This is a genomic window from Pseudomonas sp. GW704-F2, from assembly GCF_059423025.1.
On record NZ_JBWKXO010000008.1, the window covers coordinates 1 to 56,922 of the forward strand.

The 56,922-nt window shown below is 61.4% G+C and carries 50 protein-coding genes and 4 pseudogenes; 39 read left to right on the forward strand and 15 right to left on the reverse strand.

What is annotated here, in order from left to right; translation table 11 throughout:
* Window positions 1–847, forward strand: an 847-nt coding sequence (locus AC07W0_RS08820; protein WP_256593288.1) for an amidase family protein, incomplete at its 5' end; no start/stop codon positions are given.
* Here the strand turns inward: AC07W0_RS08820 and AC07W0_RS08825 are convergent.
* Complete coding sequence (locus AC07W0_RS08825) at window positions 835–1,323, reverse strand: MarR family winged helix-turn-helix transcriptional regulator (RefSeq protein WP_102618312.1); 489 nt, start codon at window positions 1,321–1,323, stop codon at window positions 835–837. The genes AC07W0_RS08820 and AC07W0_RS08825 overlap by 13 nt on opposite strands.
* Window positions 1,324–1,536: 213 nt before the next feature.
* On the opposite strand from AC07W0_RS08825, the gene AC07W0_RS08830 reads away from it, so the two are divergent.
* The 3 genes and pseudogenes from AC07W0_RS08830 to AC07W0_RS08840 all read left to right on the forward strand — a co-directional run bounded on the left by AC07W0_RS08830 (window position 1,537) and on the right by AC07W0_RS08840 (window position 4,696).
* A complete protein-coding gene (locus tag AC07W0_RS08830) occupies window positions 1,537–2,367 on the forward strand; it encodes a p-hydroxycinnamoyl CoA hydratase/lyase (protein WP_102618311.1) in 831 nt (276 codons plus the stop codon).
* Between the two features lie 104 nt (window positions 2,368–2,471).
* A pseudogene (locus AC07W0_RS08835) lies at window positions 2,472–2,711 on the forward strand (aldehyde dehydrogenase family protein); the annotation flags it as partial.
* Window positions 2,712–2,821: 110 nt separating this feature from the next.
* A complete protein-coding gene (locus tag AC07W0_RS08840) occupies window positions 2,822–4,696 on the forward strand; it encodes a feruloyl-CoA synthase (RefSeq protein ID WP_102618309.1) in 1,875 nt (624 codons plus the stop codon).
* 14 nt (window positions 4,697–4,710) lie between these two features.
* Here AC07W0_RS08840 and AC07W0_RS08845 read toward each other — a convergent pair whose 3' ends face one another.
* The 3 genes and pseudogenes from AC07W0_RS08845 to AC07W0_RS08855 form a co-directional block, all read right to left on the reverse strand.
* Window positions 4,711–6,216 (reverse strand): MFS transporter, encoded by a 1,506-nt coding sequence (locus tag AC07W0_RS08845; protein ID WP_102618308.1) that lies wholly within the window; start codon window positions 6,214–6,216, stop codon window positions 4,711–4,713.
* A gap of 66 nt (window positions 6,217–6,282) precedes the next feature.
* A complete protein-coding gene (locus AC07W0_RS08850) occupies window positions 6,283–7,038 on the reverse strand; it encodes a methyl-accepting chemotaxis protein (RefSeq protein WP_370737511.1) in 756 nt (251 codons plus the stop codon).
* Between the two features lie 102 nt (window positions 7,039–7,140).
* Window positions 7,141–8,334, reverse strand: a pseudogene (locus tag AC07W0_RS08855) (HAMP domain-containing protein); the annotation flags it as partial.
* 344 nt (window positions 8,335–8,678) lie between these two features.
* Between AC07W0_RS08855 and AC07W0_RS08860 the strand changes: the two are divergent.
* The 4 genes from AC07W0_RS08860 to AC07W0_RS08875 all read left to right on the forward strand — a co-directional run bounded on the left by AC07W0_RS08860 (window position 8,679) and on the right by AC07W0_RS08875 (window position 14,406).
* On the forward strand, window positions 8,679–10,127 hold the full coding sequence (locus AC07W0_RS08860) for an APC family permease (RefSeq protein ID WP_017846960.1): 1,449 nt from the start codon (window positions 8,679–8,681) through the stop codon (window positions 10,125–10,127).
* Window positions 10,128–10,211: 84 nt separating this feature from the next.
* Entirely contained in the window at window positions 10,212–11,633 is a 1,422-nt protein-coding gene (locus AC07W0_RS08865) for an aldehyde dehydrogenase family protein (RefSeq protein ID WP_102618306.1), read from the forward strand.
* 11 nt (window positions 11,634–11,644) lie between these two features.
* Complete coding sequence (locus AC07W0_RS08870) at window positions 11,645–12,994, forward strand: aminotransferase class III-fold pyridoxal phosphate-dependent enzyme (protein ID WP_102618305.1); 1,350 nt, start codon at window positions 11,645–11,647, stop codon at window positions 12,992–12,994.
* 89 nt (window positions 12,995–13,083) lie between these two features.
* Complete coding sequence (locus AC07W0_RS08875) at window positions 13,084–14,406, forward strand: alginate export family protein (protein ID WP_169883933.1); 1,323 nt, start codon at window positions 13,084–13,086, stop codon at window positions 14,404–14,406.
* 27 nt (window positions 14,407–14,433) lie between these two features.
* Here AC07W0_RS08875 and AC07W0_RS08880 read toward each other — a convergent pair whose 3' ends face one another.
* Complete coding sequence (locus AC07W0_RS08880) at window positions 14,434–15,192, reverse strand: IclR family transcriptional regulator (RefSeq protein ID WP_046384091.1); 759 nt, start codon at window positions 15,190–15,192, stop codon at window positions 14,434–14,436.
* Window positions 15,193–15,454: 262 nt separating this feature from the next.
* Here AC07W0_RS08880 and AC07W0_RS08885 point away from each other — a divergent pair, with 262 nt between their 5' ends.
* The 9 genes from AC07W0_RS08885 to AC07W0_RS08925 all read left to right on the forward strand — a co-directional run bounded on the left by AC07W0_RS08885 (window position 15,455) and on the right by AC07W0_RS08925 (window position 24,916).
* The gene (locus tag AC07W0_RS08885; RefSeq protein ID WP_017846965.1) at window positions 15,455–16,996 is read left to right on the forward strand and encodes an acetolactate synthase large subunit; all 1,542 of its coding nucleotides are present in this window, start codon (window positions 15,455–15,457) and stop codon (window positions 16,994–16,996) included.
* A gap of 11 nt (window positions 16,997–17,007) precedes the next feature.
* On the forward strand, window positions 17,008–18,498 hold the full coding sequence (locus tag AC07W0_RS08890) for an aldehyde dehydrogenase family protein (RefSeq protein ID WP_017846966.1): 1,491 nt from the start codon (window positions 17,008–17,010) through the stop codon (window positions 18,496–18,498).
* A gap of 26 nt (window positions 18,499–18,524) precedes the next feature.
* Window positions 18,525–19,319: an SDR family NAD(P)-dependent oxidoreductase gene (locus tag AC07W0_RS08895; RefSeq protein ID WP_017846967.1), complete on the forward strand. Its 795-nt coding sequence runs from the start codon at window positions 18,525–18,527 to the stop codon at window positions 19,317–19,319.
* A gap of 12 nt (window positions 19,320–19,331) precedes the next feature.
* On the forward strand, window positions 19,332–20,372 hold the full coding sequence (locus tag AC07W0_RS08900; RefSeq protein ID WP_046483244.1) for a WD40/YVTN/BNR-like repeat-containing protein: 1,041 nt from the start codon (window positions 19,332–19,334) through the stop codon (window positions 20,370–20,372).
* An 11-nt stretch (window positions 20,373–20,383) separates the two neighbouring features.
* Window positions 20,384–20,833, forward strand: a complete 450-nt coding sequence (locus tag AC07W0_RS08905) for a VOC family protein (RefSeq protein WP_026140020.1) — start codon at window positions 20,384–20,386, stop codon at window positions 20,831–20,833.
* A gap of 15 nt (window positions 20,834–20,848) precedes the next feature.
* Complete coding sequence (locus AC07W0_RS08910) at window positions 20,849–21,451, forward strand: amino acid synthesis family protein (protein WP_017846970.1); 603 nt, start codon at window positions 20,849–20,851, stop codon at window positions 21,449–21,451.
* Between the two features lie 63 nt (window positions 21,452–21,514).
* Window positions 21,515–23,122, forward strand: coding sequence for a bifunctional 3-(3-hydroxy-phenyl)propionate/3-hydroxycinnamic acid hydroxylase (locus AC07W0_RS08915; protein ID WP_017846971.1), 1,608 nt, complete (start codon window positions 21,515–21,517; stop codon window positions 23,120–23,122).
* Window positions 23,119–23,898 carry a 2-keto-4-pentenoate hydratase gene (locus tag AC07W0_RS08920; protein ID WP_017846972.1) on the forward strand — a complete coding sequence of 260 codons (780 nt, stop codon included), beginning with the start codon at window positions 23,119–23,121 and terminating at the stop codon, window positions 23,896–23,898. The genes AC07W0_RS08915 and AC07W0_RS08920 overlap by 4 nt, the downstream gene beginning before the upstream one ends.
* 76 nt (window positions 23,899–23,974) lie before the next feature.
* Window positions 23,975–24,916, forward strand: coding sequence for a helix-turn-helix domain-containing protein (locus AC07W0_RS08925; RefSeq protein ID WP_017846973.1), 942 nt, complete (start codon window positions 23,975–23,977; stop codon window positions 24,914–24,916).
* A gap of 7 nt (window positions 24,917–24,923) precedes the next feature.
* Here the strand turns inward: AC07W0_RS08925 and AC07W0_RS08930 are convergent, their stop codons facing one another.
* The 5 genes from AC07W0_RS08930 to AC07W0_RS08950 form a co-directional block, all read right to left on the reverse strand.
* The gene (locus AC07W0_RS08930) at window positions 24,924–25,844 is read right to left on the reverse strand and encodes an ABC transporter six-transmembrane domain-containing protein (RefSeq protein WP_026140021.1); all 921 of its coding nucleotides are present in this window, start codon (window positions 25,842–25,844) and stop codon (window positions 24,924–24,926) included.
* Window positions 25,832–26,194 (reverse strand): hypothetical protein, encoded by a 363-nt coding sequence (locus AC07W0_RS08935; RefSeq protein WP_017846975.1) that lies wholly within the window; start codon window positions 26,192–26,194, stop codon window positions 25,832–25,834. The genes AC07W0_RS08930 and AC07W0_RS08935 overlap by 13 nt, the downstream gene beginning before the upstream one ends.
* A gap of 293 nt (window positions 26,195–26,487) precedes the next feature.
* Complete coding sequence (locus AC07W0_RS08940; protein ID WP_102618304.1) at window positions 26,488–27,591, reverse strand: ATP-binding protein; 1,104 nt, start codon at window positions 27,589–27,591, stop codon at window positions 26,488–26,490.
* Window positions 27,588–28,316, reverse strand: coding sequence for a response regulator (locus AC07W0_RS08945; RefSeq protein WP_102618303.1), 729 nt, complete (start codon window positions 28,314–28,316; stop codon window positions 27,588–27,590). Before AC07W0_RS08945 ends, AC07W0_RS08940 begins: the two co-directional genes overlap by 4 nt.
* Before the next feature lie 189 nt (window positions 28,317–28,505).
* A complete protein-coding gene (locus tag AC07W0_RS08950) occupies window positions 28,506–29,333 on the reverse strand; it encodes an AraC family transcriptional regulator (RefSeq protein ID WP_046483329.1) in 828 nt (275 codons plus the stop codon).
* A gap of 185 nt (window positions 29,334–29,518) precedes the next feature.
* Between AC07W0_RS08950 and AC07W0_RS08955 the strand changes: the two genes are divergently transcribed.
* From AC07W0_RS08955 to AC07W0_RS08995, 9 genes are all read left to right on the forward strand, one after another.
* Complete coding sequence (locus AC07W0_RS08955; protein ID WP_026140023.1) at window positions 29,519–30,658, forward strand: ornithine cyclodeaminase family protein; 1,140 nt, start codon at window positions 29,519–29,521, stop codon at window positions 30,656–30,658.
* Window positions 30,659–30,689: 31 nt separating this feature from the next.
* Window positions 30,690–31,112, forward strand: coding sequence for a RidA family protein (locus tag AC07W0_RS08960; protein ID WP_017846980.1), 423 nt, complete (start codon window positions 30,690–30,692; stop codon window positions 31,110–31,112).
* A gap of 57 nt (window positions 31,113–31,169) precedes the next feature.
* Window positions 31,170–32,462, forward strand: a complete 1,293-nt coding sequence (locus AC07W0_RS08965; RefSeq protein ID WP_102618302.1) for an NAD(P)/FAD-dependent oxidoreductase — start codon at window positions 31,170–31,172, stop codon at window positions 32,460–32,462.
* A 34-nt stretch (window positions 32,463–32,496) separates the two neighbouring features.
* Window positions 32,497–33,345 carry an alpha/beta fold hydrolase gene (locus tag AC07W0_RS08970; RefSeq protein ID WP_102618301.1) on the forward strand — a complete coding sequence of 283 codons (849 nt, stop codon included), beginning with the start codon at window positions 32,497–32,499 and terminating at the stop codon, window positions 33,343–33,345.
* 223 nt (window positions 33,346–33,568) lie between these two features.
* Window positions 33,569–35,704 carry a TonB-dependent siderophore receptor gene (locus tag AC07W0_RS08975; RefSeq protein WP_102618300.1) on the forward strand — a complete coding sequence of 712 codons (2,136 nt, stop codon included), beginning with the start codon at window positions 33,569–33,571 and terminating at the stop codon, window positions 35,702–35,704.
* Between the two features lie 251 nt (window positions 35,705–35,955).
* Window positions 35,956–36,315, forward strand: a complete 360-nt coding sequence (locus tag AC07W0_RS08980) for a response regulator (RefSeq protein ID WP_017846984.1) — start codon at window positions 35,956–35,958, stop codon at window positions 36,313–36,315.
* Window positions 36,315–36,926 (forward strand): chemotaxis protein CheC, encoded by a 612-nt coding sequence (locus tag AC07W0_RS08985; RefSeq protein WP_017846985.1) that lies wholly within the window; start codon window positions 36,315–36,317, stop codon window positions 36,924–36,926. The genes AC07W0_RS08980 and AC07W0_RS08985 overlap by 1 nt, the downstream gene beginning before the upstream one ends.
* Window positions 36,927–36,938: 12 nt before the next feature.
* Window positions 36,939–38,267: an ATP-binding protein gene (locus tag AC07W0_RS08990; RefSeq protein ID WP_017846986.1), complete on the forward strand. Its 1,329-nt coding sequence runs from the start codon at window positions 36,939–36,941 to the stop codon at window positions 38,265–38,267.
* Window positions 38,268–38,269: 2 nt separating this feature from the next.
* Window positions 38,270–38,707 carry a response regulator gene (locus AC07W0_RS08995; protein ID WP_017846987.1) on the forward strand — a complete coding sequence of 146 codons (438 nt, stop codon included), beginning with the start codon at window positions 38,270–38,272 and terminating at the stop codon, window positions 38,705–38,707.
* 21 nt (window positions 38,708–38,728) lie between these two features.
* Here AC07W0_RS08995 and AC07W0_RS09000 read toward each other — a convergent pair whose 3' ends face one another.
* The 5 genes from AC07W0_RS09000 to AC07W0_RS09020 form a co-directional block, all read right to left on the reverse strand.
* A complete protein-coding gene (locus AC07W0_RS09000; RefSeq protein WP_017846988.1) occupies window positions 38,729–39,535 on the reverse strand; it encodes a CheR family methyltransferase in 807 nt (268 codons plus the stop codon).
* Window positions 39,536–39,556: 21 nt separating this feature from the next.
* Complete coding sequence (locus tag AC07W0_RS09005) at window positions 39,557–40,090, reverse strand: chemotaxis protein CheW (protein WP_102618299.1); 534 nt, start codon at window positions 40,088–40,090, stop codon at window positions 39,557–39,559.
* 42 nt (window positions 40,091–40,132) lie between these two features.
* Window positions 40,133–41,788 carry a methyl-accepting chemotaxis protein gene (locus AC07W0_RS09010; protein WP_102618298.1) on the reverse strand — a complete coding sequence of 552 codons (1,656 nt, stop codon included), beginning with the start codon at window positions 41,786–41,788 and terminating at the stop codon, window positions 40,133–40,135.
* A 260-nt stretch (window positions 41,789–42,048) separates the two neighbouring features.
* Complete coding sequence (locus AC07W0_RS09015; RefSeq protein ID WP_146013187.1) at window positions 42,049–42,267, reverse strand: hypothetical protein; 219 nt, start codon at window positions 42,265–42,267, stop codon at window positions 42,049–42,051.
* Window positions 42,268–42,362: 95 nt separating this feature from the next.
* Window positions 42,363–42,986 (reverse strand): hypothetical protein, encoded by a 624-nt coding sequence (locus AC07W0_RS09020; protein ID WP_177429287.1) that lies wholly within the window; start codon window positions 42,984–42,986, stop codon window positions 42,363–42,365.
* Between the two features lie 435 nt (window positions 42,987–43,421).
* Here AC07W0_RS09020 and AC07W0_RS09025 point away from each other — a divergent pair, with 435 nt between their 5' ends.
* The 13 genes and pseudogenes from AC07W0_RS09025 (at window position 43,422) to AC07W0_RS09085 (ending at window position 56,847) form a co-directional block, all read left to right on the forward strand.
* Window positions 43,422–46,316 (forward strand): PAS domain-containing sensor histidine kinase, encoded by a 2,895-nt coding sequence (locus AC07W0_RS09025; protein WP_495029330.1) that lies wholly within the window; start codon window positions 43,422–43,424, stop codon window positions 46,314–46,316.
* A complete protein-coding gene (locus AC07W0_RS09030) occupies window positions 46,316–46,945 on the forward strand; it encodes a response regulator (protein WP_017846992.1) in 630 nt (209 codons plus the stop codon). The genes AC07W0_RS09025 and AC07W0_RS09030 overlap by 1 nt, the downstream gene beginning before the upstream one ends.
* Before the next feature lie 70 nt (window positions 46,946–47,015).
* Window positions 47,016–48,293 carry a methyl-accepting chemotaxis protein gene (locus AC07W0_RS09035; protein ID WP_371918424.1) on the forward strand — a complete coding sequence of 426 codons (1,278 nt, stop codon included), beginning with the start codon at window positions 47,016–47,018 and terminating at the stop codon, window positions 48,291–48,293.
* Window positions 48,294–48,306: 13 nt separating this feature from the next.
* Complete coding sequence (locus tag AC07W0_RS09040; RefSeq protein ID WP_017846994.1) at window positions 48,307–48,675, forward strand: response regulator; 369 nt, start codon at window positions 48,307–48,309, stop codon at window positions 48,673–48,675.
* 33 nt (window positions 48,676–48,708) lie between these two features.
* Window positions 48,709–49,026, forward strand: coding sequence for an STAS domain-containing protein (locus AC07W0_RS09045; protein WP_017846995.1), 318 nt, complete (start codon window positions 48,709–48,711; stop codon window positions 49,024–49,026).
* A gap of 4 nt (window positions 49,027–49,030) precedes the next feature.
* Window positions 49,031–51,172, forward strand: coding sequence for a chemotaxis protein CheA (locus AC07W0_RS09050; protein ID WP_017846996.1), 2,142 nt, complete (start codon window positions 49,031–49,033; stop codon window positions 51,170–51,172).
* 25 nt (window positions 51,173–51,197) lie between these two features.
* Window positions 51,198–52,448: pseudogene (locus AC07W0_RS09055) on the forward strand (MCP four helix bundle domain-containing protein); the annotation flags it as partial.
* 60 nt (window positions 52,449–52,508) lie between these two features.
* Window positions 52,509–53,225 (forward strand): annotated as a pseudogene (locus AC07W0_RS09060) (methyl-accepting chemotaxis protein); the annotation flags it as partial.
* A 123-nt stretch (window positions 53,226–53,348) separates the two neighbouring features.
* The gene (locus AC07W0_RS09065; RefSeq protein ID WP_226926074.1) at window positions 53,349–53,861 is read left to right on the forward strand and encodes a chemotaxis protein CheW; all 513 of its coding nucleotides are present in this window, start codon (window positions 53,349–53,351) and stop codon (window positions 53,859–53,861) included.
* A gap of 55 nt (window positions 53,862–53,916) precedes the next feature.
* Window positions 53,917–54,441, forward strand: a complete 525-nt coding sequence (locus AC07W0_RS09070; RefSeq protein WP_026140027.1) for a chemotaxis protein CheW — start codon at window positions 53,917–53,919, stop codon at window positions 54,439–54,441.
* Window positions 54,442–54,462: 21 nt separating this feature from the next.
* Window positions 54,463–55,266, forward strand: a complete 804-nt coding sequence (locus tag AC07W0_RS09075) for a CheR family methyltransferase (RefSeq protein ID WP_017847000.1) — start codon at window positions 54,463–54,465, stop codon at window positions 55,264–55,266.
* Window positions 55,259–55,780 carry a chemotaxis protein CheD gene (locus AC07W0_RS09080; RefSeq protein ID WP_102618294.1) on the forward strand — a complete coding sequence of 174 codons (522 nt, stop codon included), beginning with the start codon at window positions 55,259–55,261 and terminating at the stop codon, window positions 55,778–55,780. The genes AC07W0_RS09075 and AC07W0_RS09080 overlap by 8 nt, the downstream gene beginning before the upstream one ends.
* Entirely contained in the window at window positions 55,777–56,847 is a 1,071-nt protein-coding gene (locus tag AC07W0_RS09085; RefSeq protein ID WP_017847002.1) for a protein-glutamate methylesterase/protein-glutamine glutaminase, read from the forward strand. Before AC07W0_RS09080 ends, AC07W0_RS09085 begins: the two co-directional genes overlap by 4 nt.
* Window positions 56,848–56,922 lie beyond the last annotated feature (75 nt).

The following is a 56,922-nucleotide window of genomic DNA, read 5'->3' on the forward strand; positions in this document are numbered from 1 at the left end:
GGGGGGGGCGGGGATGGCGACCAATCATTGCCTCACCCTGTCGGTGCGTGACAGTGCGGCATTGCTGGACGCCACCGCCGGCCACGAACTGGGCGCACCCTACGCCGCGCCGATTTCAGCGCACCCGTATGCGTGGGCCTTGCAACAGGCGCCGCGGCCTTTACGGATTGCGCTGGTCGAGCGGGTCGGCACGTGGCCGATCTCCAATCAAAGCCTGGATGCCGTGCGTCAGGCGGCCAAGCTTTGCGAATCCTTGGGGCATCGGGTGGAACTTGCGCAGTTACCGGTGGTGTTGCCGGAGTTTCTCGACCAGGTGTTCACCATCATCGGCGCGAGCACGCGTCACTATGTGGACGTCCTCGGCCAATTGCGCGGGGCTCCGGTACGGCCCGAGGAACTGGAGGCGCGCACGCGCATCATTCTGCGCGACAAGGGTGCGGTCAGTGGCGCGCAATACGCTGCGGCGGTGGAATGGATTCACGCCCTCGGCCGTCAACTGGCGCTGTTCATGTGCGACTACGACGTGATCCTCAGCCCGACCCTGGCGCGGGAACCAGCCCTGATCGGTGAACTGGATCTGCAGGATGACAGCCTGGGTCTGGATGAGCTGATCGAGCGCTTCCACAGCTATTCACCGTTTACCGCCTTGTTCAATGCCAGCGGGCAACCGGCGATGTCGGTGCCGCTGTACTGGAGCGAGCGCGGGCTGCCCATGGGCGCGCATTTCGCCGGGCGTTTTGGCGAGGATGCGACGTTGTTGGCGTTGGCGGCGCAACTGGAGATCGCCCAGCCATGGCGTCAGCGCATGGCATCGGTGAATGCGTGCCTGGGCGCTCAGTCACAGTAGATTTTTTTCAGCAGCCGGAGCAGTTCGTCGCGCTCCTGGTTGTCGAGGGCGGCGGTGGCATCCTTGTCGCTCTCGGCAGCGATTTGCGTGAGTTCCTTGAGCAGCGCTTCGCCGGCCTTGCTGAGGAAAATCCCGTAGGAACGCTTGTCGGGTTTGCAGCGCACCCGTACCGCCAGCGCGCGGCTTTCCAGCTTATTGAGCAGCGGCACCACTTGCGGTGGCTCGATGGCCAGCGCACTGGCCAGGTCGGTCTGCATCAGCCCGGGGTTTTGATTGATGATCGCCAGGGCCGAGAACTGTGCCGGCCGCAAGTCGTGAGCCGACAACCGGCCGATCAGGTTCTGGAACAGCTTCAATTGCGCGCGGCGCATCGCATAGCCGATCAAGTCATCCAGCGCGGCGTCCAGTGGCGCCGGGTTGTCGCCGCTGGCGGCGGGGCGTTCTGGGGGGGCGGTGAGCCGGGAAGACTTGGCCATGGCAGGGCGGGTCCTTGAGCAGTGGTTAATAAAGATATGCAGTTTTCCGAGATTGGCTGGCGATAGCCATCGCTCTGTTTCAATACATCGTGCAAATACGCCTTTCCAATACCTGAAAAAGATTAGGTTAATTTCATTAATGGTTAGTTGATATAACTAATTTGTCGGTTTAGCTTTTAACCATCGTCAAGCCAAGAACAAGAGAGCATCGCCATGAGCAATTACGAAGGTCGCTGGTCAACGGTCAAAGTCGAAATCGAAGAGGGCATTGCCTGGGTCATTCTCAATCGGCCGGAAAAACGCAATGCCATGAGCCCGACCCTGAACCGGGAAATGATCGATGTACTGGAAACCCTGGAGCAGGACCCTGCCGCCGGTGTTCTGGTGCTGACGGGCGCGGGCGAGGCTTGGACTGCGGGTATGGACCTCAAGGAATACTTTCGCGAAATCGACGCCGGCCCGGAAATCCTCCAGGAAAAAATCCGCCGCGAAGCCTCGCAATGGCAGTGGAAGTTGCTGCGCATGTACACCAAACCGACCATCGCCATGGTCAACGTCTGGTGCTTCGGTGGCGGTTTCAGCCCCTTGGTGGCGTGCGACCTGGCGATCTGTGCCGATGAAGCGACCTTCGGGTTGTCGGAAATCAACTGGGGCATTCCACCGGGCAACCTGGTGAGCAAAGCCATGGCCGACACCGTGGGCCATCGCCAGTCGCTGTACTACATCATGACCGGCAAGACGTTTGGCGGGCAGAAGGCCGCCGAAATGGGCCTGGTCAACCAGAGCGTGCCGTTGGCGCAACTGCGTGACGTCACTGTCGAGTTGGCGCGTAATCTTTTGGAGAAAAACCCGGTGGTGCTGCGTGCCGCCAAGCATGGTTTCAAACGATGCCGCGAGCTGACCTGGGAGCAAAACGAAGACTACCTGTACGCCAAGCTCGACCAGTCGCGCCTGCTCGATACCGAAGGCGGTCGCGAGCAGGGCATGAAGCAGTTCCTCGACGACAAAAGCATCAAGCCTGGCCTGCAGACGTATAAACGCTGAAGCCAGCCCTTGGCCGCGCCGCACGGCGGTGTCGGCGGTGTAGGGTTTGAACGTATTCCCGATAAAGACAATAAAGAGGAATCACCATGCTGGACGTGCCCCTGTTCGGCCTGTCGGCGGCGATCTTCAGCCGTGACACGGCGCGTGCGCTGGCGCTGGCGCAGCGGGTGGAGTCGGGGATCTGCCACATCAACGGCCCGACCGTACACGATGAAGCGCAAATGCCCTTCGGCGGCGTCAAGTCCAGCGGTTATGGGAGTTTTGGCAGCAAGGCTGCGATCGAACACTTTACGCAACTGCGCTGGATCACATTGCAGAACGGTCCACGGCATTACCCGATCTGAGGCGCCGCCCTTGGACGGACCCACATAACAATAATCAGGGCGCAGCCGCTGGCTGGCGCCACGTGACACCCACGGGTGTCCGTCGGCGTGCCTTGTTGGAGGACCATCCCGTGAGTTCCGAATTCAGATCGCAACCCGAACGGCCCACGCCGCGTTACCGCCCCGTGTCCATCAGCCATGCGCCGGTGGAAGTGATCGAAAACCACGGCGTGCTGCACATGCGTTCGCTGGAACCGTTGGCCGAATTACCGCAACGGTTGCTCGACCGGCTGCTGCATTGGGCCCAGGTACGCCCGGAGCAGACCTTCGTCGCCGCCCGCGACGGCGACGGTTGGCGTCGCGTCAATTATGCGCAGATGCTCGACAGTGTGCGGGCCATTGCGCAGAGTTTGCTTCGCTATGGTCTGTCGGCCGAGAAGCCGCTGGTGCTGCTGTCGGGCAACGACATCGAACACCTGCAGATGGCGTTCGGCGCCATGTACGCCGGTATTCCCTATTGCCCGGTGTCGCCGGCGTATGCGCTGCTGTCCCAGGACTTCGCCAAACTGCGGCATGTCTGCGACCTGTTGCAACCCGGCCTGGTCTTTGTCAGCGACGCACTGGCTTACCAGCGCGCGATCGATGCGGTGCTGCCCGCCGAGACCCCGTTGATCAGCGTGCGTGGCCAAGTGGCGGGGCGCGCCCAGGTGAGTTTCGCCAGTTTGTTGCAGGTCGCGGGCGGCGCCGAGGCCGAGCGGGCCTTCGCGGCCACCGGCCCCGACAGCATTGCCAAGTTTCTCTTCACGTCCGGTTCCACCCAATTGCCCAAGGCGGTGATCACCACCCAGCGCATGCTCTGCGCCAACCAGCAGATGCTCTTGCAAACCTTCCCGGTGCTTGGCGAAGAGCCGCCGGTGCTGGTGGACTGGCTGCCGTGGAACCACACCTTCGGCGGCAGTCATAACGTCGGTATCGTGCTCTATAACGGCGGCACGTTTTACCTGGACGACGGCAAGCCCACGGTGCAGGGCTTTGCCGAAACGCTGCGCAATCTCAAGGACATCTCGCCCACGGCCTACTTGACCGTGCCCAAGGGGTGGGAAGAACTGGTCAATGCCCTGGAGCAGGACGCCGCCTTGCGTGAGTGCTTTTTTGCCCGGATGAAATTGTTTTTCTTCGCCGCCGCGGGCCTGTCGCAGCGGGTCTGGGACCGGCTCGACCGGGTGGCCGAGCAGCATTGCGGCGAACGCATTCGGATGATGGCCGGGCTGGGCATGACCGAAGCCGCGCCATCCTGCACCTTTACCACCGGGCCGTTGTCCGTGGCCGGGTATATCGGCTTGCCCGCGCCCGGCTGCGAGGTGCGTCTGGTGCCGGTGGACGGCAAGCTCGAGGGGCGCTTTCGCGGCCCCCACATCATGCCGGGGTACTGGCGAGCGGCGCAGCAGACCGCCGCGGTATTCGACGACCAGGGGTTCTACTGCTCGGGCGACGCGCTCAAACTTGCCGACCCAAACAACCCGCACCTGGGCCTGATGTTCGACGGACGCATCGCCGAGGATTTCAAACTGTCGTCCGGGGTGTTTGTCAGCGTGGGGCCGTTGCGCAACCGTGCGGTCCTGGAGGGGTCGCCCTATGTGCAGGACGTGGTGATCGCCGCGCCCGACCGCGAATGCCTGGGCATTCTGGTGTTTCCAAGGCTGTACGAATGCCGCCGACTGGCGGGGCTGGGCACCGCCGCCAGCGACGCCGAGGTGCTGACCAGCGCTGCCGTGCGCCAGTGGTTTGGCGACTGGTTGCAACGCCTCAATCGCGACGCGACGGGCAATGCCAGTCGCCTGGAGTGGTTGGTACTGCTCGATGAACCGGCGTCCATCGACCGTGGCGAGATCACCGACAAGGGCTCGATCAACCAGCGCGCGGTCTTGCAGTGGCGCGCGTCCCAGGTCGAGGCGTTGTATCGCGGGGAGGAACCGTCGATCCTGCGGGCGGGCGCGCGGGCATAACGCCAAGGCGCCTGCTAAGCCAGATCATCCGTAACGATCGCCGCTGCTGGCAGGCTCCGCTTCACCAGCAGCGCCGCAATCAACAACAGGACTGTCATCGTCACCAGCACGGCAACGAAACCTGTATCAAACGCCGAACGGGCGAACGCCGTCAGCATGGCGGCGCCCTCGGGTGATAACGTCCCGGCGACGTTCAGCGCGTCGTCGAGGCTCTCGAATGTCACGGGGTTTTGCGTCAGCCATGACGGAATCACCCGCCCTGCCGAGTACGCATAGATCGCTGATAACAGGCTGCCCGCAATCGTCACGCCCGCCGCACCGCCCAGTTCAAAGGAGACTTCCTCGAGGGACGCGGCCATGCCGGCCTTATCGGCGGGCACGCTGAGCATGATAGTGCTGGACGCCGCGGTCAGTGCCGCGCCCATTGTCAGGCCCAGCAGCGCCAGGCTGACGATTTGCAGGGGCACCGCGGCTTGGTACAGAAACACATAGGCCAGCATCGCGGCGGATGAAAGCAGCAATGTCCAGAACAGCATGCGCTGGTTGCCCAGGCGCGACAGGTAGTAGCCGGCAAGCGGGCCGGCGACAAAGGAACCCAGCGGCAGCGGCAGAATGAACAGTGCCGCTTCCAGCGGCGACATGCCCAGCACCAGTTGCAAGCGTTGGCTGAACACCAGCTCCATGCCGATAAATGCGGCGGCTGACACCACGGCCGCAATCACCGCATTTCGGAACCCGGATGTGGTGAACAACGACAGATCGAGCATCGGCTGCGCGGCACGTCGTTGGCGCCGAATGAACAGCGTGAGAAACAGCGTGCCCAGGACCACCGCCACCAGCATGGCTTCGAAGGAGGGCACCCGTTTGCCGAGCTCCTTGACGGCATACGCCATGCTGATCAAGCCGATCATCACCTGCAGCGAACCCAGCCAATCCCAACGTCGTTCGGGGTTTCCCGGGTGGTCGGGGATCAACAGCACGCCGACGAGCAACGCCAGCAGCACAATCGGCACGTTGATCAGAAACACCGAGCCCCACCAGAAATGCTCCAGCAACAGGCCACCCACCACCGGCCCGAACGCTGCGCCCCCCGAGGCCACCGAGGCCCAGATCCCGAACGCCATGGCCTGTTCGCGCTCGTCGGTGAACGTCAACCGGACCAGGGCCAATGTGGCGGGCATCATCATCGCCGCGCCGACCGCCAGGAACCCCCGCGCGCCGATCAATACGCCGGCCGAAGGCGAGAAGGCCGCGATCAGCGAGCACAGCCCAAATACACTCAAGCCCCCGATAAATAGCCGTTTATGCCCCAGGCGGTCGCCGAGCGTGCCCATGCCCAGCAACAGCCCGGCGGCGATCAGCGCATAGATATTGATGATCCACAGTTTCTGCGACGCTGTCGCACCAAGCTCGCGCGTCAGTGTCGGCAACGCGGTGTACAGCACGGTCATGTCAATCACGATGAGCAGCAATGCACTGGAAATAATGGCCAGGATCAACCAGCGTCGCGAAGCGGTCATGGGCAAGGCTCTATGTGTAAAGTGTCGAAGGCCGGCCACTGTAGCTCAGTTGCGCTGCATTGCCCCTCACACACGGAAATGGCCCACCAGGTTCTGTTGATGGTTGGCCATTTCATGCAGTGAGTCACTGGCCCTGGAGGCCTCGTTCATGCGCGTGGTGAGTGTTTCGCTGATGCCTCGGATGTCACTGACACGCTGGCTGATATCGTCCACGACGGTGCTTTGTTCCAGGGCAGCGCTGGCGATCTGCTGGTTCATCTGCTCGATCACGTCCACGGCCTGGGAGATGTTCTGCAGCGCCGCACGCGTCTGTTGCACCTGGATCACGCTGCTGCCGGCTTGTTCGCGACTCAGTTGAGTGCTGTGTACCACCTCCTGGCTCAGCTGTTGCAACCTCTCGATCACGTTGCGCACCTGTTCGACCGAGCTCTGGGTGTTGCTGGCCAGGTGCCTGACTTCATCGGCTACCACCGCAAAACCGCGCCCTTGTTCGCCCGCTCTGGCCGCTTCGATGGCTGCATTCAAGGCCAGCAGGTTGGTCTGTTGAGCGAGGGTGCAGATCACGTCCAGCACCTGGCTGATCTGGCTGCTGCTGTCGGCGAGGGCGTGTACCTGCTTGAGTGTGGCGTCCAGGCGCTGGTCGAGGTGTTCGATGTTGTGTACGGCGCTGGCGAAGACGGCCTGACCGGAGCGGCTCGCGCTTTCCGCGGCGCTCGCGGCGTCGGCGGCAGAGTGCGAGTGGCGCGCCACTTCCTGGGCACTGGCGCTCATTTCATGCAGCGCGGTCGCCGCCAGTTCCACTTCACGGTACTGGCGCTGCATGCCTGCGCTGACCTCCCGGGCAATGCCCGAGGACGTGTCGGCACTGGTGCGCGTGTCCCGCGAGGCGGATTGGATGTCGCGGATGATCGGCTGCAATTTGTCCAGGAAACGGTTGAAACCGTTGCTCAGTGCGCCCAGCTCATCGTGGCGAGCCACCGGCAGGCGTTGGGTGAGATCACCGTCGCCGTCGACAATCGCATCGAGCAGGCTGGCCACCTTCAGCAGCGGGCGCGTCACGCCGTAGGCCGCCAGCCAGATCAGCAGCATGCCCAGGCAACTGGCGAGCAAACCGAGGCCCAGGTTGAGCCAATTGGCCTGGCGGCGTTGGGCATCCAATTCGCTCTGCATCTGCCGAACGGGGGCCTGCGCCACGGCTTGCGGCACCTTCAGCTGCAACGTCCACGGTGGGCTGCCCGCCACGGTCTGGACGGCCTGACTGATGTCGATGCTGGCGCCCGAGACCTCGCCACTGCGCCCGGCCACCTGGCCCGAGTTCGCGACTATGCTGACTGCGCTGGCGCCCTGATACAGATCCTGGCGCAGGTTGGCCGCGAGTTTCTGCAGGGTATCGAGGCCGATGTCCATGCCGACCACGCCGATCGTCGTGCCGTTGGCGATCAGTGGAATCGAAATGCTGCTCATCAGGACTTTGCGGCCCTCCACCTCGCTTTCATAGGGCGCCACCACACAGGTGCGGCCCTGGGCCTGCGGGCAGACGTACCAGGCGTTTTCCGGCTCACTGGCCGCCGGCGCATGGTTGGCGGTGATTTGCGGCTCGGTGAGTACTTCCTGGACCAATTGCCCCGGTTGGCTCTGCGACCAATACAGCGCGAACCGGCCTGTTTCGTTGCCTGCCAACGCACGTTGCGCGGTGAACTGCGCGTCGGCACCTGCCAGCGCATCGGGCAGCAACACCACGTACAGGCCGAGCACTTTGTCGCGCTTGAGCAGTGTCTGGCGAGTAATGTTCACCAGTGTCTCGCGCAGTTGTGTCGCCGAGAGGCGGCCATTGAGGGTTTGTTCGCGCAGTTGCAGGACCTGTTGCGCGAAGCCTTCGCCATACAGCGCCGTCTCATTGAAAAAACGCGCAACCTGCTGACCGTGGGCAACCGCCTGGGCCTGCAAGTGCTCCGTGGCCGCTTGCGCCAGCAACTGAGTGCTGCGTGCCTTGAGCAGTTTTGCACTTTGTTGATTCTGGTACAGAGAGGCGCCGGTCAATGCGGCGACAACGGCCAGCAGGCACAGCCCGCTCAGGAGTGTGATGCGCCATTGAATAGTCAGGTGAGCAAAAGGCATGGCTGGGGGTTCCTGCGCGTGAGCGCTCTATGGGCTGTAATAGCCTGGTGGGCGCCGTCGTTTCTTATTGTTGCTAGCCGACATCCGGGCATAGCACGGCGACCCTAGAGTGCAGGGATGAACATCCGGGGGGTTATCCCAAATCGGCGGGGAACGGTGCTGGACGCTGAACTGTTTTGGGGCGATGCAGGCGATGCTACCGATTTGGGATAGCGAGGGGTTTGTAGGGGGGCATAGGATCGAATACAGCGTGCAAGCCAAAAAATAAAAGCGCTACCCGGTGCCGATAGAGCCTTGATCGGAGCCACCCCACAGCGACTGCCTCATACAATAAGGTCAATAACATGAGTGTATCTATTCAGGTCAACAGCTCCACGGAGTTGAAGCGAGGCGCCTTGGGCGTCGGCTTCATCATCTTCTTCGTGATTTCGGCGGCGAGCCCTCTCAGTGTCATCGCCGGCGGTTTTCCGATTGGTATCATGCTGGGTAACGGCGCCGGCACCCCGGCATTGCTGATCCTGGCGTTGCTGGTGCTATTGGCGTTCTCGGTGGGTTACACCACCATGTCCCGCCACCTGACCAACGCCGGTGGTTTCTATGCCTTCACCTCGCGCGGCTTGGGCGGTTTGGCCGGCGGCGCGGCGGCGGTGTTGGCGATGTTTGCCTATAACATTCTCCAGATCGCCCTGTATGGCATGTTCGGTGGCGTGGTCAGCGGCACCATGGAGAGCGTGTTTGGCCTGGTGATGCCCTGGTGGTCTTATTCGCTGATGGCGATGGCCAGTATTGCGGTCCTCGGTTATCGCAAGATTGATCTGTCCGCGCGGGTCTTGTCAGTCGTGGTGATCGCCGAGTACCTGGCAATCCTTACCCTCGACTTCGCGATTCTCAGGACCGGTGGCGACAGCGGTATCAATCTCGACTCGTTCAGCAGCCAGCACGTGTTCAGCGGCACCCCGTCGATCGGCCTGCTGTTCTGCTTCGCCGCGTTCATCGGCTTCGAGGCCACCACGATCTACGGCGAAGAAGCGAAGAACCCGCAACGCACCATTCCGATTGCCACCTACAGCTCGGTGCTGCTGATCGGTGGTTTCTATGCGCTGTCGGTCTGGGCGATGGTGGTCGGTGTGGGCACCGACAAGATCGTGCCGATGCTGCAAGCATTGCAGGACCCCACGACCTTTATCTACGGCATGTCCGATCACTTTGTCGGTCCTCACCTGACCCAGATTATCCGCGTGCTGTTCATGGTCAGTATCTACGCCGGGCTGCTGGCGTTCCATAACGCCGCCGCGCGCTACTTCTACGCGATCGGGCGTGACGGTTTGCTGCACAGTCTGCTGGGCACCACCCACCGCGTGCATCAGAGCCCGCATATGGGTTCGGCATTGCAGAGCCTGATCGCTGCGGTGGTGGTGCTGATCTTCGCCGCCATGGATGCGGACCCGATCCTGCAACTGTTCGCCTGGTTCTCCAACCTGGCCACCCTGTGCGTGATTTTGCTGATGGCGATGACCTCGGTCGCGGTGTGTGTGTATTTTCACCGGCATCCCGAGCTCAAGGTCGGCGCTTTGCGCGGGCGTATTCTGCCGGGGTTGTCCTGCCTGGCATTGCTGATGGTGCTGATCCTGGCAGTGGCGCACTTCGATGTGCTCACGGGCGCCAGCAAGCTGTTGTCGTACAGCCTGTGCGCCGTCATTCCCTTGGCCCTGCTGGGCGGCATCTTTCTCGCCGCGCGACTGCGCAAGGTATCGCCACAGCGGTTCCTGGCATTGGGTAGCCACAAGCTCTAAGGCATCAACCCGGTACAACTCTACTGCGAACTGTGCGCTTGTCGGTGTCCGACAAGGCGTGCCTGCGTTAAAGGAAAATTGCACATGCACCATTACACGATGCTGATCAACGGGGTTCAGGTTGCCGGTGAAAACGGGCAGTTTGACGTGATCAATCCAGCCACCGGCACCGCATTCGCACAGTGCCCGGCCGGTTCCCTGGCGCAACTGGACCAGGCGGTGGCGGCTGCCCAGGCGGCCTTCAAGACGTGGCGGCACAGCACTCACGCGCTGCGTTGCGAGCGCCTGCTGGCGATCGCCGAAGACATTGAGCGGGACGCCGAGGCACTGGCCCGGCTGATCGTTCTCGAGCAAGGTAAACCGCTGGAGCTGGCATTCTCCGAAGTCATGGGCGGTGCCGCCTGGACCCGCTATGCCGCCGGGCAAGAGATCGCGGTGGAACTGGTGGAAGAAACCCCCACCCAGCGTGTCGAGTTGCACCGCAAGCCGCTGGGCGTGGTGGCTTCGATCACGCCGTGGAACTGGCCGTTCATGATCGCTATATGGCACATCATGCCGGCATTGCGCGCCGGCAATTGCGTGATCAGCAAACCCTCGAGCCTGACGCCATTGAGCACCTTGCGCCTGGTGGACATCATCGCTCGGCATGTGCCCCACGGGGTGATCAATTGCGTGACCGGTGAGCAAGGTTTCGGCAGTGCGATCACCGCCCACACGGGGATTCAGAAGATTGTCTTCACCGGCTCGACCGCCACCGGGCAAAGCGTGATGCGCGGCGCCGCCAACAACCTCAAGCGACTGACCCTCGAGCTGGGCGGTAACGATGCCGCGATCGTGCTGCCTGGCACGCCGGTCGATGAAGTCGCCGAAGAGATTTTCCAGGCGGCCTTCCTCAACATGGGGCAGACGTGCGCCGCCCTCAAGCGTTTGTACATTCATGAATCCCAATACCAAGCGTTTGCCGAGGCGCTGACCCGCATCGCCGAACGGCAGGTGGTCGGTGATGGCCTGGAGCCTGGGGTCACGTTTGGCCCGGTGCAGAACCTCGAGCAACTGCAACTGGTCGAGGCCCTGGTCGACGATGTGCGGCAGCACGGCGCCCGTATTTTGTGCGGCGGTGCGCGCCTGGACCATCCGGGGTTCTTTTACCCGCCGACGCTGGTCGCCGATGTCACCGACGGCCAGCGGCTGGTCGACGAGGAGCAGTTTGGCCCGGTGTTGCCGTTGATCGCCTATCAGGATGTGGAAGACGTGCTGCGTCGCGCGAATGCGGGCGACATGGGCTTGGGCGGCTCGGTCTGGGGGCCGGACGTCGAACAGGCGACGGCGTTGGCCAGCCGTCTGGAAAGCGGCGTGGCATGGGTCAACTGCCATGCCCGCATCCAGCCGAACACGCCGTTCGGCGGCAGCAAGATGTCCGGGTTCGGTGTCGAGTTCGGCCTTGAGGGCCTGCTCGAATTCACCGGGCAACAGTTGCTGTTTGTCCACAAGCGTGACGCTGAATAAGGGCCTGAACCATGTACGAAAAATATAAAACCGCACAGAAGAAATTCTGGCACCCAATGAGTTCCAGCGCCCCGGCGCATCGCGCGAAGACCTTGATCATTGCCCGTGGCGACGGCAATTACATCACCGATATCGACGGCCAGCGCATGCTCGACGGCGTGGGCGGCCTGTGGAACGTCAACATCGGGCACAACCGTGCGTCGGTCAAGGCCGCGATTGCCGCGCAGCTGGATGAACTGGCGTATTACCAGACCTTCGACGGCATTGCCCATCCGCGGGTGTTCGACCTGGCCGAGCGGCTGACGTCGATGTTCGCCCAGGAGCAGATGACGCGCGTGCTGTTCAGTTCCGGTGGCTCCGATGCGGTGGAGACTGCGCTGAAAATGGCCCGCCAGTACTGGATCGCCAGCGGCGAGCCGGGGCGCACGCGCTTTTTGTCCCTGCGCAACGGTTATCACGGCGTACACATGGGCGGCACGTCAGTGGGCGGCAATGGGGTTTATCACTACAACCACGGGCCGTTGTTGGCCGGATGCCATTTGCTCGACACCCCATGGTTGTATCGCAACCCTTGGGACTGCCGGGACCCGCAAGCGCTGACCGCACACTGCATTCGCCAGCTTGAAGATCAGATCGCCTTGCTGGGCGCGCAGACCATCGCCGCGTTGATCGCGGAACCGGTGCAAGGCGCCGGTGGCGTGATCGTGCCGCCGGACGACTACTGGAAGCGCCTGCGTGAGGTGTGCGACCGCCACGGCATTCTGTTGATCGCCGACGAAGTGGTCACCGGTTTCGGTCGCTCGGGCTGCATGCTCGGCAGCCGCGGCTGGGGTGTCGCGCCGGACATGCTGTGCCTGGCCAAAGGCATCACCGCCGGTTATATCCCGCTGGGCGCAACGATGTTCAATCAGCGCATCGTCGACGCGATTGAGCACGGCGAAGGCTTCAGCAACGTGATCATGCACGGCTACACCTACAGCGGGCATCCGACCGCCTGCGCGGCCGCCCTGGCGGTGCTGGATATCGTCGAAGCCGAGGACCTGCCGGGCAACGCCGCCAAGGTCGGCGGGCAATTGCTCGAACAGCTGCAAGCACTGACCGAGCGTTACGCCGTGGTCGGTGAAGTGCGCGGCAAGGGCTTGATGATTGCCCTCGACCTGGTGGCGGACAAAACCACCCGCGAACCGCTGAACCCGGCGGCCGGGCAGCCTTTGCGGATCGCTGACGAAGCGCGTCGCGCCGGGGTGCTGGTGCGGCCGATCGGCAACAAAATCGTTCTGTCGCCACCGCTGACCCTCACGGGCGCGGAGGCCGAATTGATCGTCGCGGCGCTGGACACCGCGCTCGCCGCTTGCGGCTAGCCCTTGCGAGCCTGGCGCAGCGCGGCTGCGCCAGTGTTATGCGAATACCTAAGACAGCCTTTGAAGGCGCACCTCAAGGAGTTTCAACCATGCGGTATCCATCCCCTCCCTTTCGCCGCGGCACCCTGGCTGCCACATTGGCGCTTTGCGCCGTCGGCCAGGCCCAGGCCTATGAGATTTACAGCGACGAGAGCCGACATCTCAACGCCGATATGACCGCCGTATTCGGTCAGTTCAACAGTCGCAAAAACTATAACGGCACCCCGGGCGGTTCGACCTGGCGCGAAGGTTTCATCAAATACGGCTTGAGCGGCGACCAGGCCCTGGCGGGCAAAGGCACGGCTTATGGCGCGTTCTCGCTGGTCAGTTCCGCTACCTGGGGCGACGGTGATCCGGCCGGCAATACCCTCGGCACCGAACGCACCACGAAAATTGAAGACGCTTACCTCGGCTGGCGTTCCGGCGACCTGTTTCCGGCACTGGGCAAGGACGGTGTGGATATTTCCGGTGGGCGCCAGGTGGTCAAGCTCGGTCGTGGTTTCCTGATCAACGACGATGGGCCGAACCTGGGCAAGGGCCCGGCGGATGGTGCGCTGAACCGTGGCGGGGCCTTTTACCTGGCGGCGCGGCATGCCTTCGATCAAACCGCGGTCCTGCGCCTGGGCGGGCAGGATGGCGTGCATGGCAGCGTGTTGTGGCTCAAGTCCGACAACCGCGCCCAGGCTGAAACCGAACTGGCCGCCGGCACCCTGGATTACACCGCCAAGCCTGGCACCCTGGGGTTGACCTGGGTGCACGGCATCGATGTGAACGAGCGCTGGGCCAGTGATTTTCAGCGCCAGCGCAAAGGCATGAATGTCTACAGCGTGCGCGGCGAAGGCGATGCCGGGCTGCCGAACGTCAGCCTGGCATTCGAGTATGCCTGGCAGGACAAAGACGCCGGGCCTGAAAAAGCCTGGTACGGCGAAGCTGGCTACACCTTTGCCGACATCGCCTGGGCGCCGAAAGTCACCTATCGCTATACCCGTTATTCGCAGAAGTGGGATTCGCTGTTTACCGGGCTCAGCACGGGTTACGGCACCTGGTTCCAGGGCGAGGTGGCCTCCAACTATGCCGGCCCGTTCAACAGCAACACCGGTATCCATCACGTCGGTCTCAAGGCAACGCCATTGGAGAACCTGACGGTCGGCGCGCTGTACTTCGACTTCGATACGCTGCGCAAAAGCAATGCGCTGAACCTCGATGCGCGGGAGCTGGACGTCTACGTCGAGTGGGCCGTCAACCCGCACCTGATCGTCACGCCGCTGATCGGCCTCTACAAGCCGAAGCAGGACTCCACCAGCGGCGGCAACCAGACGGTCGGCAATGGCACCAACCTGTACAGCCAACTCACGGTCGCCGTGCCGTTCTGAGGTTGACTGCCGTCGCGTTCCTGACCCTCAGGACGCGGGGGCGCTCGGTGGGTTGCGCATGTTTTCGGCAATTCGCCGCGTGGTGTCCATCACCATTTCGATCACGGTTTCCTGACGCAGCAGCTTGAAGCTCTGGCTGCTGCCGACGGCGGACAGACTGCCGACCACCTCGTCCATATCCGGCCGGATGATGGGCGCGGCGATGCCGGTCAGGCCCAGGTTGAGTTCGTCGTGGGTCAGGCAGTAGCCGTCCTTGCGGATCTTTTTCGCCGCCTTGGAGAAGCTGGCCCAGTCGTATGGGCTGTCCGGGTCGTTGGCCATGTGTTCTTCGAACAGGCGTTGCAAGCGTCGACCTTTCTGAAAGGCGATCAGCACCTTGGATTGCGCGCCGCGAAAAAACGGCAGCGGGTGTCCGCGGCCAAAGGAGAAGTGGTAGGTGTCGCTGGGTTCGGCGATGTAGGTGTTGATGATGCGCCCGTCATAAAAAACGCTGGCGAACACGGCCAGGCCGGTCTGGGCGGACAGTTCGTGCATCAGCTCGCGCCCGGCGAGGAGGATGGGGTCGTACTGGCGCATCATCCAGTCCAGTTCGATCACGCGCGGCCCCAGGCCGTAGCTGCCGGCATCCACGCGGGTCAGCAGGCCGGCGTCACACAGGTCCTTGACGTAGCGATACACGGTGGCGCGCGACAGGCCCATGCGCTCGGCGATGGTGTCCGGATCGATCTTCAACGTCTGCGGACCGAACAGGTCCAGGACACTCAACAACTTGCTCAGACTGCTCATTTCGTTCCTAGAAAAGGGGATGGCACGCGGGTGAGCACTATAGGCACGCCCGCCCGCGCTGAAAAGACGGCCGACCCGATGGGGGGCCGTCACGCCACACTATCGCAGTTAAGCGAAAAAGCAATCGTCGCCGCACTTTTCATAACCGATTAATTGGCATTTATCTCATAAGTAGAGACAAATGGTAAAAAACAGCTTGTTTGATGTGATTTTGTATGTGATAAATCTCATCAAAGAAAATGCTCAAGCGAGAGGGCTGATAATGAATGGTGCGCAACTGATAGTGAATGCGGCAGCGGCAAGCGGTATCGAGTACTGCTTCGCCAACCCGGGAACCACGGAGATCCCGCTGGTGGCGGCCATGGCCAGCGCGCCCGCCCTCAAGCCGGTGTTGTCGTTGTTCGAAGGCGTCTGTACCGGAGCGGCGGACGGTTACGGCCGGATCGCCGGCAAGCCCGCGATGACGCTGACTCACCTGGGCCCGGGGTTTGCCAATGGCATCGCCAACCTGCACAACGCGCGGCGCGCCAACACGCCTATCGTCAATGTGATCGGTGACCACGCCTCATGGCACGTCAACTACGACCCGCCCCTGGCCAGCGATATCCAGGCCCTGGCTGGCACCGTGTCCGGCTGGGTTCGCACGTCGCGCACCGCCTCGGCGATCGGTGAGGACCTGCAGGAAGCCGTGCGTGCCGCCTGGCAAGCCAAGGGCCAGATCGCCAGCCTGATCCTGCCGATGGACCTGCAAGCCGCCGCGGTGACGCACAACGGTGTGTTCACGCGGATGCAGGCGCCGATCCGCCGCTTTGCCGGCGACCGTATCGAAGCGGTGGCGCAGGCCTTGCGTGATGGTCAGCGGCTGGTCTTCATCGTCGGTGATCAAGGCTTGTCGGTTGCCGGCCTGGAAGCGGCAGGGCGTCTGGCGCAATTGCCCGGCGTGCGGCTGTTCGCCGAAACCTTTCCCCGGCTCAGCTACCGGGGCGGCGGCTTACCGGACCTGGACCGCCTGCCGTACTTCCCGGAAGTGGCCATCGAGATCCTCGAGCAGTACGACAAGGTGGTCTGTGCCGGTGTCCCGGAACCCATCAGTTACTTCGGCTACGAAGGCATTCCGTCGCGGCTGGCCGAGCGTGAGCGCTTGCTGTCGCTGGCCGAAGTCGGCGACGACGTGGCCGGGGCGTTGACCGCGCTGGCCGACGCGCTGAATGCACCGGCTTATGTGCCAACCCCGCGGGGGATCGAGCTGCCGCCAGGCGAGGCCGCGTTGACGCCGCAGTCGGTCGGCCAAGTGTTGGCCGCAGCGCTGCCGGACGACTGCATTGTCTCGGTCGAAGGGGGCACCTGCGGCTATCCGTTTTTCACCGCCTCCGCCAGCGCGGCGCGGCACCGTGTGCTGACCAACACCGGCGGCGCGATTGGCCAGGGCATTCCGGTCGGGTTCGGCGCCGCGCTGGCGGAGCCCGGTACCCGGGTGTTTTGCCTGCAATCGGACGGCAGCGCGCAGTACACCATTCAAACCCTGTGGAGCATCGCCCGCGAGCAATTGCCGGTGGTGATCCTGATCGCCGCCAACCACCGCTACGCGATCCTGCAGAACGAACTGCGCCGTTTCGGCATGACCGAACTCGACCCGCAAGCCCTCAGCCTGACCGTGCTGGACCGTCCGCGGATCGACTGGAAAGCCCTGGCCACCGGCTACGGCGTACCGGCCCGTACCGTACACACCAATGCCGAACTGCAACGGGCGCTGGCCAATGCCGCCGCCGATGCGGGCCCTTGCCTGATCGAAATGGCACTGTGAAGGAGTCGATGATGAATCAGCTTGACGTGTTACCCGCCGTCCAGGCGTTCCTGTCTCAACCCGGCCGTCTGTTCATCGGCGGTACCTGGCAAGACGCGGCCAGCGGTCGCCGGTTCGCGGTGGAAAACCCGGCCACCGAAGAAACACTCACGGAAGTCGCGCGCAGCGACGAGCGCGATGTGGATGCGGCCGTAGCCGCCGCCCGCGCCGCATTCACGGGGGCTTGGGCGCAGCAGTCACCGGCCCAGCGCGGCGTGTTGCTGTTTCGCCTGGCGGACTTGCTCGACCAGCACCGCGAAGAGCTGGCGCAGCTGATCACCCTGGAAAACGGCAAGCCGATTGCCAACGCACGCGGCGAGGCGGCCAGCGCGGCCAGCATCCTTCGTTACTTCGCCGGTTGGCCGACCAAGATCGAAGGCAGCACGCTGCCGGTGTCGCCGGCCAGTGGCGCACCGATGCTCAACTACACGTTGCGCGAGCCGGTGGGCGTCTGCGCCTTGATCGTGCCGTGGAACTTCCCGCTGAACATGTGCGTGTGGAAGCTCGGCCCGGCGCTGGCCACCGGCTGTGTGGCGGTGCTCAAGCCCGCCGAGCAGACGCCGCTGGTGGCGATCCGGCTGGTGCAGTTGATTGAGGCGGCGGGCTTCCCGCCGGGTGTGGTCAACCTGATCACCGGCCTGGGCGCCGAGACCGGCGCACCGCTGGCGCAGCATCCTGACGTGGACAAGATCGCCTTCACCGGCTCGACCCAGGTCGGGCGGCTGATCGCCCAGGCGGCCACCGGCAACATGAAGAAGGTCTCGCTGGAGCTGGGCGGCAAATCACCGAACATCATCTTGCCCGACGCCGACATCGTGCGCGCCGCCAAGGGCGCCGCCGATGGGATTTTCTACAACCAGGGCCAGGTGTGTACGGCGGCATCGCGTCTGTACGTACACGCCAGCGTGCTGGATCAGGTGCTTGAAGAATTGCAGCGCCACGCTGCTGCCCATGTCCTCGGCAACGGCCTGGACCCGGCCAACAGCATGGGCCCGCTGGTGTCCGCGCGGCAGCTGGATACGGTCAAGGGCTACCTGCAGCGCGGCCAGGAGGAGGGCGCCGAACTGATTTGCGGCGGCGGCCGCCCCGAGCACCTGGAACGCGGGCACTTCATCCAGCCGAGCGTGTTCCTCGATCGTGCCGAGCGTGCCTGCGTGGCCCGCGAAGAGATCTTCGGCCCGGTGCTCACCGTCATGAGCTGGACCGACGTCGATGACCTGGTGTTGCGCGCCAACGACTCGCCCTATGGCCTGGCCGCCGGCCTGTGGACCCGCGACTTGCGCTCGGCGCACCGCCTGGCGGCGCAGCTCCAGGCCGGTTCGGTGTGGATCAACTGTTGGAACGTGGTCGATGCGGCTTCGCCGTTCGGCGGCTACAAGCAATCCGGCTGGGGCCGGGAAATGGGCAAGAACGTTATCGACGCCTACACCGAGACCAAAAGTGTGTTTGTCGATCTCGGCTGAACAGAATAATCACAAGAGGAACTGCTATGGATCTGGAATTGAAAGGCCGCGTGGCAATCGTCACCGGAGGTGGCATGGGCATCGGCAAGGAAGTTGCGCGCTTTCTGTCCGAAGAAGGCTGCAAGGTGGTGATCTGTGCGCGGCGCATGGCGTTTCTCCAGCTGGCCGCCGAAGAGATCAGCGCGCAGACCGGCAACGAAGTACTGCCGCTGTTCTGCGACACCAACGATATGTCGGCCGTGTCGGAAATGGTCGCCGCCGCGCACAAGCACTTCGGCCGCATCGACATCCTGGTCAACGGTGCCGCGGCGCCGTCGGGCGTGGTGCGCAATGACATCGAGCATGCCGGCGACGACGAGTTGCTGTCGGACCTCAACACCAAAGTGATCGGCTACTTCCGCTGTGCCAAGGCCGTGACCCCGCACATGAAGGCGGGCGGTTTCGGCCGCATCATCAACATCGGCGGCCTCACCGGGCGCAGCAGCAAAGTCCTCTCGGGGATGCGCAACCTGGCGATCGCGCACATGACCAAAACCCTCTCCGACCAGTTGGGTGCGTTCGGCATCACGGTCAACCTGATCCACCCGGGCGTGGTCGACACCCCGCACATCCGCGAGCTGTACGAGCGCGAAGGGATCAAGCAGGGCAAGACCCCGGAGCAGGTCGAGCAGGGCTACATCGACGCAACGCCGATTCGCCGCACGCTGGCGCCCATTGAAATGGGCTGGCTGATCGGCTTCCTGGCGTCCCCCAAGGCTGGCGCGGTGACCGGTGAATCCATCGGCATCGACGGCGGCCTGACCCGTGGCATCTTCATCTGAGGAGTAACTGCGATGAGTAACGGAACCCTATTAGTCGCCACCGTCGGCCAGGCCGTGATCCGTAGCGCCGACGATGGCCGCAGTTGGCATCGTCTCGGCCTCGGGCAGGATCTGGAGTTCGATGCGATCACCCGTTCGCTGAGCTTTCACCCCGGCACGCCGGACGTGATTTATGCCGGCACCGACATTGGTTTGTGCGTCAGCCACGACACCGGCGGCCATTGGCAGCAGGTCGACACGCCGTTCAACGGGCAGACCGTGTGGAAGGTGACGGTCGACCCGCAGGATGCTCTGCGGATATTCGTCGGCACCGGTGCGCCTTCGCGCGCCGAGCTGTGGCGCACCCTGGACGGCGGCTTGAGCTGGGATCGCGCGCCGGTGGAAATCCCGGAGTTCTGTGACGGCGTCAGTCGTCCACGGTTGCTGGCCTTCGCCTACGACCCCACCGACCGCAACCAGGTGTGGTTCGGCCTCGAGGAGGGCGGGTTGTTCCATTCGCGTAACGGCGGCGAAAGCTGGATGCGCGTCGATGATCGGCTGCTGTGGGACTTCAACTCGGACATCCACAACATCCTGGTCCTGCCCAATCACGGTGAGAAAGTCATCGTGGTGGTTTGCGTCAATGCGGTTTACCGCAGCCTCGATGAAGGGCTGACCTGGACCGGCATCGTCGCCCGCGAAGCGTTTGGCCTGTATTACGCGCGCGCCATGAGTGCGCCATTGGGCACGCAGGATACGCTGTACCTGAGCATCTCCGACGGCACGCCGGGCACCACCAGCAAGATCCTGGTCTCCCATGATGCCGCGCTCAGTTGGCAGGTGTTGCCGCTGCCGCAACAGCCCAATTCCTGTGTGTGGGCTATCGCCTTCAACCCGGCGAACCCTCGGCAAATCGTCGCGGGCACCAAGTACGGCCATTTGTTCACCTCCGAGAACGGCGGTGACGGCTGGCAGAAGCAGTGGCGCGAATTCAGTGAGATCGCTGACGTGCTGTGGACCCCCGCCGTGGCGCAGATCAAGGCGGGGCATCAATCCATCGTCAAGAAAAACTGAGGTAGTGCGCGATGAAAGTCGAAGTCCTTCGTACTCACTTATCGCTATGGGTGAGTGATCCAGATGTGTCAGCACGTTGGTACGCCGACATCCTGGGTATGCACGAAAGTGCCCGTGGCGAGAGCTGGGTGATGATGGCGTTTGGCACCAAGCACCACGACATTGCGTTGATTCGTGCCGAACCCGGCGCCCATCAGGGCGGGTTGGGGTTGCAGCACTACGGATTGGAAATCGCCGGCGACATGACCACCCTGCGCCAGCTCTACGGCATGTTGCTGAGCAAAGGCGTCGAGGTGGTGAAAATCACCGATCACGAAATCGGCCATGGCGTGTATTTCCACGATCCGGATTGTAATCGCATGGAATTCTTTCTCGAGACCGAGCACGACGACGCACTTGGCAAGGCCCGCTTCAAGGCCGCCGGCGCGCCGAGCCGGAACTTTAAACTCGATCCACTTTGAATAGAGGCAGCTCTGATGAAAACCGCGAATTTCGCCAGCTATCACATCCGCAAATGGTACAGCTTCATTGAAGAAACCCTGGCCAACGAAACCGGCCAGTTGGCCGATGGCGAACCTGTGTACAAGTACGCCATCGCCGCAGTGATTGCCAACCCCTATGCCGGCCGCTTCAGCCAGACGCTGGATGCATTGGTGGACGACTCGCCGTTGCTGGGCGAAGAGTTCGGCCGGCGCATCAACGCACTGGCCGGCGAGCACGAGATTGTCAGCTACGGCAAGGCTATCCTGGTGGGCAGCGCGGGCGAGTACGAGCACGGCAACGCGTTCCTGACCAACCCTGCCGCCGATCCGATCCGCGTCGCGCTGGGCGGTGGCAAGTCGTGGGTGCCGTCCACCGGCAAACGTGGCGGTCCGGGTTCGACCATCGATGTGCCATTGGCCCACAAGGATGCGCTGTATGTGCGCTCCCATTACGACAGCATGTCGCTGATGTTCGGTGACGGTCCTTCCCCGGACGAGGTCATTGTGATCTGGGCCTTCGCCACGCGCGGACGCCTGCATGCACGGCTCGGCGGTTTGCAGGCGGCGGATGTGCAAGGTCTCGACGGGCTGCACTGAGCCCGGGCGCAAAGCCTTGCGTGGCATCCGATCAACACCACAACAAGAAAGCGGTGACTAGCGATGAAGCAGGACAAAACCCAGGTGGTCATTGTCGGCGGCGGCCCGAACGGGATCACCGCCGCACACTATATGGGGATGTACGGTATCGACTGCGTCGTCCTTGAACTGGCCGACGGCATCCTGCCTTATCCCCGCGCAGTCGGCATGGACGACGAAGCGCTGCGCGTGCTGCAGGGGATCGGCATTGCCGAGCTGGCCGCACGTGACATGATCTGCGATGTACCGCTGCGCTATTACAACGCGCGTGGCGTGTGTTTCGCCGAGGTCAAGCCGAGCGTCGCGCAGTACGGTTGGCCGATGCGGAACATCTTCATGCAGCAATTGCTCGAAGGCACCCTGCGCGAACATCTCGTGCAGCACGCCAGCGTCCAATTGCGCCAGGGCCATGAACTGCTCGAACTGGAGCAGGACGAGCAGGGCGTGACCTTGCAGGTGCGCGATGCCCACGGCGAGCTCTACCAATTGCAGGCGGACTATGTGATTGGCGCCGACGGCGGGCGCTCCACCGTGCGCAAACAGTTGGGCGTCGAACTGCTCGGGCTCACGCATCCGCGCAAATGGGTGGTGGTCGATACGGCCAACGACACCCTGGATGCGCCGTACACCGCCCTGCATGCCGATCCGCAACGGCCCTTCGTGTGCATCTACCTGCCTTATCAGCAGCGGCGCTGGGAGTTCATGCTGCTGGAGGGCGAAGACGAAGCGAAAATGTGCGACGAGGCGACGATTCGTGAGCTGATTCGCGGCCATATCGGCGCGGCCGTGGATCAGTTGAACATCATCCGGATCCGCGCTTACACCCACCACTCCCGCGTTGCGGCGCGGTTTGTCCAGGGGCGGGTCGCGCTGGTCGGCGATGCGGCGCATATTTCGCCGCCCTGGGCCGGGCAGGGCCTCAATTCCGGCCTGCGCGACGTGGCCAACGTGGCCTGGAAACTGGCGGCGATCATTCAGGGCCGCGCGGCGCCGTCGATCCTCGCCAGCTACGACCAGGAACGCCGCGGCCACGCCACCGAGCTGGTGGCGCTGGCCGACAACATGGGCGCCGTGCTGGGGTTGACCAACCCGCTGATGGCCGGCGTGCGCGACTGGCTGTTCCAGGCGGTCAACAGTGTCGACAACCTGCGCTCGCACCTCTTGGAATTCAAGTTCAAACCCAAGGCCACCATCACCCAAGGCCTGGTCTATCACGAGCGTGCCGAGCTGCGCGAAGACGATTTGGTCGGGCAACTGTTCGTGCAGCCTTATATCGAAGATGCCCAGGGCCAACGTCGGCGCCTCGACGACATGCTGGGCAACTCGTATGCCGTGCTGGGTTACCGCACCAATCCCCGGGCGCCACTGAGCGAGGACATGGCCGCGTATTGGGCGCGTTGGAACACGCGCTTTATCCAGGTCAACCGTTCGCGCAGCGGCGTGGGGCGCAACCAGCCGCTGACGGCGATGGACGCGATCAGTGTGGAGGACGTGGATAACCGGCTGGCCGAGTGGTTCTCCAAGGTGCGCGACTGCATCGTCGTGGTGCGTCCGGACCGCTTTGTCGCGGCCATTACCACCCCAGAGCGGCTGGACGGTGTATTGCGCAAGCTGGCGGAGCAACTGTCATGAGCACGCCCGACGATGTACTCGGCCAACTGCGCCAAGCGAGGCTCAGCGCTCATGCCATAGCGCCTTTGGCACCGCAGGCGCTGGACCGGCAGCAAGGCTACGCGCTGTTGCGCCAGACCCTGGAGCGACGCGTGGCCGCCGGGGAGAAACCGAGCGGCTGGAAGGTCGCCTTCGCCGGCCGCGCCGCGCAAGCACGCTTTGCTCTCGACGAACCGGTGTACGGCGGCCTCACGGAGGCGATGCAGGTTGAGCCGGGGAGTGCGGTGCCATTGGCGCGGCTGATCCAGCCCAAGCTGGAGGTCGAACTGGCGTTCGTCTTCGGGCACGCGCTGGCGCCGGGGGACTACCGCGACCAGGACATTCTGACGGCCATCGCCGAGGTGGCGCCCGCGTTCGAAATCGCCGACTGCCGATGGCAAGGCTGGCGTTTCGGGCTTGGCGCCTTCCTCGCCGATAACGCGGCAGCGGGGCTTTACTGTGTGGGGCCGAGGTCGCCGTTCGAGCCGCAACAGCATGCCTGCGTGCCCTATCGTCTGGAGCACGAAGGGGTTCACCTGGGCAGCGGCGATACGCAGGCTCGGGAAGACAACCCCCTGTTCAATCTGTGCTGGTTGGTGCGCCGGCTCCTGGCGGACGGTCACCGTATCGAGGCTGGGCAGGTGGTGCTGTCGGGCGCGTTGCTGGCACCGATCGATATACAGCCGGGAACCTATCGTCTGCAGATGCTTGGCACGGAACTGGCTTTGATTTTCCGGGCGGACACTGTGCCCGTGTGAATGCCAGCTGCCGTCAGGGATGACTGAGCCCCCTTCAGGCCAATGACCAGACACAGGCCGCCGAGGAACGACGAATATGCTCGCTGAAGTCCGAACCTTCAATGATCCTCAACAGCACGCCGGCTCGATCCAGGGCTGGCAGCAGATCTACGACCAACTGGGCCGTGGCTGCCTCACCAGTGAACTGCGCCAGTTGTCCTGCGATCGCTTCCAGATCTTCCAGGAGGTGCTGGACAAGCGAGTGGTGCAGCATGGTTCCTCGCCCAAAGGCCGGTTGTGCGCCGCCATGTCATTGGGCAGCGCACCGGTGGTGCAAGGGCAGCAAGTGGACGCGCAGAGCGTGGTGCTGCTGCGCGATTCAGAGGAGTTCGTATTGCATGCCCCGGAAGGCACGCATTTTTTCGCGATTAACGTCGACGCGGTACGCTTTGCCAAACTGGCGGCTTTCGAGTTATCCGGCGAGCAGCTTAAACGCCTGACCACTGTGTCTCAGCTGCGTGTGGATGAGGCGTTACTGCTGCGTATACACCAGCGTATTCACCCGTTGTTTCGTCACCTTTTGGAACATACCGACGCGATCAGCGCCGTCTCGGAAAAGATCCTGGAAGATGAGCTGCTCGGCACCTTCCTGGACCTGTTCACCCATGCCAGCGATGAGGTGCGTTGCCGACGCGGCAATTTCGCCGTCAGTGCCTACCTGGTCCGGCGTTGCCAGGAGTTGATCGTTGCCAGTGGCGATACCCCGTTGAGCATCCTCGATCTGTGCGAGCAATTGCGTGTCAGCCGCAGGACCCTGCAGAACAGTTTTCAGGCGGTGACTGGCCTGCGCCCGGTCGAGTACCTGCGCAATCTGCGCCTCAACGCGGTCCGGCGGCGGTTGATCGCGACCGCGGCCAGTGAGAAAAACGTCGGTGAGGTCGCCGTGGCCATGGGCTTTTTTCACCTGAGTCACTTCGCGGCGCATTACCGCGAATTGTTTGGCGAGTCGCCCTCGGAAACGCGCAGGGCCGAGCGCTGATGCGCGATCAGTCCGCCGCCTCGCCAAGCCCTGGGTTCACGCGCTTGCCGATGTCCTTGAGCCGCGCCAGTTGGTCGATCATCGCGGGGGCTTCATCCAGGCAACTGACGAAGGTCCACAGGTAAGTCATCACCGCATAGATATGCCCGGCTTTTACGGCCGGTGACAATGCCAGTTGCGTGATAGCAACCACAAACAGTAGCGCCGCCAGAATGCCAATGGACAGGAAGGCGATGGCCTCACGGTCCGACAAGCGGATCCGCAGTCGCGACAGCAGGCGATAATGACGGTGCAGGGTATGCGCGCCGACGGCTTCCACCATGCCGATTTCCTTTTCCAGGCGATTGTTCAAGCGCTCATGCAAGCGCTGGTTACGTCGGGCGAAGCCGGGCATCACGGTGACGCACAGCAGCAGCGCGAGCAGGCATGCCACGCCAACCCAAGGCTCGATCACCAGCAACATGCCGGCCGCGCCAATGATCGAGACCAGCGCGGTGGCGATGATCGGCACGTGCTTCTCGAAAAAGTCGACGAAGTCCCGCGCCAGCACCACCCGCGCCGCCGCCTTGGACGTGCTCTGGCGTTCCAGGCGCTGATTGAGGATCACCGGCACCGCAAGATCGGCGTAGATGCGCGTAAAGGTGCGCGTATCCAGCGCGCGCCGCGCCGCCCCCACCACCCAGAACCCCAGCACCACGCCGGCATAGAGCAATGCGCTGGCGGCATCGCCACGGATGATCGAGTCCACGGCAAACCCGGCGAACAGCGGGTAGGCGAGCAGCAGTGCATTTTCCAGCGCCACCAGCGACAAGGTCGCAAACAGCTTGCCGGGGTAGGCCCTGGCAATGGCCTTGAGGGTCTGGCTGGCGGATTGCTGACCGAGCTTTTTGCTTTCTTCGAGCACAATCCTAGGGGTTACGGACGGCATGGGCCACCTGTCGAGCGCATCATGGGAGGATAGATACCGCGGGCGACGCCGAGCAGATAGCGCGCCTCCTCGGTCATCAATAACAAATTGATCTGCACTTCTTCGATAACGATTTCCATGGCGATCAATATGCAAATGGCCGGCGCTGTAATCAGCCAGTGACAATAAGACTGTGTGATCAACGACGCGCACACACCAATCAACCACAACGCCAATACGCAATGCGGCGCGTACTTCTGCAGGGGAATCCAGAAGCGCTGCAACTTTCGCAGTTTGAGTGTGTAGAGCGTCAGTGACGCTTCCAGCTGTTTGGAGTCAACAAGGGGGCGAGCGGAATGCAGAGTCGGCATAACAGTTGTCCGCGTAAAACATTGAACGTCATTTGCCAGGTGTTGCTTCATTGTCCCGGCGCCCGTGGCCTGGAAGGGTTTGATTGAACCAGGCAAGATTGATTGCTGTGATTTCGACCCATTCGCCCTGAGTTGGCATCCTTTCGCAGCTCTTGAACGCGATACAACATCCTTGTGAGTTCAGTAAGGCAAAGTGGCGATATTTCGTGGCTCTATTAACTATAAAAATAGAGAGGCGCATGCCATCACCTTTGTCGGTTTGAATATTCAAGCGAGTTTGGCGTTATATGCAGTTACACCTCAGTAGACTCCGTGTCGGTATCCAGGCTCTGCGTTGTTGTTGGCCAACTGAGTTCAAACACGGTGCCGCCATTAATCGATGTCCGACAGCTCACCGTGCCGCCATGGGCGATGGCAATCGCGCGCACCACGGCCAGACCCAGCCCACTGCCTCCCTGGGCACGGGAGCGAGAACTTTCGCCGCGCTGGAACGCATCGAAAATATACGTCGCGAAAGCGTCGTCCACCCCCGGCCCCTCATCCGTGACTCTCAGGAAGTTGCGCGAGTGTTGGCTGCCGAGTTGCACCCAGACGTTGCCTGGCGTCGCATGCCGGCGGATGTTGTCCAGCAGCGCTAGCAACGCCTGGCGAATCCGCGCGCGGTCACAGCGTATCGGCCCCTTGAGCAGGTCCAGGTGCAGCACGAAGCCGGCGCTGCGCAGGCTCGATTCGAACAACCGTGCTTCGGCTTCCAGGTCGGTGGCCAGGTCGGCGTAGTCGGGTTCGAGCTTGAGGTAGCCGCTGTCTCCCAGGCCGACCACGCGCAGGTCTTCAACCAGGCGCGTCAACCCTTCCACTTGCGTCAGCAGGCTGTAGAACTGCGCGGTATCCGGCTCGAACACACCTTCGGCCAGCCCCTGCAGGCGGCCGCGCAAGATGGTCAGCGGCGTGCGCAACTCATGGGCGATCGCTGCGTTCCAGAACGCCTGTTCTTCGGCCATGCGTTTCAATCGGTTGGCCATGCTGTTGAAGTCATCCACTAATAAGGCGGCTTCGCCCAAGGATTGATCCGGCGCCACTGCGCGGGCATCCAGGTCGCCATCGGCCAGCCTGCGCAGGCTGCCCGCCACCGAGTTCAAGGGCATCAGAATGCGCCGGGACAACTTGATCGCCGCTGCGACGCCGACACCCAGGCTGACGCAGGTGATCAGGCTCATCCAGGCCCACTCCATGCCGCTGGGCAGCCACTCATCCATTTCCGCGTCGCTCAGCGGAGCAAACGACCACAGCAGCCCATAAAAGACATAGGTCCCGACAATCGCCAGGGTTATCACACACAGGACCACGGCCGACATCGACAGGATAATCTGCCGACTCAAGCTGTTGGCGCCTTTCATGGCAGGCTCCCGAACCGGTAGCCGACCCCGCGGATACTGGCCGGTACGCCTTGCAGTCCGAGGTCCTCGATTTTCCTGCGTAATTTGCTGATATGGCTGTCGACCGTGCGCTCCAGGCTGTCGCTCTCGGGCGAGCAGAGGGCCAGCAACTCGGCGCGGCTGAACACGCGTCGGGGCGCCTTTGCCAATTGCGCGAGTAACTTGAATTCGGTCACGGTCAGGTTCAATGGGTGTTTCTGCCCGTCGATGCTGACGCTCACGTCATGGTTGTCGATGTCGATTTCGAAGGCGTCCACGCGCAGCACGCTGCGCCCCGTCAAATAGCCATTGTCGACGCAGCGGCGCAGCACCGCCTGGGTTCTGGCCACGACCTCGGCCGGGTTGAATGGCTTGACGATGTAATCGTCGGCGCCAATACGCAGCCCCATGAGTTTGTCCACGTCCTGGTCCTGTGCGGTCAGCATGATGACCGGCGTGTTGCCGCGGTGACGAACCTCCGCCAGTACCATCCAGCCATCCAGTTTCGGCATCAGTACATCGAGCAGCACCAGGTCGGGCTTGAGCGTTTGGTGCAGTTCGAGTGCGCGACGGCCATCCTGCGCATGCGCGGTTTGAAAGCCGGCGCGTTTGAGATAGGCCGTGAGGATGTCGGCGATTTCCGGTTCGTCTTCGGCGATCAGGATCAGTGCCTGATTAGCGGTTGATGTAACGAGTGATTCGGTCATGTTCTGCTCGGTCGATGTGCCCTGTGCTGCCGGACAATGCTGCAACGGCGCGCGGTTTTCTGGCAACGGGTTGGATGATGCACGGCAAGCATGCACTTTCAGCGTAGGCTTTATGGAGAAATGATGGAGACGCAGGTTTATTTTTCGTCGCGCGGGGGAGGGGGGTGAACGCTGCCTGATGCGGCGCGTTCAGGCGAAGCTGATGCGGTCGCTGTAGGCGTTCTGCACAATTTTGCGCTGGTAGTCACAGGGTGTCGTACTGACCAGCTTCTTGAAGTCGCGCAGGAAGTGTGACTGATCGGAGAAGCCCAGGTCCAGCGCCAGTTCCGAGAAGGATACATCGTGCTGGGTATTCAATGTTTCCAGGGCCGCCTGGCAGCGAATGATGCGGCAAAAGATCTTCGGCGACATGCCGGTGTCCTGGCTGAACTGGCGATGGATGGTGCGGCTGGTGTAGCCGCTGAGGTCTTCAAGTTGCTGAATGCGCAGGTCACCGCGATGCACCAGGGCCTGTTGAATCACCATCGCCGTCAGTTTCGAGGTCCTGCCCATCAGGCGCGGGGCCAGGTAGTCATTGAACAGCCTCATCTGCTCTTCCAACCGTGGGGTTTGCACGATGTTCTCGAACATGCGCTGGGCAAACCCCGAGACCTTGAGCAGATCCAGCTCCTGTTCGGTCAGGTCCGCGGCCAGCACATTGATGAAGCCTGGAATGACCCCCGGTGAAAAGCGCACACCAAAGTAGTGATGATGCTGATGCAGTTCGACGCGCTGCGCCTCCAGCGGCGTGCCGCAGATCCGCACGGTGGGACGTGTGGTATCGCAGTCGAAAACGATGTCCACGCAGCCATCCGGCACCGCCAGCACGTCGGTCGATTGGGCGACATCGAAGGCATAGAAATGCGAGATCGCCGGGTGCTCGGAAGGCATCACCGAATACCGCGATGAGTTGAGTACGAACCAGGGTTGTTCGTAGGCGGTTGGGTGCCGCGGCCTCGGCGCACACAGGTTGACCATGACGGAACCTTCGATTGGCAATATGCGCGAATATTCAGGCATTTATCGCGCCAACTCAGGTGCCCGCGGCAAGCGCCGATGTCCGAAATTTACAATACCGCCGATAAGCCCAGCCCGATACTCGGACTCGACAGCGTGGGAGCCGCGCCTACCGCAGCGATATCACCTTCAGCCCGAGAATAATTATGTCCACGACTACAAAAATAGACTTCATCTACCTGTCCGAGCAGGACATGATCCGCGCTGGCGTCACCGACATGCTTGCCTGTGTCGACACCATGGAAGAGATGTTCGGCCTGCTGTATATCGGCGATTACCGCATGGCGGGCCCGAACAACGATTCCCACGGCGCGATGGTGATTTTCCCCAAGGAATCACCATTCCCGAACATGCCCAAACCCACCGCTGACCGACGCATGATGGCGATGCCGGCCTACCTGGGCGGCAACTTCTGCACCGCCGGCGTGAAGTGGTACGGCTCCAACATCGCCAACCGCGACAAAGGCCTGCCGCGCTCGATCCTGATGTTCACGCTCAACGACCCCGACACGGGCGCACCGCTGGCGCACATGTCGGCCAACCTGCTGTCGGCGTATCGCACCGGCGCGATTCCCGGCGTGGGCGCGCGCCACCTGGCCCGCAAGGATGCCAAAGTCGTCGGCCTGCTGGGCCCGGGGGTGATGGGCAAGACCACGCTGGCCGCTTTCATCGCGGTGTGCCCGCAGATCGATACCTTGAAGATCAAGGGACGCGGCGAGAAAAGCCTCAACGATTTTATTGCCTGGGTAAAGCAAACCTACCCACAGGTGACCACGATAAAAGTCGTCGACACTCTCGAAGATGTGGTCCGCGACGCCGACCTTGTTACTTATTGTAGCTCCGGTGAGGTCGGCGACCCCTCGAACTACCCAATCGTTAAGCGTGAGTGGGTCAAACCGGGCGCCTTCATGGCGATGCCGGCGTCCTGCTCCCTGGATGAAGGCATGGAGAGCTCCGAGGTGCGCAAGGTGCTGGATAACACCGGCCTCTATGAAGCCTGGTTCGAAGAGTTGCCCAAGCCCGCGCACCACTGCGTACCGGTGATCGGTGTGCGGTTCATGGACATGATCGCCGAAGGCAAGATGCAGCGCGACGAGCTCGAAGACATCGGCAAGATCGTTGCCGGCGATGCCCAGGGCCGCCGGAACGATGAAGAGATCATCATCATGTCGGTGGGCGGCATGCCCGTGGAAGACGTGGCCTGGGGCACGGTGGTGTACCGCAATGCCATCGCAAAAGGCATCGGCGTGAAACTGAATCTGTGGGAAACCCCCGCGTTGCGCTAAGCCACCCTTATCCATCTGAAGAGGCAACGACATGACCAAAATCATCAAGCTCAAGACCGGTTCCCCGTTTGAAGACCAAGCCAGCTATTCACGCCTGGTGGTGGTGGACAACTGGATCTATGTCTCCAATACCGCAGGCCGCAACCCGCAAACCAAGTTGATCCCCGAGGACATCCTCGAACAGACGCATCAGGTATTCGCCAACATCGAAACGGCCCTCGCCGCCGTCGACGCCAGCCTGGCCGATGTGGTGTGCTCGCGGGTATTCATCCAGGACCCCAAGGACGTTCCGGCGGTCATGGGCCTGATCGGCGAGAAGTTTCGCGGTGTCGATCCGGCCAGTACCGTGACCTGCCCGCCGTTGGGCTCGACGGTCTACAAGGTGGAACTGGAAGTGACGGCCTATCGCAACGCCTCCAAGGCGCAGGTCGAAGTCATCCGCCTGTCGCAATGACCGCTACGCGGCCGTGCGCTTGCGCGGCCGACCTCAATCGCTCACAGAGTCTTGATCATGGCCCCGACTATAGCGCCCGTGAACACGTCAACTACGTTCCCCTTCGCGACGTCCGTCGTCATCATTGGCGGCGGGATCATCGGCTTGACGGCTGCGCTGACATTGGCCGAACGCAATATCGCGGTGGTGGTGCTGGAAAAAGGCCGTATCGCCGGCGAGCAGTCCTCACGCAACCTCGGCTGGGTGCGCAAGACCAGCCGGCACGCCGCCGATATCCCCTTGGCCCTCGCCGCAGATCGCTTGTGGGCGCAGATGCCTGAGCGGGTCGGCGCCGACGTCGGGTATCGGCAAGAGGGCATCATGTTCCTGGGCCGCAACGAGGCGCAGATGGCGATGCATGAAAGCTGGCTGAAATCGGTCGAACATCTGTCCCTCGACTCGCGGTTGCTGAGCCAGCGCGAGATCGCGCAACGGGTGCCGGGCGGCGTGGCTGACTGGGCCGGCGGTATCTTTACGCCGTCTGATGCGCGGGCCGAGCCGACCCTGGCCAGCAGTGCGATCGCCAAGGCGGCCATGGCCAAGGGCGTGGTGATCATCGAGCAGTGTGCGGTGCGTACACTGCAGATGTCCGCCGGTAAGGTCAGTGGGGTGGTCACTGAAAAGGGTGAGATTCGCTGCGATCAGGTATTGCTGGCCGGGGGGATGTGGTCGCGGCGCTTTTTGGGCAACCTCGGCGTGGCGTTGCCGACCTTGGCCTTGACCTGTTCGGTGCTGCGCACACATCCGATGGACGGGCCTACGGAGATCGCCGTGGGCGCGCCGGACTTTTCCTTTCGCAAGCATAAGGACGGCGGTTTCATCATTACCCAACGCGGCAAATTGGACGCCTACCTGACCCTCGATCACCTGTTGCTCGCCAAGCAATACATGCCGCAGTTTCGCGCGCAGCGCAGCGTTTTGAACGTGTCGCTGGGCAAGTATTTCTTTAACGACCTGGCGCTGGCCCGGCGTTGGTCGGCCGACAGTATCAGCCCGTTCGAACGGGTACGGGTGCAGGACCCGGCCGCCAACCCGCGGCTCAACAACGATGCGATGAACAACCTCAAGGCCGCCTGGCCGGTATTCGAGCAGGCGCGGATCGCCCAGGCCTGGGCGGGCACCATCGACGTGACGCCGGACTCGAACCCGGTGGTTGGGCCGGTCGCGCAAATTCCCGGGTTGACCGTCGCCACCGGTTTCTCGGGGCACGGTTTCGGTACCTCGCCGGCGGCCGGCCATCTGGCGGCGGATATCGTCAGCGGGCATACCCCGATCATCGATCCGAGCCCGTATCGTTTCGATCGTTTCTAAGCCGGCCCAAGCCCAGCCTTCATGGAGCACAACGATGTCGCCTGCCAGCTGTTTTTTTACTAATCGCACAGGCTTGCGCCTGCATTTTCTGCAATGGGGCGAGCCGAGCGGCGTGCCTCTGGTTCTGCTGCACGGCTTGCGGGCCTATGCGCAGACCTGGGAGTCGCTGGTGCAGGCGTTGGGCCCCGGTTACTGCGTTTACGCCCTGGACCAGCGCGGTCGCGGGTTGAGCGATTGGGCCACGCCGAGCAGCTACCACACGCAATCTTATGTGGAGGATGTGGAGGAATTTGTCGCCCACCTCGGTTTGCAACGCTTCGTGTTGCTGGGGCATTCGCTGGGTGGCGCCAATGCTCTTGAATATGCACGGCAAAACCCAGGGCGTTTGCACGGGCTGATCATCGAAGACATCGGTCCCGGCTCCTCGAGCCAGGGCGACGGCGCGGCGCGTATTCGCCGTGAAATGAGCCAGACGCCGTTGCACTTCGACAGTTGGGCGAGCGCCCGCGCTTTCTGGCAGGCGTCGCGCCCGGGCTTGTCGGAGCAGGGCCTCGCTTCCAGGCTGGCGCATTCGATGAAAGAGCACGAAGGGCTGATCAGTTGGCGGCACGATCAGCAAGGCATCGCCGAGGCGCGCCTGAGCATCGAGCCGACCGACCTGTGGCCGGCGGTGCGGGCCTTGGACTGCCCGACGCTGTTCATTCGTGGCGGGCGTTCGGACTTCCTGCCCACCGCGACGCTGCAGGCGATGCGTGACAGCAATCGGCAGGTGCAGACGGTGGAAGTCGCGCACGCCAGTCACTATGTCCACGACGATCAGGGCGAGACGTTCAACCGGCTGGTCGCTGACTTTCTCGCCAGCCTCACGACTCCGAGCCCTTGAAGGCAAGCGCGCCAGCACTGCCGTGGCAGGCGGCCATGGCAAAAGCGAACCACTCTAGCGAGTGGTTTTTTTTGCCTGGATTTTTACGCGGTTGATACAAAGCTGATACGCAAAAAACAGTTAATGAGAATCCATGTCATGCGCGAATGGTTTGGTATATCATGCGCCGCGAATTCTTGGCAGGTTTGCCTGCGCGTCGGCTCATCCATGAGGTCCAACATCCATGCGTCACACCCTGATTTCCCTCTGCGTGCTTCAGGCGTTTACTCCTTTTGCCTGGGCGCAGGTTGCCGCCTCTGAACAAAGCAGCCTCGAGTTGCAGGCGACCACGGTCACCGGCGAAATGGACTACGAGACGGCTCAAGGGCCGGTCAAGGGCTACCGCGCAACACGTTCAGCCAGTGCGACCCGCACCGACACTTCGATTCATGAAACGCCGCAGTCCATCAGCGTAGTGCCCAAGGACGTGGTCGAGGACATTGGTGCGACTCGCCTGCAGGAAGCCCTGGACTACGCGGGCGGCGTCGGCCGGGCGAACAACTTCGGCGGGCAAGGGCTTACCAGCTTCACCGTGCGGGGCTTTACCACTGCCGAGTTCTACCGCAACGGTTTCCCGATCAACCGCGGCTACCCGAGCATGCCCGACGCCAACAGCATCGAGCGCCTTGAAGTGCTGCGCGGGCCGGCGACCATGCTGTATGGCCGTGGCGATCCCGGTGGCACCTTCAACGTGGTATCCAAGCAGCCGCTGGCCGAGCCCACGGTCACGCTGGGTAGCCAATTGAATGATCAGGGCATGAAGCGCGGCACCCTCGATGCGTCCGGCCCGCTGGATGAGCAAGGCGCGCTGGCCTATCGTCTGAACGTGGTGGGCGAGGGCGGCGACACCTTCCGCGACCATGTCTCGAGCGAACGCTACGGCGTGACCCCGGTGTTGACCTGGCAGGCCAATGACGCCACCAAGGTGATCTTCGAAGGCGACTTCATGCGTAACAATCGCCCGCTGGATCGCGGCCTGACACGCTTCGCCAACCAGCGTGGGACGCCGTCCCGTGACACCTTCTGGGGCGAGAAGTACGCCGGCGACCTGCACAACGATAACAACATGGCCCAGTTGCGCTTCGAACATCTGCTCAACGACAACTGGACCCTGGGCGGTGGTTTCCAGTGGCTGGACGGGACGATGAAGGGCAATGGTGTCGAGGCCAACGGCGCGACCAGCCTGGATGCCGATGGCCGCACACTTCAGCGCAACTTCAACTACCGCAAGCTGGAATGGACCGACAAGGACTACCAACTCAACCTGACCGGGCACTTCTCCACCGGCGGCTTTGCGCACACCTTGCTCACTGGCATCGAATACGAAGACTACGACTACAAGTCGATCATCCAGCGTTCCAGCGGCGTGGCGGGGACCTTTCCGATCGATATCTACAACCCGGTCTACGGCCAGCCTCGTCCGGCGCTGACCCGCACGCCGACACACGATAAAGAAAACCTCAAGACCTACGCGGCCTTCGTTCAGGACCAGGTGGCACTGACCGAGCGCTTGAGAGTCCTCGCCGGTGCGCGCTTCGAGCGCTTCGAGCACGATTACGAGTCCTACGTACCCGGTGTCAGAAGCTGGAACGCCGCCGACAACGCCGTCACCCCGCGCGTCGGCGTGATGTATGACCTCACCGACACCGTCGCGCTCTACGCGGATGCCGCGCGCTCGTTCAAGCCCAACACTGGCGCCAGTCGTCAGGGCGGTGGGTTCGATCCGGAGAAGGGCAAGTCCTACGAGATGGGCGTGAAGTGGGAAGCGCTTGACCGACAGCTGAGCGTCGATGCGGCGATTTACCAGATCGAGAAGAAAAATGTCCAGGGTGTCGACCCCTTGAACTCCGACTTCAATGTCGCGACGGGCCAGGTCCGCAGCCGCGGCTTTGATCTGAACGTGGCCGGCAACCTGACGCCCGAGTGGCGGATGATCGGCGGTTATGCCTATGTGGATGCCGCCGTCACCAAGGACACCACTGTCCGTACCGGAACGCGTTTGGCCAACATTCCGCGCAATAGTTTCAGCCTGCTCAACGTGTATGAGTTCCAGGATGGCGCGCTCAAAGGCTTGGGCCTCGGCGCCGGTGGCAAATACGTGGCCGAGCGTGCCGGGCAGACGGCCAACAACACGTTCGCGATGGACGCTTACACGGTCGTCGACCTGCTCGGTTACTACAAGGTCAACGAAAAGGTCAGGCTCAACCTGGACGTGAAGAACCTGTTCAATCGCGAGTACGAAGAGGGCTCGTTCTTGAACTTCTACGCCTACCCTGGCGAGCCGCGCACGGTGCAAGTGGGTATTTCCTACACTCTGTAGCGCGGTCAGCGCCCGGTGCGATGTGCCTCGTCGCTTGATCCGGTGGTATGCCGGGCGAAGATCACGCAGCCACACTTTTTGGCGGCCTGTAGGGAAACCCCTACAGGCTCCGAAAATCCCTCGCGCAATATCAGGATTGGATGATGGCTCTTTGCTAGATGTCGGGTTAGAGTGATTAAAAGGTTCTTGCGAATCTTCGTTTCTGCGACCCCTCCCGAGGCTGCAGGACACTTCATAATGTGGAGTGCATCATGAAAGTCCTAATCGCTGATGACTCATCCATGTCCCGCAAGCTGGTCTTGCGTTCCCTGCCAGAATCACTGACCGAAGATGTTCGCCAGGCCTGTAACGGTGCCGAGGTGATGGAGGCGTATCACGCCGGTTTGGTGGACCTGCTTTTTCTCGACCTGACCATGCCGGTCATGGATGGCTTCCAGACCCTTGAGGCGCTCAAGCGCGAGGACGCGAATGTGGTTGTCGTGGTGATCAGCGCCGACATCCAGCCGCTGGCCAGGCAGCGCGTATCCGATCTGGGCGCTGCTGCATTCGTCGCCAAGCCGGTTACGGCGCAAGCTGTACTCAATGCCTTGCACGTCATAGGGGTACTTTGATGGAAACCTTGGCCGCGCTAACCGAAGACCAACGTGACGCCTTGCAGGAATTGATGAACATTGCCATGGGGCAGGCCGCCGAACGACTGGCCCGGCTGACCAACACCATGGTTACGCTTTCGGTTCCTTTCATTCACCCTCTGATCCGGGAGCAGGACAACCTGTTGATTCCGGACCATCTTCGTCGAAGCTCCATGATCGTCACCCGCCAGTCGTTCCTGGGGGAGCTACGCGGAGAGGTGTTCGTTTGCTTTGGTTCCATGGGGGCCGACAAGCTCGCCGAATTGCTCGGCTATAGCGACGGCGGCCCTGCGCAGCAGGAAGAACTGATGCTGGATGTCACCAACATCCTGTCCGGCGCCTGCATCAGTGGCCTGGCCAAGCAGGTGGCGATACAAGTGAGCTACGACGCGCCGTCGATTCTGGTCCACAGAGAAGAGTCCACGAACGCACTGGATGAATTGAACCTGAACGAACACCTGGCGATGGTGTTGGAAATCCGTTTCGAGGTGCAGGCTCATCAATTCTCCTGCGACCTGCTGATCTGTATCACCGAACGTACAGCAGGCGTTGTGGTCCGGGCCATCGATCGCTTGCTCTATGAGCTTTGAAGGGGCGTCTTCATGACAGACAACAAGGCAATTTCCCGGGAAACCCTTGAGTCGATGCTCAAGGCCATCAACATGGGCGTGCTGCTGGTCGACCATGACTGCAAAGTGCTGTTCTCCAACCACTTCATGTCCATCAACAGCGGCCGCAGCGCCGAAGAGCTCGTCGGTCGCACGCTGTTCGAAGTGTTTCCGGAGCTGCCCGAGGTCTGGACCCGGCAGAAGATCAACAGCGTCGTCACGCTGCAGAACTTTGCGTTCACCTCCTGGCAGCAACGGCCGCACCTGTTCAACTTCGAAAGCACCCGGCCGATCAGTGGCTTGGTCGGGCACATGTATCAGAACTGCACCTTCTTCCCGGTGCAGGACGCCGATGGCGGCAGTCTGGGGGTGGGCCTGGCGATAAGCGATACGACCGACACCGCTGCCCGCCAACTCGAACTGACGCACCTCAACGAGTTGCTGGAGGAGGAAAAGAGCGCCCAGGCGCTGCTGATCGCACGGCTCGAGGAGGCTCAGGCGCAGTTGCTGCAGTCCGAGAAAATGGCTGCGATTGGCCAGCTTGCGGCGGGCGTGGCCCACGAGATCAATAACCCGATCGGCTTTGTGTGCTCCAACGTCAACAGCCTGCGGCGTTACCTGGTGGATCTTTTCGCATTGCTCGACGCCTACGAACAGGCCAGTGACGAAAAACATGCGCAGGCTCATCCCGAGCTTGCGGCCATGCGGGACAAGGCGGATTACGACTTCATGCGGCAGGACATCGACGAGCTGATCGTCGAGTCGGTCGAGGGGCTGGACCGGGTCACTCGTATCGTCAAGGACCTGCGCGAGTTCTCCCATGTCGACAGTTACGAATGGCAGTTGGCCGATCTGCACAAGGGGCTGGATAGCACCCTCAACGTTATCTGGAACGAGATCAAGTTCAAGGCTCAGGTGATCAAGCGCTACGGCGATATCGAGCCTATCGAGTGCATGGGCTCGCAGATCAATCAGGTGTTCTTGAATCTGCTCATCAATGCGAGCCATGCCGTGGGCGTTGATGGCGAAATCATCATCAACAGTGGCAGGGAAGACGGCGGTGTGTTCGTCGAGGTCGTCGACAACGGTCACGGCATCCCGCTGGACATCCAGAACCGGATATTCGAACCGTTCTTCACCACCAAGCCGGTAGGCATGGGCTCGGGCCTGGGCCTGTCGCTGTCGTACAGCATCATCGTCAAGCACCATGGAAGGCTCACCGTCGAAAGTGAACCGGGCCGGGGCAGTTGCTTCCGCGCTTGGCTCCCGTTACGTCAGCCCCAGGTACAGGCCCACGCTACCTCTGCCGTTGAAGGATGCTGAGCATGAACACCACCGAGTTGAGCGAAAAACGCTACACCGTCATGCTGGTGGACGACGAAGAAAGTATCCTCAACAGCCTGCGCCGCTTGCTGCGTGGCAAGCCTTACGATTTGCTGCTGGCCACCAGTGGCGCGCAGGCGCTGAGCCTTTTCGAACTGCACCCCATAGACCTGATCGTCTGCGACGCGCGCATGCCGTTCATGGACGGCCCGACCCTGCTCCGTGAGGTGCATAAGCGCGATCCGCACTGCATGAATATCCTGCTGACCGGTTATGCCGACATGAGCATGATCACGCAGGCACTCAGCGATGGGTACATTTTCCGCTACATCAGCAAACCCTGGAAGGATGAAGAGCTTCAGCTCACCCTCGATGAGGCTTTGGAAATGCAATGTGTGCTGCGTGAACGTGACAACCCGAAGAAGCTCATCAGCGAATAGTGGCTCGACAGCTTCGGCGCCTCACGGTTTTTGATAAATCGAAGGCGCCACCAGCTTGAACGCATCGCTGACGCCGTTCAGGCTTTCCGAATGACTGATCATGAAATAGCCGCCACGTCGCAGGAATGGGAGCAGGCGACTGACTACTTTTCGCTTGGTCTCCTGATCAAAGTAAATCATCACGTTGCGCAGGAAAATCACATCGAATTCGCCCAATTGGGGCAGGGTTTCGATCAGGTTGACTTGCACGAAACTGACCCGCTGGCGCAGGGATTTATCGATCAGGAAGGTGCCTTCCTGCTGGCCGATGCCCTTGAGGCAGTATCGACTGAGCAAGGACTGCGGCAGTCTGTTGGCGCGTTCCATCGGGTAATGCCCGTTCCGGGCCTTGGCCAGTACCTGGGTGCTGATGTCCGATCCGATGACCTCCCAGGGCGTGCTGCGCAGGGTTTCGGCAAGGGTCATGGCCAGGCTGTAAGGTTCTTCGCCCGAGGAGCTGGCCGCGCTCCACACCCTGAAGGTCTTGCCTGGCGACGCGAAGGGCAATACCCGTTCGCGCAGGAACTCGAAGTGCTTGGGTTCACGAAAGAAATACGTTTCGTTGGTGGTCAACAGGTCCAGGGCGAACTGCAGTTCGTCGGGGTTCTCCTTGCCCATTATCATTTTGAAATACGCGCCGTAGCTCTCCAGTTCATGGAACTGCAGGCGCTTGAACAGACGCCCGGCAACCAGGGCCTTTTTCATGGGTGACAAGTGGATGCCCGCTGCACCATAGAGCCAGGACTGGAACTGGGTGAATTCACGATCTTCAAGATTGATCTGTTTCAATCCGAACTCCTTGTTCGTGACTTACAGGTCCTGGAGGCTGGGGCTGTCACCGGCGTCCGCCAGTTGAGACATTTCATCCATCGATAACACCTTGTCCACCTGCAAAACGATGACGAACGTGCCGGCGACCTTGGCCATGCCGCTGATGAAGTCAGGGCGAATGCGCGCGCCAAAGCTGGGGGCCGGCTTGATCTCGTCCGCCGGAATTTCCAGTACCTCTGACACACTGTCCACCAGAAGCCCGATATCCTGGGCCTGGTGGTCCTCGCTGCTGGCTTCGAGGATCACCACACAGCTGCGTCGATTCACCTTCGTGCATGGCTGCCCGAACCGTGCCTTGAGGTCCAGCACCGGCACCACGGCACCTCGCAGGTTAAGCACGCCGCGCACGAAGTCGGGCATCATCGGCACCGGAGTCACGTGTCCGTACTCGATGATTTCCTTGATGCCCTGGATATCGATGGCGAACATTTCGCCGCCCAGCAGGAGCGTCAGGTACTGCGCCTCCTGCTTTTGAATCGCCGTCGGCTGTCGGGTATCGGTTAACGCGCCCATGTCGCTCTCCTGCATGAAAAAAGCACCGCGTCCGGTTTGCGCTTAGAACCGCGTGAACTCGCTTTCGTCGGGGCCTGCGCTCTTGAGGAAGGTTTTGTGCGGGACCGCTCGCGGTGCCCGCGCCATCGCACGCGATACGCTGCTTGCCTGGCTGGATTTGCCCAGTGTGACGTTCGATGCCTGATCGCTTGCGTCCAGCCTGAAAAAACTCATGGCCTGCTGCAACTGTTCGGCCTGGGTACTCATTTCTTCGGCGGTGGAAGCGAGCTCTTCGCTGCTGGAGGCATTTTGCTGAGTGACCTGGTTGAGTTGGTTCATCGCCGAATTGATCTGCGCCACGCCGGCTGCCTGTTCTTCGGAGGCGGCCGTGATTTCCTGGACCAGATCGGAGGTCTTGTTGATCGACGGCAGCATCTCGCCAAGCAGATGGCCGGCCCGTTCGGCCATTTCGACACTGCTGGTGGACAGCTCGCCTATTTCCAGAGCGGCCACCTGGCTGCGCTCGGCCAGTTTGCGCACTTCGGCCGCCACCACCGCGAAGCCCTTGCCATGTTCGCCGGCTCGCGCCGCTTCGATGGCGGCGTTCAAGGCCAGCAAGTTGGTCTGGTAGGCAATGTCATCGATGATGCTGATGCGTTGCGCGATTTTTTTCATCGCCTGCACCGTCTGCTGAACAGAGTCGCCGCCGTCTCCTGCTTCCTTGGCTGCCTTGCTGGCCATGCCGTCGGTTATCTTGGCGTTCTCGGTGTTCTGGTTAATGCTGGCACTCATTTGTTCGATGGACGCACTGGTTTCTTCGACGCTTGCGGCTTGTTGGCTGGTGGTCTGGCTGATGGCCTGGGCGGTAGCGCTGACTTCCTCCGACGCGCTGGCCAGACCGTCGGCGGCATTGCGCACCTCACCGATAATCTGCGAAAGCTTGCCGACCATGGCCTGCATCGCCGTGAGCACACGCCCGGTTTCGTCCTTGGAGCCACCTTCGATCTTCACGGCCAGGTTACCTTCGGCCAGTTGGCTGGCCACATCCACGGCCCTTTTCAGCGGGGTGGAAATGATGCGTGAAATAAACAACGCCAGCGCGATACCCACCAGCAAAGCCACGAGTACCGCGGCGATGATGGACAGTCGCGCATTGGCGTAGATTTCGTTACCGCGTTGATTGGCTGCCGTGGCTCCGGCGTCGTTGAGGTCGATGAGTTTTACCAGGTCGCTGGAGATCTGTTCGAAGTCCCGTTTCGAATCCCCTTTGAGAATGACACTGGTCTGTTCCTTCAAACCCTGCCGGGACTCGGCCAACAGGTTCTTGCTGGTGTTGAGGTAGCTGTTCCAGTTGGTCTTGAGCGTATCGAACAACGCCTGTTCCACCGGGCTTGAGATCAGCTCTTTTTCATAGCGCGCCATGCGGGTCTCGACTTCCTTGCGGGCATCGACGATCTCCTGTTCATATTGCGCCTGTTCCGTCGGGCTGTCGGCCATCAGATAGCGCAGTTCCGTGACCCGATAGTTGGCGACAAAAAAACGAATGCCGGAGACAACCCGTACCGAAGGCAACCAGTTGTCGCGCATTTCAGTGGCAGTTTCGTTAACCAGGCCCAACTGGATGATGGCGAACACGCCCGTCATGGCCGTCAGCACCAGCACCAGCAAGAACGAAGTGATGAGCTTGGTAGCTATCCTTAAATCGTAGAACCATTTCATTGAAAGGCCTCTCCATGTGCGGTGCGGTTGGCTGAATTGCCGGGTTTGCTATCGTTCGAGGAATAAACAGCGGTTTGCCCAGGCGTTTGCTGGGCGCGTTGCCTGGTTGTCGGCGCGCCAGTCGCTCAATAGCAGGGCGCATGCGCCACAGGCAGCGGGTACGAGCGGTAAGCGGAAAAAAGTGCGAGCCTGAGGAAGCGGCTGCAAGTTGCTGTATGACGACATAGGTTCCTCCCTGAATCAGTAAATAGCGATCCTTCTCACATCAGCCTATCGGCTCGGGCCAAGATCAACTTGAGCGCAGAACAGGTCAGTCGTCGGTCAGCGGTAAAATAATTCGGTTTTACCGGGGCGGTAAGTAAGGGCTGTAATAAAAAACGGCCAGGCAGCGGTGGTTTATATAATCGGTAGACGACTGGCGCAGGCGTGGCGTTATATAAATAGCGCGCAATCGCCGCGTGCGAGTCCTTCAAAGTCATGATTGCCTCCTGGTTTCTTTGTCCTATCCAGGTTTCTAAAGCCTTGGAACTCATAGGTTTTTCTATCAAGTAACGCTGCAGAACTTCTTGGTTTTCTACACCTTCTGCAACGACTCGGTAGCCGATATTTTGAAGTTATGCAGAATACGTTCGCAAATTTGCTCAGGGCCCGGCTCATTCATTGAGAATGAAGCCGAATCGCGTCGGACTGATTTTATAAAGCAAGCAATTATTGGGTAGCACTTTTGTAGGCGCGACGTTATCGCCAGGATCAAGTCTTGTGCAAAGATATAACCCGGTGCCTTGACTATATCGTTGAGGACTTTCGGCGTAATGACGTCGACTGCGTCAATCTCGTATGCGCTGTTTACCCGGTTCGTTTGATGTATATCTTCCTCAAACCTCAATCGATTAAACAACCCGGTGGGTTGGTCTATGAAGTTACGAGCGCGCCTGTTGCAGATACGCATCGTGACCCGTTCAGCGAAGTCATTGAGCATGCCTCTGTCCAACTCGCTCATGGGCGCGCGCGTGACAGTGTCAATAATGCAGAGCTCATCGACGATTGAGGCCCGCGTGACCGGCGCGTTGAAGTACGCCGAGGTGATTGCGGCGATTTTGTCGAAGACTTCGTCGGAGTCGCTGCCCACGGGGCAAAATTTGGCGACCTCTTTTAGCCTTTCAGCTTCATTCGACGGAATAGGAGCGCCTTCGCCCATGATGACCCTCGCAATTGCTTGGTTCTACCTACAAGGTATCAGGTGGTGATGTCATTATGATATCATTTTTTCATTCGCTGCAAGGCTCAAAGGTCTGCGCCTCGGCGGTGCGGGTGAGCATAGACAAGAAGTGATGCAAAACCCGCGGCCGCCCATGTGTATTGACTTGGATCATCTCCTGTAGCGCCTTCTCTTCTATCGTGCTGCAGCTCTTCGAAGCCTGATATTGGGCTACAGTTCGAGCAAAGGATTGAGTCGTGGGTCTGAAGGCGCTTTAACGCGAGATAGACAAGTTGGCGGTGAGGGTCCGTGCTCTCGTAAAAAGGTCAATGTTCAGGCGTTTCCGATTTCCAGCGCTGCGTAGAAGGTTGCTAGGCGTTTTACCCGCCTTGCAAATATCGTTAAGTCCGTTCAACGACCGAGGGCACAGGGATGATGGCTCGCGACGCACAGGCAGTGGCTGACGACGATACGTTGCGAACCCTCGAGAGTGTGCTCGGCTGTCTGTCCATTGCGGTTGTGGCGCTGGACCGCGCCGCTCGGGTTGTCGCCGGCAATTCCGCGTTCGCCCATCTGCAAGTTCAAAATGGCGTTTCTCCGACAGCGGGCGGCGAGTTCATCGCCCTCCTGCGGCCCGAAGACCATGGGCTGTTTTATGCCGCGCTAGAAACGGCCGCAGGGAACACGCGGGCTGGTTTCGCGGCATTGAGCAGAGGGGCGTGCGGGCTGGACTTCTCCCTGACGCTGTGGCGCGATGCGTATTTTATTGTCGAGGTCGTTGCCCGCCAGGGCGCGTCGGCCCCGCCATCCGAAACCGAAAGCTACGCGCAGATCCCGCTCAGGTCGATTTTCGATTCCTCCGGTACCGGCCTGGCGCTGGTGTCGCTGGACGGTCGTTGGCTACGGGCCAATGGCGTCATTTGCACATTGCTTGGGTATAGCGAAGCGCAGTTGCAAACCACCACGTTCATGGCACTGACCCACCCCGAGGACCGTGAGGTCGGCAAGCAGTTGATCGACGAACTCAAGCGCGGTGCAAGGTCGGGCGCGACGTTGCATAAACGCTATATCCATCGCGACGGGCGGGTGGTGTGGGCGCGGTTGACCGTGGGAATGGTGCGGGACGATCAGGGGCAGCCGCTCTGCTTTGTGTCCCAACTGGAGGACATCACCGAGAACTGGCAGCTGCGCGAAACGCTGGTGGGCAGCGAACTCAAATTTCTCACCCTCGCGGAAAGTTCACCCAACATCATCGTTCGCTACAACCGCAACCTGTTGCGCACTTACGTCAACCCGGCCTTTTTGCGCTTGACCGGCATGTCTTATGACGAGTCGATAGGCGGGAGCCCCGACGAGGACGCGGGTGACTATATCAGCCAGCTGCGCCATGTCGTTGCGACGGGCGAAACCGCGCAATTCCTCGACAGTTGGACCTTCGCGGACAGTACCGAGTTGGTCAGTTGTGCGGTCAGCCTGACGGCCGAGCGCAGCCCGACAGGCGAGGTGATCGGCGTGTTGGCGCTGGCCCACGACATTACCGAGTTGTGCAAGCAACAGGTCCTGGAAGACGCGCGCTTGGGGATTTTCGAAAAAATGGCGACGGGCGCGCCCCTGGAGGAAACGCTCGGGCTCCTGGTGGACTATCTGCAATTGGCCTTGCCCCATCGGTCCTGCCGGGTGCAACTGGTAGCGCCGCTCGCCACTGGCGCGGTGATGAATACGGCGTCTGCCGTAGGCTGGTCCGAGCCGATCGTGGACAAACAAGGCCACGTCCTCGGCACTTTCGAGTTGTCCCAGGCGTCCGGCACCGGGCCGGATGAGAGCGACATCCTGCGCGTGCGCCAGACCTGTCATATTGCGGCGATCGCGATCGAACGCTGGCAGTCAGAGTCGTTGCTCCGCGAGCGCGAGCGTCGTTACCGTGACATTTTCGACCATACCCTGGACATGCTTTGCCTGCTGGAAATGACGGCGGTCGGTTGCCTGCGTTGTGTCGAGGTCAACCCGGCGTTGTTGCGCGCGCTGGGCAAACCGCATGCCGACGTTATCGGTGAGCCGCTGGAGTTGATCTTTGGTCGGTTGGGCGCGCAAAAAATCCAGGCGCTTTGTGAGCAATGCACAAGCGCCGGGCGGGTGGTTGAGTCGGATGAGGGCATGGTGCTTCGCAACGAAGTCCGTCAACTGCACTTTACGCTGGTGCCGGTGGCGGATTCAGGGCGTGTGGCGGCGCGGATATTGGTGATCAGCCGCGACATTACCCTGTTGATCAGGGCCCGGCAGAAAGAACTCGGACGCCAGCACGACATCAACGCACTGGTCGAAAACAGCCCGGACGCTATCGCTCGGTTGAGTGCTCATGGCGAAGTGCTCTACGTCAATGCACAGTTGCGAAGATGGGTGGGCGGGGCCTGGCCGGAACTGATGGGCATGCCCATGGACGCGGTGGCGCCGCTGAACCACCAGTCTCAGCTGTTTCGCGAATTGGTGGCCCAAGTGATTCAGGAAAATAAAGCGACGGAGCAGGAGTTTCTGCTCTCGGGGTTGAAGAGCGCACCCAAAGTGGTACTGATCCACTTTGTTCCAGAGGTCGACGGCCAGCGGGTCGTGAGTGTGCTGGCGGTGGGGCGCGATATTTCCAGATTGCGGGCTGCCGAGCGGCGCCTGGCCAACTCCAATGCACAATTGCGCGATCTGTCGACCCGTCGCGAAACGGCGCGGGAAGAGGAGCGCAAACTGATCGCCAGGGAGATCCATGATGAGCTGGGCCAGCACTTGACGGCACTGCGCATGGGGATATCACTGTTGAGGTTTCAATTCGGCGCCTCGACGCCCGAGCTGACCCCGCAGGTCGAGCGGCTGATGGTGCTGACCGACAAGACGATCCAGGTCGTGCGTGATGTCTCCACCAGCCTGCGACCGTCCGCGTTAAACCTGGGGCTGGTTTCCGGTCTTGAGTGGCTGACCACCGAGTTCGTCACCTTGACCCGGGTTCCCTGTGTGTTACACCTGCCGTCGATTCCCCTGATGCTCCCCGATACCCACGTCACCGCCGCGTTTCGCATCGTGCAGGAGTCGTTGACCAATATCGCGCGTTACGCCGAAGCGACACAGGTCAGCGTCACCCTGAGCCCGCAGGAAACCAACTGGCTGCTGGAGGTCCAGGATAATGGCAAGGGGTTTGACCCCGACGCCGTCACCCGGCAGACCCTGGGGTTGGCCGGGATGCGTGAGCGTGGCCTGATGTTGGGCGGCAAAGTGATTGTTTTCAGCCATCCCGGACAGGGCACAACAGTCCAGGCATTCATTCCGATGCACAAGGATACGTATTAATGATTCGCATGCTGATCGCCGATGACCACACCATCATGCGCGAAGGGCTCAAGCAGTTGTTCATGCTGGTCGCCGATGTCCAGGTGGTGGCCGAAGCCGAGAGTGGCACGCAAGTGATCGAGCTGTTGCGCCAGGTCGAGATCGACCTGCTGCTGCTCGATATGAACATGCCGGGTATCAGCGGCGAAATCCTGATCGCCCGCCTGCATACCCAGTACCCGGAGCTGCCGATCCTGGTGTTGAGCATGCATAACGAAATCCACATTGCGCAACGCGCACTGCGCGCTGGTGCGCTCGGCTACCTCACCAAGGACCGCGACCCCGAGACCCTGTTGGTTGCCATGCGACGAGTGGCCAGCGGCCAACGTTACCTGGACCCGGCGCTGGCAGAGCAGATTGCCCTGCAAAGCAGTGGCCTGAAGCAACAGACCTACGTTGAAAGCCTGTCCGATCGCGAGTTTCAGATTCTGCGCTTGCTGGCTCATGGCATGAGCGTCAACCAGATCGCCGAACAGTTGGTCATCAGCAACAAGACGGTCAGCACCCACAAGACCCGGCTCATGGAAAAGATGGGGTTCGGCTCTACGGCGGACATTGTGCGCTTCGCCATGACCTTGGGTATTTCGTGAGCAACCCCCTTGTGTAGGGATTTTCCTACCTTGGTTGCCGGTATCCCTACCCTGGAATAGGGATGGTCCGATGGCCGTGGTGCCATTATTGGGCCAGTATCCCTCTCAAGCAATCGAACTGCCGATCAACCGGCGACGAGATGCTTCGATTGGGAGACAGACCGTGAGCGAACAGACCACACCCCCCTCGGCTGCTTTGATAGTGTTTCCGGTCGCCTTGGCCGGTCTGCTCGGAGGCCTTGCGGTTGCCTACAGCAATGACTTCAGCGCATGGGCTGTGGCGGCAGGGGGCGCGTTGTTGGTGCTGTGCGTTGGCTTGGGCCTTTGGGCAAACAGATGCTTTCAGGCGCATTGCAACAGCCTGCAACGCCAGCTCGATCAGCCGCCCGAGGTCTCGGCGACATTGGCCGTCGATAACGGCCTGGCAGACGTGTGCCTCAGCGTGCTTCCCGTTTGGTCCAGGCAGATCGAAGCCGCGCGCGTGATCAGCGAAACGTCCATCCTCAAGCTCAGCGAACGCTTTGGCACGCTGTCATCGAACATCAGCCACAGCGTGGCCAGCAACGGCGGGCAAGATGCTTCCCAGCAATTGGTCGACTTGCTGGAAGTCGGCCAGCGCGACCTCAATTCCATCGTGCTGGCCCTGCGCTCCGCGCTCTCCAATAAAGAGAGCGAACTCAAAGAAGTCCTGCAGCTCTCCGGCTTCACCGAACAACTTCAGCAGATGGCCAAGTTTGTCGGTGACATCGCCAGTCAAACCAACCTGCTTGCCCTCAACGCCGCCATCGAGGCCGCGCGCGCCGGTGAAGCGGGGCGAGGTTTTGCGGTGGTCGCCGATGAAGTGCGCAAGCTGTCGAGTATGTCCGGCGAGACCGGGCGCAAGATCAGTGAAACCGTGAATACCGTCAACGCGGCCATTGCCCGCACGGTGCAAATGTCCCGCCACCACGCTGAACAAGACACCTTGACCCTTGCGGATTCGGAGCGTGTGGTCTCGCAGGTCATCGAACATTTTCGCGGTACCGCCCAGACCCTCGTGCGCAACAGCCATGACCTGCAACAGCAGAGCGCCAACGTCGCCGACGAGATTGCCCAGGTGCTGGTTGCCTTGCAGTTCCAGGACCGCGTCAGCCAGATGTTGACGCTGATTACCCGCGACCTGGACAAGCTCCAGCAGCAATTGGACGAGCGCCAGGCATCGAGCCTGAGCGGGCATACCCTCAGCCCGATGGTCAGTGATCGTTGGCTGCAAGAGCTTTCAACGGCCTACACCATGCCGGAGCAACACGCTATCCATGGCGGTAACACGCACGCCAAGTCCGATGACAGCGAAATCACCTTTTTCTAGAGGAGCTTTTCCGATGAGCAAAACCATTCTGATCGTCGACGACTCTGCCTCCATCCGGCAGGTGGTCAGCATCACTCTCAAAGGCGCGGGTTATGACGTGATCGAAGGCTGTGATGGCAAAGATGCGCTGAGCAAACTGGACGGACGCAAAATCCACCTGATTGTCAGTGACGTGAACATGCCCAACATGGACGGCTTCAGCTTCGTCAAGGCGGCCAAGCTATTGCCGGCCTACAAGTTCACGCCGGTCATCATGCTGACCACCGAGGCCAGTGATGCGATGAAGCAGCAAGGCCAGGCCTCCGGTGCCAAGGCGTGGATGGTCAAGCCCTTTCAGCCAGCGCAAATGCTCACTGCCGTCTCCAAGTTGATCCTGCCATAGCAATGACCAGCGACCGCTGGCCAGGAGGTTTCCATGAAAAGCACCGTACCGATGCTACGTCGAATCCAGGTCATGGAAGGCCCCCTGACGATCTACACCGCCACTGAACAAAAAGACCTGTTGTTGTCGTTGTTTCCGCTGGCGCATGAGGTTGAGTTGGACTTGTCCAATGTCGACGAACTGGACAGCGCCGGTCTGCAATTGTTGATCCTCATCAAACGCGAGTCGCTCAAGGACGGAACACAGCTGTTGCTGAGCAACCCGAGCGCGACCGTAATCGAAGCAATACGGCTCAGCGGTCTTGACGACTACTTCGCCAATCCGCTTTTCGCCCAGTCGCTTGGAGCATGATCGTATGGCCCAGCCCATGAACATGGATGACGTGCTGCAGACTTTCATTGCCGAGAGTCGCGAGCTCCTGCTGCAAATGGAAGACGCACTGCTGCAGATCGAGAGGTCGCCGCAGGACCTGGACACCATCAACGGCTTGTTCCGCGTGGCCCACACCATCAAAGGCTCGGCCGGCTTGTTTGGCTTGATGCCCATCGTTGAGTTCACCCATGTCGCCGAAAGCGTCCTGGACCGGGTCCGCAGCCTGGAAGTGCGCGTCGACGAGGCATTGAGTGCGTTGTTTCTCGATGCCCGTGACCATATCGGCCAGTTGATCGACCTGCTGGCCGAGGATGGCAACCTTGACCGATTGGACGAACCGCTGCGGGTCCAGGGCCAATGCCTGGGCGAGCGGCTCGCGCAGTACCTGGAAGGCTCGGTGCCGAGCGCTTCGCCCGCTCCAGCCACGCTGCCGGCGGACGAGCCGGGCGCAAGTCCCGGCCACTGGCACTTGTCCCTGCGCTTTGGTCCGGATGTATTGCGCAACGGCATGGACCCGCTGGCGTTCCTGCGTTACCTGAGCACGTTGGGGCAGTTGCTGCATACCGTCACACTGTGCGAGGGGTTGCCGCCGTTTGCGTCGATGGACCCGGAAACCAACTACCTGGGCTTTGAACTCGCGCTGCTCAGCGATGCCTCGCGGGAGGTCATCGACGGGGCCTTTGATTTTGTGCGCGATGACGCGCTCGTCCAGATCCTTGCACCGCAAGCCTCTGTCCAAGCCTGTCGCGCGCATCTCGACGGATTGCCGGAAGACAATGCCGTGCTGCTTGAGCTGCTGGTGCGTTGCGGCACATTGACGGAGTCCCAGGCCCTGCTCGTCACCCAGGAGGGTGAGCAAGCTCCGGTCGAGATGCGCGGCGAGCTGGACGCACCACCCGATTCAGTCGCGCCGTTGATCAAGGCCGGCAAGGGCGCGGCGAGCAACGAAGGCAACCTGATCCGCGTCGATGCCGCCAAGCTGGACCAACTGATCAACCTGGTTGGCGAGCTGATCATCGCCGGAGCCGGAGCCAACCTGGTGGCAGTGCGTAGCGGGATTGGCGAGATGATCGAAGCCACCAGCCTGTTATCGCGCTTGGTGGAAGAGGTGCGTGACTCGGCACTGACCCTGCGCATGGTGCAGATCGGCGCGACATTCACGCGCTTCCAGCGGGTGGTGCGCGACGTCTCCAAGGAACTGGGCAAGGACATCGTGCTGCAGATCGGCGGTGGCGAGACCGAGTTGGACAAGACCGTCGTCGAACGTATCGGCGACCCGTTGACGCACTTGGTGCGCAACGCGATGGACCATGGCATCGAGGCCGTGTCGACGCGCCTTCAACGGGGCAAGCCGGCCCAGGGCACGGTACGCCTGAATGCCTACCACGAGTCCGGCAGTATCGTGATCGAAGTGTCGGACGACGGCGGTGGCCTGGCCAAGGACAAAATCCTGGCCAAGGCCCGCGAGCGTGGCCTGGTGGGGGACGGCCAGCTACCGGCGGATAAAGACATCCTGAACTTGATTTTCGAGCCGGGCTTCTCCACCGCCGACCAGGTCAGCAACCTGTCCGGCCGCGGGGTGGGCATGGATGTGGTCAAGCGCAATATCACCGCGTTGCGCGGCAGCGTGAGCCTCGAGAGCGAAGAAGGGCAGGGCACAACGGTACGGATTCGTCTGCCGCTGACCCTGGCAATCATCGACGGCTTTCTGATCGGGGTGGGCAAGGCCTCTTATGTCATCCCGCTGAACATGGTGGAGGAGTGCATCGAGCTGGCGCCTGGACAGGGCGCAGACACCGGCTACCTGGACCTGCGTGGAGATGTGCTGCCGATCCTGCGCCTGCGGGACATGTTCGATGTGCAAGAACCTCGAGGCAGTCGAGAAAACGTGGTCGTCGTGCAATACGCCGGCCTGCGTGCTGGCTTGGTGGTCGATCGCTTGCAGGGGGAGTTTCAAACCGTGATCAAGCCATTGGGCAAAGTGTTTGGTGAGGCCCATGGGCTCGGCGGGTTCACCATCCTTGGCAGTGGAGCCGTCGCCCTGATTCTGGATATACCCAATTTGTTAGGACACGTTGCCAAGGACGCCACCCACCGTTCGATCCCAAGTCCGTTATCGACTTAATGAGCGTCATCAGGAGTTCCTCGCCATGACCGTTATCAGAAATATCATGCTGTTGGTTTTCACCGCAGCGCTCGGCGTTGTCGTGTTGGGTGGTACCAGCCTTTACCTGGCTGGTGAAATCAATACGAGCGCCAGTTATGCCAACACCAATACCGTGCCCAGCTTGCTGGAAATCGACCGTGCGGCGGCTGCGTTCACCGACCTTCACGCCCTGGAATGGCAACGTCTGAACGATTCCGAAAAAAACTTCGTGTCCAGCTATGCACAGAACGTGGCACAGAACTTCAGTGTGATTGGCAAAGCCCTGGATCACTATGAGGCCGCGTTGGTCTCCGACGACCATGACGCAGCACTGTTGAAGCAGTTACGTGGCCGCTTGGCTGAATTCGCCACCCTGCAGGCGCATTTCGACAAGTTCATCGACGACGGTGATCAAGCCTCGGCCCGCGCATTGATCGAGGCGAGCCAGCCATTGCAGAGCGCGGTGCTGACGACGATCGGTGAGCTGCGCGAATACAACCTGGAACTGGGGCGCAAGGGCCAATTGGTTGCCACCGCCACTGAGAAGAATGCCCGCTCCCTCATCCTGCTGGTCAGCGCGCTGACATTTTTAGCCACCGCGTTGGTGGGCGCACTTCTGGGACGCAACCTGATGCGCCAGCTCGGCGGCGAACCGGTGGCCGTGCGCGCTTTCGCCGCTCGCTTGTCAGCGGGGGAGCTGGATGCCAAAGCCACGCTCAAGCCCGGTGACACCACGAGCTTGATGGCGTCCATGCAACAACTGGGCGCGAGCCTGCATGGGCTGGTCGCGGAGATAAACCGCATGTCCAGTGAACACGACAAGGGCGACATCGATGCACAGATCGATGCTGGCCGCTTTCATGGCAGTTACCGCTCCATGGCCCAGGGCATCAACGAGATGGTCAACGGCCATATCAGCGTGAAGAAAAAAGCCATGGCCTGTATCCGCGCGTTCGGCGAAGGCAATCTGTCGGCACCGCTTGAGCAATTTCCCGGCAAAAAAGCCTTTATCAACGAGAACATCGAGCAACTGCGGGCCAATATCCTGGCGCTCGTCGAAGACACCAGCCAGATCAGCGACAGCGCGCTGATCGGCAAACTCGATACCCGGCCTGACGCCGCTCGGCATCAAGGTGATTTCCGCCGCATCATCCTGGGGATCAACGGTTCGCTGGATGCGATCATCGTGCCGATTACTGAAGCCATGGATGTCTTGTCGGCGATGTCCAATGGCGACCTGACCCGGACCATCAACGGCGACTATCAAGGCAAGTTCCTGGAACTGAAAAACTCGGTCAACGGCACCGTGGAAAAACTCTCGGAAATCATCGGCGAAGTGCGCGGCTCAGCCGATTCGCTGTCCAGTGCTTCCGAGGAGATCTCCGCCACTGCGCAAAGCATGGCGCAGTCGGCGTCCGAACAGGCCGCGTCGGTGGAGCAGACCTCGGCATCGATGGAGCAGATGTCGGCGTCCATTGCTCAAAATACCGAAAATGCCAAGGTGACCGACGGCATGGCGGGTAAAGCCAACAAGGAGGCCTCGGAAGGCGGTCGCGCCGTGAAGGACACGGTGGCGGCGATGAAGACCATCGCTGAGAAAATCGGCATCGTCGACTCCATCGCTTACCAGACCAACCTGTTGGCGCTCAACGCGGCGATCGAAGCGGCGCGTGCCGGCGAGCACGGCAAAGGCTTCGCGGTGGTGGCGGCCGAAGTGCGCAAACTGGCCGAGCGCAGCCAGATCGCGGCGCAGGAAATCAGTGAAGTGGCCAAGAACAGCGTGGCCTTGGCGGAACGGGCGGGCAACCTGCTTGACGAGATTGTGCCCTCGATCGCCAAGACCTCTGACCTAGTGCAGGAAATCGCGGCCGCCTCGGAAGAACAATCCATCGGCTCCGAGCAAATCAACAGCGCGATGTCGCAGATGAGCCAATTGACCCAGCAAAACGCTTCGGCCTCCGAAGAGCTGGCGGCGACGGCCGAGGAAATGAGCGGCCAGGCCGAGCAGTTGCAGGAACTCATGGGCTTTTTCAGCGTACAGAGCAAGCGCGCCGGGCGGACCGCCTCGATGCCCGTGATCAATCGCGCGGCATCCACGTTCGACCAGGATAGCCGTGCGGTGGAGAGCGGTTTCGTCCGCTTCGGGAGCTGACCCATGAGCGCCACAGCCGTTATGCCGAACACTTTGGAGTCAGCGCCGCAGGTCGATGAGCCCTTGCAGTACCTGACCTTCTTGGCTGACCAGCAGATGTATGCGGTCAATACACTGAACGTTCGCGAAATCATCGAATACAACCAGGTGACCACGGTGCCGATGATGCCGACATTCCTGCGCGGGGTGATCAACCTGCGCGGTTCAGTGGTGCCGTTAGTGGACCTCAAGGCGCGGTTTGGCAAGGGTGTGACGGTGCTGGGCAGCCGAACGTGCATCGTCATTCTTGAAGCGGCGAAGGAGGGCGAGTCCCAGGTGCTGGGGGTGGTGGTGGACTCGGTCAGCGAAGTGATCGAGATCCTCGATATCGATATCAAGCCCGCGCCGGCCTTTGGTAACCCTATCCGTACCGACTTCATCCGGGGGATGACCAAGGTGCGAGGTGCTTTTGTCACGCTGCTGCAAATCGAGCAGGTGTTGTGTGTCGATGAGATGGCCGGCTTGATGCGAGCTTGACGTATACGACCGCGCCTCCCGGCGCGGCCGCAAAGTAATCGATGCGAGGTGAGTCATGGCGTTATCCATCGCAAGTCCAGGTAAAGCCACGGTCTCGAGCCCTAGCCAATACCTCACCTTCGAGTTGGGGGATGAGATGTTCGCCGTCGGCACGCTCAACGTGCGAGAGATCATCGAATACGGACCGATCACCAGCGTGCCGTTGTTGCCGCCCAGCATCCGCGGCGTGATCAATCTGCGCGGCGCGGCGGTTCCGGTGCTGGACCTGGGCGTGCGCTTTCGCGGCGAGCGCACGGTGCAGACCTCGAGGACCTGCTTTGTGATCCTTGAGGTACAGGCCAATGCCGGGGGCAAGCCGGTGGGCATCATTGTGGATGCGGTCAGCGAGGTCCTTGAAATCGCCGATCAGGATATCGAACCGTCCTTGAATTTCGGGACCGATGTCAGAGCGGACTTCCTGTTGGGCATCGGCAAATTGGAGAGCGGTTTTGTGTTGTTGCTGGATATCGGTCGCGTGTTGTCCCTGGAACAGGTCGATGTGCTGGCAACCCTTGATCCCTTGCTGCCTTCAACTGCCTGATTGTTTTTTGGGAGTGTCCTCATGAACGTGATTCTCTCCGATGCGGAGTTCCTGCAGTTTCGCACTCTCATTCATCAAATCGCCGGCATCAGCCTGTCGGATGCCAAAAAACAGTTGGTGAGCGCTCGGCTCGCCAAGCGCCTGCAAGTGTTCAAGCTCAATACCTACGGCGCGTACTACAAAGTGCTGATGAAGGACGCGACGGAACTACAAGTGGCGGTCGATATGCTGACCACCAACGAAACCTACTTCTTCCGCGAGCCCAAGCATTTTGATTTCCTGCGCGATGTCGCACTGCCCGAACTGCGTGGCAGCGGGCCTTTGCGTGTATGGAGCGGCGCCTGCTCGAGCGGTGAAGAGCCCTACACCCTGGCCATGGTCCTGGCGGACAGCCTCGGCGGCCGGCCCTGGGAAATCGTCGCATCGGATATCAGCAGCCGGGTACTGGAAACGGCCCGCCAGGGGCGCTACCCCCTCGAAGGCACGCGCGGCATTCCCCAAGCGTTGCTCAACAAATATTGCCTCAAGGGCGTCGGCGCCAACCACGGTTGCTTCATGGTCGAACCGGCGCTGGCGTCGAGGATCGATTTCCAGGCTATCAACTTGAACAATCCGCTGCCGAAACTGGGAATGTTTGACGTGATCTTCCTGCGCAACGTGATGATCTATTTTGACAGCGAGACCAAAGTGCAAGTGGTCAAGCGCCTGGTCAGCCACCTCAAGCCCGGCGGCTATTTCCTGGTCAGCCATTCGGAAAGTCTCAATGGCGTGACCGATGAACTGCGACTGGTCAAGCCTTCGATCTATCGGAGGCCGCATGCCTGACACCCCACCGTCCCGCGAGGTGTACCTGAATCCCGGCGAGTGGTTTTTCGGTTCAGGCGCCATTCGGCTGCGCACCGTGCTGGGCTCATGCGTTGCATTGGTGGTCTGGCATCCGCGGCGCTTGTTGGGCGGCATGTGCCACTACCTGTTGCCGCGGCGCGCAGTGAAGAGATCGGCTGCACTGGATGGTCGCTACGGCGATGAGGCGCTCCTATTGCTGCTCGGCCGAATGCACGCGATCAAGGTGCCGCCGACGGAGTTCAGAATCAGCGTGTATGGCGGCGGGGATATGTTTCCGGGGCTGGCGCGTTCGGACAATCACTACGTTGGCCAGCGCAATGTCGAGCAAGCCAGGCACCTGCTCGATTCGCATCATTTGCGGTGTCACAACTTTCATGTGGAAGGCGTGGGTTATCGAACCGTGGTGTTCGATCTGGCCAATGGCAACATCGAACTCAACTACCTGGCCCTGCATTGGCCACTCAGCAGCCCTCATGGAGAGCGTGCGATATGAGCCTTATCAAAGTACTGATCATTGACGACTCCGCGGTGGTTCGCCAGGTGCTGACGGCGACCCTTGGGCAAGACCCGGCCATTGAAGTGATCGGCGCGGCGGCGGACCCGGTGTTCGCCATGGACAAGATGAACAAGCAATGGCCGGACGTCATCGTGCTGGACGTCGAGATGCCGCGGATGGATGGCATTACGTTCCTCAAGAAACTGATGGCCGAACATCCGACGCCAGTGGTCATCTGCTCCACGCTGACCGAGAAGGGCGCGGCCACCACCATGCAAGCGCTGGCAGCCGGTGCGGTGAGTATCGTGACCAAGCCGCAACTCAATTTGCGTCAGTTCCTGACCGACAGTTCCGATGAATTGGCCGGTGCCGTCAAGGCCGCAGCCCGGGCCAACATGAAACGCATGGTGCCGTCCAGCGAGCGAGCCCCGGTCAAGCTGACTGCCGACGTCATACTGCCGGCGAGCACGCAGGCCATGGCGCGCACCACCGAAAACATCGTCGCCATTGGTACGTCCACCGGCGGCACGCAAGCCCTGGAGCTGGTGCTGACTGCCTTGCCCAGGGTGTGCCCGGGAATCGTGATCGTGCAGCACATGCCGGAACACTTCACCGCGGCATTTGCCGAGCGGCTCAACCGCCTGTGCGAGATCGAAGTCAGGGAGGCGAAAAATGGCGATCGCGTCATTCCCGGTTGTGCGTTGATTGCTCCCGGCGGCAGGCACATGTTGCTCAAGCGCAGCGGCGCCCAATACCTGGTTGAAATCGTTGATGGGCCCCCTGTCAGCCGGCACCGCCCTTCGGTGGACGTGCTGTTTCGTTCGGTCGCCCGCAGCGCAGGCGGCAACGCGCTGGGCATCATCATGACGGGCATGGGGGACGATGGCGCTCGCGGGTTGAAGGAGATGCACGACAACGGCGCGCTGACGCTGGGCCAGAATGAAGAGTCGTGCGTGGTGTACGGCATGCCTAAGGAGGCCTTCAAGCTCGGTGCGGTGGAGCGCGAGTTGCCGCTCGAACAAATTCCAGCCGCGATTCTGCAGTCCATGCACCTGCGCCGCTGACGGTTGATGCTGGTGAACCGAGGTTTTTTGCGCGCCTGGGTCGGGTTGGGCGGCGAGGGGGTTGGCTGCGCCGAA

Excerpts from the sequence above, each read along its gene's own strand:
- AC07W0_RS08825 (WP_102618312.1), bottom strand. The coding sequence starts at position 1,323 with ATGGCCAAGTCTTCCCGGCTCACCGCCCCCCCAGAACGCCCCGCCGCC.
- AC07W0_RS08830 (WP_102618311.1), top strand. The coding sequence starts at position 1,537 with ATGAGCAATTACGAAGGTCGCTGGTCAACGGTCAAAGTCGAAATCGAA.
- AC07W0_RS08845 (WP_102618308.1), bottom strand. The coding sequence starts at position 6,216 with ATGACCGCTTCGCGACGCTGGTTGATCCTGGCCATTATTTCCAGTGCA.
- AC07W0_RS08850 (WP_370737511.1), bottom strand. The coding sequence starts at position 7,038 with ATGCAGCGCCAGTACCGTGAAGTGGAACTGGCGGCGACCGCGCTGCAT.
- AC07W0_RS08860 (WP_017846960.1), top strand. The coding sequence starts at position 8,679 with ATGAGTGTATCTATTCAGGTCAACAGCTCCACGGAGTTGAAGCGAGGC.
- AC07W0_RS08865 (WP_102618306.1), top strand. The coding sequence starts at position 10,212 with ATGCACCATTACACGATGCTGATCAACGGGGTTCAGGTTGCCGGTGAA.
- AC07W0_RS08870 (WP_102618305.1), top strand. The coding sequence starts at position 11,645 with ATGTACGAAAAATATAAAACCGCACAGAAGAAATTCTGGCACCCAATG.
- AC07W0_RS08875 (WP_169883933.1), top strand. The coding sequence starts at position 13,084 with ATGCGGTATCCATCCCCTCCCTTTCGCCGCGGCACCCTGGCTGCCACA.
- AC07W0_RS08880 (WP_046384091.1), bottom strand. The coding sequence starts at position 15,192 with ATGAGCAGTCTGAGCAAGTTGTTGAGTGTCCTGGACCTGTTCGGTCCG.
- AC07W0_RS08885 (WP_017846965.1), top strand. The coding sequence starts at position 15,455 with ATGAATGGTGCGCAACTGATAGTGAATGCGGCAGCGGCAAGCGGTATC.
- AC07W0_RS08890 (WP_017846966.1), top strand. The coding sequence starts at position 17,008 with ATGAATCAGCTTGACGTGTTACCCGCCGTCCAGGCGTTCCTGTCTCAA.
- AC07W0_RS08895 (WP_017846967.1), top strand. The coding sequence starts at position 18,525 with ATGGATCTGGAATTGAAAGGCCGCGTGGCAATCGTCACCGGAGGTGGC.
- AC07W0_RS08900 (WP_046483244.1), top strand. The coding sequence starts at position 19,332 with ATGAGTAACGGAACCCTATTAGTCGCCACCGTCGGCCAGGCCGTGATC.
- AC07W0_RS08905 (WP_026140020.1), top strand. The coding sequence starts at position 20,384 with ATGAAAGTCGAAGTCCTTCGTACTCACTTATCGCTATGGGTGAGTGAT.
- AC07W0_RS08910 (WP_017846970.1), top strand. The coding sequence starts at position 20,849 with ATGAAAACCGCGAATTTCGCCAGCTATCACATCCGCAAATGGTACAGC.
- AC07W0_RS08915 (WP_017846971.1), top strand. The coding sequence starts at position 21,515 with ATGAAGCAGGACAAAACCCAGGTGGTCATTGTCGGCGGCGGCCCGAAC.
- AC07W0_RS08920 (WP_017846972.1), top strand. The coding sequence starts at position 23,119 with ATGAGCACGCCCGACGATGTACTCGGCCAACTGCGCCAAGCGAGGCTC.
- AC07W0_RS08925 (WP_017846973.1), top strand. The coding sequence starts at position 23,975 with ATGCTCGCTGAAGTCCGAACCTTCAATGATCCTCAACAGCACGCCGGC.
- AC07W0_RS08930 (WP_026140021.1), bottom strand. The coding sequence starts at position 25,844 with ATGCCGTCCGTAACCCCTAGGATTGTGCTCGAAGAAAGCAAAAAGCTC.
- AC07W0_RS08935 (WP_017846975.1), bottom strand. The coding sequence starts at position 26,194 with ATGCCGACTCTGCATTCCGCTCGCCCCCTTGTTGACTCCAAACAGCTG.
- AC07W0_RS08940 (WP_102618304.1), bottom strand. The coding sequence starts at position 27,591 with ATGAAAGGCGCCAACAGCTTGAGTCGGCAGATTATCCTGTCGATGTCG.
- AC07W0_RS08945 (WP_102618303.1), bottom strand. The coding sequence starts at position 28,316 with ATGACCGAATCACTCGTTACATCAACCGCTAATCAGGCACTGATCCTG.
- AC07W0_RS08950 (WP_046483329.1), bottom strand. The coding sequence starts at position 29,333 with ATGGTCAACCTGTGTGCGCCGAGGCCGCGGCACCCAACCGCCTACGAA.
- AC07W0_RS08955 (WP_026140023.1), top strand. The coding sequence starts at position 29,519 with ATGTCCACGACTACAAAAATAGACTTCATCTACCTGTCCGAGCAGGAC.
- AC07W0_RS08960 (WP_017846980.1), top strand. The coding sequence starts at position 30,690 with ATGACCAAAATCATCAAGCTCAAGACCGGTTCCCCGTTTGAAGACCAA.
- AC07W0_RS08965 (WP_102618302.1), top strand. The coding sequence starts at position 31,170 with ATGGCCCCGACTATAGCGCCCGTGAACACGTCAACTACGTTCCCCTTC.
- AC07W0_RS08970 (WP_102618301.1), top strand. The coding sequence starts at position 32,497 with ATGTCGCCTGCCAGCTGTTTTTTTACTAATCGCACAGGCTTGCGCCTG.
- AC07W0_RS08975 (WP_102618300.1), top strand. The coding sequence starts at position 33,569 with ATGCGTCACACCCTGATTTCCCTCTGCGTGCTTCAGGCGTTTACTCCT.
- AC07W0_RS08980 (WP_017846984.1), top strand. The coding sequence starts at position 35,956 with ATGAAAGTCCTAATCGCTGATGACTCATCCATGTCCCGCAAGCTGGTC.
- AC07W0_RS08985 (WP_017846985.1), top strand. The coding sequence starts at position 36,315 with ATGGAAACCTTGGCCGCGCTAACCGAAGACCAACGTGACGCCTTGCAG.
- AC07W0_RS08990 (WP_017846986.1), top strand. The coding sequence starts at position 36,939 with ATGACAGACAACAAGGCAATTTCCCGGGAAACCCTTGAGTCGATGCTC.
- AC07W0_RS08995 (WP_017846987.1), top strand. The coding sequence starts at position 38,270 with ATGAACACCACCGAGTTGAGCGAAAAACGCTACACCGTCATGCTGGTG.
- AC07W0_RS09005 (WP_102618299.1), bottom strand. The coding sequence starts at position 40,090 with ATGGGCGCGTTAACCGATACCCGACAGCCGACGGCGATTCAAAAGCAG.
- AC07W0_RS09010 (WP_102618298.1), bottom strand. The coding sequence starts at position 41,788 with ATGAAATGGTTCTACGATTTAAGGATAGCTACCAAGCTCATCACTTCG.
- AC07W0_RS09015 (WP_146013187.1), bottom strand. The coding sequence starts at position 42,267 with ATGACTTTGAAGGACTCGCACGCGGCGATTGCGCGCTATTTATATAAC.
- AC07W0_RS09020 (WP_177429287.1), bottom strand. The coding sequence starts at position 42,986 with ATGGGCGAAGGCGCTCCTATTCCGTCGAATGAAGCTGAAAGGCTAAAA.
- AC07W0_RS09025 (WP_495029330.1), top strand. The coding sequence starts at position 43,422 with ATGGCTCGCGACGCACAGGCAGTGGCTGACGACGATACGTTGCGAACC.
- AC07W0_RS09030 (WP_017846992.1), top strand. The coding sequence starts at position 46,316 with ATGATTCGCATGCTGATCGCCGATGACCACACCATCATGCGCGAAGGG.
- AC07W0_RS09035 (WP_371918424.1), top strand. The coding sequence starts at position 47,016 with ATGGCCGTGGTGCCATTATTGGGCCAGTATCCCTCTCAAGCAATCGAA.
- AC07W0_RS09040 (WP_017846994.1), top strand. The coding sequence starts at position 48,307 with ATGAGCAAAACCATTCTGATCGTCGACGACTCTGCCTCCATCCGGCAG.
- AC07W0_RS09045 (WP_017846995.1), top strand. The coding sequence starts at position 48,709 with ATGAAAAGCACCGTACCGATGCTACGTCGAATCCAGGTCATGGAAGGC.
- AC07W0_RS09050 (WP_017846996.1), top strand. The coding sequence starts at position 49,031 with ATGGCCCAGCCCATGAACATGGATGACGTGCTGCAGACTTTCATTGCC.
- AC07W0_RS09065 (WP_226926074.1), top strand. The coding sequence starts at position 53,349 with ATGAGCGCCACAGCCGTTATGCCGAACACTTTGGAGTCAGCGCCGCAG.
- AC07W0_RS09070 (WP_026140027.1), top strand. The coding sequence starts at position 53,917 with ATGGCGTTATCCATCGCAAGTCCAGGTAAAGCCACGGTCTCGAGCCCT.
- AC07W0_RS09075 (WP_017847000.1), top strand. The coding sequence starts at position 54,463 with ATGAACGTGATTCTCTCCGATGCGGAGTTCCTGCAGTTTCGCACTCTC.
- AC07W0_RS09080 (WP_102618294.1), top strand. The coding sequence starts at position 55,259 with ATGCCTGACACCCCACCGTCCCGCGAGGTGTACCTGAATCCCGGCGAG.
- AC07W0_RS09085 (WP_017847002.1), top strand. The coding sequence starts at position 55,777 with ATGAGCCTTATCAAAGTACTGATCATTGACGACTCCGCGGTGGTTCGC.